The organism is Rhodococcus sp. SJ-2 (assembly GCF_053750035.1).
Window position 1 is genome coordinate 1 of record NZ_JBSMJG010000003.1, and the last position, 56,289, is coordinate 56,289.

Sequence of the window (56,289 nt, forward strand, 5' to 3'; positions counted from 1 at the left end):
TTCATCCAGGTAGCGAACCAGGTGTCTCTGGGACGCATCACCGCCGAAGATGCGAAGAGCAATCTGGTGGGCAGCGAGGCGACCGATGCCTTGACCGCTGTTCTCGACGACAGCGCATCGCAGGCCGAGGAGACGGTGATGAACGTCCTCCCGGCCTTGGTGAACGTCACCGACTATTCAGACGACCGCGCGGTGGTGTCGGTATGGGCGGTCTCTGCAAGTCAAAACGACCTGAGCGGCACCGGCAACGTCAGCGTCATCACGATCTGGGCAACGACGACCGTGACCGTGCAGTGGGAGAACGAGGACTGGAAGGCGGTCGACTGGTCATTCCGCACTGGCCCCGAACCGTCCGAGGTGTCGTTCCCCGAAGGGGATTCCACGCTGGCCGAGTTCGGTGCAAACGGCCTCTACACCTTCTTCGTGGAGTAGCTGATGCGAACCCTTGTCCGTACATTTCTTGCGGCGTTGCTGGCGACGCTGGCGACGCTGGCGCTGGCATCGAGTGCTACACCGGCGTTGGCGCAGCCGCTCGATGCCGCCGCTGAGGGGTGGCCCGCCGGGATGCCCGAAGAGCTGAAGCAGTTCTTCCCTGGTCACCCGGAGTTCGACGCGGCCGGGTGGTCGACCGATCCGGAGTGCGCGGACAAGGGTGGCGACTACGGTCTGTATCTCGGCCAGTACCTCCGCTATGACCAGCGGATCATGTACTGGGCCGCGCCGGTAACGCAGCGCGCCGCTCAATACTCGGAGCTGATGGGTGTCTCGGAGGACGAAGCCCGCCAAGCCGTGCTCGACGGTAAGGAGCCGACCAACTGGCCCGACTCCTACCCCTCTGGCGACGACAGGTACTCGCCGCCGAAGGGCATGTGCGCCGGTGATCTGGCGAAGTGGTCCGCACCGGCCGGAAACCACTGGAGTTTCACCTGGGCTACCCAGCCTGATGCCGCGTCCATAGACTTGATGAAGCAGCAGGAGTATGTGGACAACCTGCCTGACGACATCTTCGAAAATCCATGCAGCGATCACGAGATGCTCTGCAACCGTGCATATTTCCTGGACTGCGACAAGGCAAACGCACTTAACAATGTGAACCAGTGCCGTGGTTGGAATATCCAAATAGGCAAGATGTTCGGCGGGATCTGGAACTGGAAGGAACAGAACAAGGACATCGCTGACAGGTTCGTGGACCTGGCAAACCTCGGTGGGGTCGTCCTCGAGGCGGTCACGCCGTTGCACATCAAGCTCGGCGTCAGCGCAGGACTCGCGGGTATTGACAACGCGGCCGCGACGATCGCGTTCATCAGTGATCCCGGCAGTGTGATCGACGACTGGGCGAACAGCACCAAGGAAAGCGCGGTGTCACTGACCACCTCGGTCCTCGAGGGGTTGTCGAACATCAGCGAGTTCAATCCTCGTGATGAGAATTTCCTGAAGTGGTACGCGATCAGTTGCGGCATAGGCGTATTGGTTATGTCGATCACCGCGTTCTTCACGATCTACCGCACGTCCACGCAGAAGTCGACCCGAATGGAACTGGCCTACAGCCTCATCGGATACGCGCCCATGGGGCTGGTGTGCATGATGTTCGCGCCGGCCGCCGCAGAGCTGCTGGTCCAGCTCTCGCACGGTCTCACCACAGTGCTGTCCGGTCTGCTGAAGCAGGACATGGAGCAGGCCGTGGTGTCGGTGTCGACAATGCTCGGAGGTATCACCGAGGACACCCTGGTCGGCGGCCCTATCGCCGCGATCGTGTTCTTCGGTTTGCTGTTCCTCGGCGCGCTGAGCTTGTTCTTCGGCATGTTGATGCATGCCGCGGCATTGCCGATCCTGGCGGGTCTGGCTGGAGTTGCTTTCGGGCTGTGGATTCATCCCGTCCAGCGGAAGAAGGCTATGCGGCCGATCTTCGTGTTCGTCTCGATCGTGTTCTCCAAGCCGGTCATCTTTCTCGGCCTCGGGTTTTTGACCGCTGTGTTGATCGACAGCAGCTCGGGTGCCTACGTCGGTGGCGACCTCGCCTCGCTCGGAGCATTGGCGATGACAGCAGTGTGCATCGGCCTGGTCGGATTGGCCCCGTGGTCGCTGCTCAAGTACGCCCCGTTCATGCCGTCGAGCGAGGATTCGGAAGGGTTCGGCGACACGGGATCTGCGACCGGTGAGGGGTTGGGCAACACGTTGCAGACCGCTCAGATGGCGATGATGGGGCGGCATGGCGGTGGTGGAGGTGGCGGTGAGATCGCCTCGGCACGATCGGCAAGTGCCGCACCGTCGCCGTCCGGCGGTGGTGGCGGTGGGGGGAGCTCGCATTCGTCGTCGAGCGGGTCGACGCACCACTCCGGAGGGTCCGCGTCCCACCACTCGGGTGCTGCCGCAGGTCATAGCGGCAGCGGTCACGGCGGCGCACACTCACGCAAGCTCATGTCCGCGGCCAAGGGTGCGTCGGGCACGCTCGCGACGGCCGGGGTCGGTGCGGTCATGGTGGCTGGCACCGTTGGCGGCGCAGCGCTGAACAAGGCGGCGCAGGCAGCGCAGAACGCCCCTGAACAGGCCGACAACACAGGAGGTCAGTGATGAGTGACAGTGAGCAGCGCACGTCGATCCTCGGCTCGGAGATTGCTCGTCGGGGATTGATCCCCGTTCCCGAGCCGGTGCTCGCTGCGTACGCAGCGGCGTTGGTGCTCTCCATTTTGCTCTTCCTCAATTTCGGATCGACGATCTGGACCTTGGGCGGTGTCCTTGCGGTGGTGGCCGCCACGTTGGGTGCGACCACCGACATCAACGGTCGCCGATCGTGGGCCGCAGAGAAGCTGCGCCGACTGCGTGACCGGCTGCGACGCAAGGCCGGTGAGCACATCTTCCGTACCCAGGGTGACGAGTTGTACGGGGTGGCTGGGGCGGATCCGGGCTGGGAGCTTCCGGTGCCGCTGGGTGACGTCGTACCGCTGGATCTGACCGACACCGGCCTCGATGACATGTTCATCCTCGAGCACAAGACCCCTGGCGACAACAACTACTACTCGGTGGTTCTGTCGATCCAAGGGCTGGCTGAGGGGCTCCGCGGTGCGGCGGAGTGGGCGGTGACCTCGCAGGCGTTTTCGCGGGCGGCGGCGTCCTTCGCTCGCCGGTCCTCGCTGATCCGGGGCCTGGAAATGGTGCATCGGTCGGTGCCGGCGGATCTGACTCCGCATGTGGCGTGGATGGAAGGTGTCGTCAAAGCGAACCCGCACGTGGACCGGGTGCTGCCTGCGATCGAGTCCTACGGCCAGCTCATCGACAACTTGGCTCCCGAGTCGGAGGAGCATCGTTGCTACGCGACGTTGATCTTCCCGAAGTCGATCGAGCTGTTGTCAGCGGCCGGGGCGGTGTCCAAGCGTAAGGACGTGAGCGTCAAGGCTGCTATTGGCCAGGTCATCGTTGACGAGACGATGCGGGCGGTCGGTGCCCTACAGGCTGCTCGGCTCGGGCAGGTGCAGGTGCTCGGCCAGCAACGGGCCTGTGCGGTGTTCCGGGCGATGCTCGATCCGTCTTACGCGCTCGATGCCCATCGTGGTGCCAGCTGGGAGAACTGCTGGCCGTCCTATGTCGGTGGGGATCTGTCGGTGCGGGTGTCGGACCGTTGGGACACCCGTGTCGGGTTGATCCGGCCCGGGTCAATCGAGCCGATCCCGTTGCACGCAGAATGGCTCTCGCCGCTGTTGACCGGCGTCGATCCGGACCCCGGTGATCCGGTGGACGGGGTACCGGCGCAGCCGACGATTCGCACGGTCAAGGTGCGGATGGATTTCGTCGATGCGGTCAAGGCTCGGCAGGCAGCGCGCAAGGATGCGACCGAGGATGCGGCGCGCCAGTACAAAGAACGCAAGAAGGGGCAGGTCACCGACGGGGCCTCGGAGGTCATGGCGTCGGCGTCGATGCGGCGCCGGGAAGATCTCAAGCCGGGATCGGGCCACCACGGGGTGATTTGGTCGATGGCTGTAGCGGTCACCGCGCCGGATGAGGATGCGGTGATGCGGGCGTGTGCGCGGCTCGAGCAGGCCGCTGACCAGGCCGCGATCAAGGAATTCACCTGGTACGACGACAGCCACGATGTTGCGCAATTTCTCACGGTGCCACTCGGCCGCGGGTTGGCGGCCACGAAGTTCACACGGATCAAGGGGATCTGATGCCGTCACTACGCAGTCGCAGGAAGCCCGCTACGTCGACATTTCCGGAGAGCGCGGAGACTGCCTCGGCCGTTGTTCCGCGGAGGCGGGCACCGAAGCGCAATAAATGGCTCGATCGGTGGGGTTGGTATGAGCCTCGCCCTGAGGGGGTGTGGTCGACGACCCGGCAGTCTGAGGCGCTGAATTTGGCGACCACCCGCAAGAACGTGCGCCATGAAGGGCTGGTCTCCGGCCGGAACCTGATGTCGAATGCGCTGGTCATTACCGATCCTTTCGCCCTGTACGGCAGCGAGATCGAGAACATCAACGTCGCGGTGGTCGGCGATATCGGTAAGGCGAAGTCCTCGCTGATCAAGACCGCTCTCGGGCTGCGGCAGATCGCGGCGGGCCGGCAGGTCGTGGTGATCGACAAGAAGCGTCAAGGCGATCGAGGTGGCGAGTACACCGAGCTGGCGAAAGCGCTCGGGGTGCCGTCGATCAAATTCAAGACCGGCGGCGATGGGGCACGTCTGAATCTGATGGACCCGGCGATTTCGTCGTCGGTGACCACGTCGGGCGGCATCGTGCCCGCAGGTCAGGAGGTGTTGATCGCCGCTGTCCTCGAAGACACGATGCAGCGCACGCTGGTGCAAACGGAGATCGCGGCGCTGAACCTGGCGTTGCGGCTGGTCAACGAACGGGCGCGTCAGACCGGCACCGAGCCGATTCTCCGCGACGTCGCCGACCTGTTGTTGTCCACTCCCGACGAGGCGACCGAGGCGTTCGGTGAGGTGTGGGCAGAAGAGTCGCGCCGGTGGGGGCGTGATCCGGGTTTGGCGCTGCGGCAGCTCTGCGACGGTGATCTACGCGGGCTGGTCGATCAGCCGACCTCGGCCGATGTTCGCAATGCGCTCGATCATCCGCTTGTGCACTTCGACGTTTCCGAGCTGCCGAACAAAGGCCCCGCGCTGCGGGTGGTGATGACGGTCATCAATACGTGGCTGTCGAATGTGCTGGCCGCGAGGTCGTCCGAGCGTAAGCAGACGGTGTTGATTGTCGAAGAGGGCTGGCACATCGCCGAAGGATCGACCGGCAAGGTCTTCCGCGACAATATGAAGCTCTCGCGCGGTCTCGGACTCTCGACAGTCTCGGCGTTCCACCACATCGCGGACCTGCCTCCGGATTCTCCGGCTCGGGCGTTGATGCAGGAAGCGGGCATCGTGTTCTTGTACGGGCAGGATCGCGTCGATGATGCCGAGCAGACGGTGCGGATGTATCACCTGCCCGAATACTGCGTTGATCTGCTGATGTCGATGCACAAGGGCCAGTGCCTCGTGGTGATGGGCAAGTCCGATCCGGTGCTGATGAAGCACGAACGGTCTCCGTTGGAGATTGCGCTGACCGACACCGATGAGGTCATTCGCGGCGAGTCGACCATGCTGGTTGAGCAGATCCGCCTGCCCGACACGCTCGAGTCGGAAGCGATCGCTGATCTGGTGGGGGCGGCGCAGTGACCGAACGTCCAGAGATGAGGCCGGCGCGGCCGGTGATCCCGGTCGGGACCGGCCCGGTCGTGGCGCTGGTAGGTGGTGTTTTGTGGACGGTGTACGTCGGCGGCGCAGCCGCCGGGGTGGTCACCGGCGCGGGTCTGGTGTGGCCGGAGGGGCTCTACGGGTCGCTGTCGGTGATGCGGGCGTTGATCCTCACCCCGGGGGATCCGACCGTGGGCTGGCCGGAAGGCGATCGGCCGGGCTCGGCGACCGCGACATGGGTATGTCTGGTCGTGGCGATGTTGCTCTACATGACCGCGGTGGTGATGATCGTCGGCGAGATCTCCGCACGTCAACGCGCCACACGTCGCCGACAGCAAGGTTTCGCGGACCCGACAGAGCTGCGGCGGCGGGGTTTGGATCGCAAGAGCGCGGTCAAGGCGGCCAAGGCGAATCGGCCGAGCCTGAGTGATACACCGGCCCGCAAGCTCGACGCGCACGTGGTGGCGACACGGGTCGGCGCACTCTACGGCGAGCACGGCACCGATGCCGAGGTGTTCACCCAGTACCGGGACGGCGCGCTGGTGGAGGGGCCGACCGGGTCGGGTAAGAGCTGGCGTTTGGCTTGGCAGCGGATCGTCGAGTCGGTCGGGTTCGTGCTGGCCACGACGACGAAGCCGGATCTGTTGTGGTCCTCGGTTGGGCAGCGGTTGGCGGTCGGGCCGGTCGAGGTGTTCGACCCGGAGGGCATCACGCGGTGGCCGACGCCGATGCGGTGGTCGCTGTTGGCTGGCTGCGGTGACCCGGACACTGCGATTCGGCGTGCGGATGCGTTGGTGCAAGCTGTTCCGCTCGGAGATACCAAGAACGGCGGCTATTTCTCGGCGAACGCGGCGAAGTATCTGCGGTGTTGTCTGTATGCGGCGGCGGTGTCCGGTGGTGATGTGACGGTGTTCTACCGGTGGGCGATGCAGCGGCAGGTGCCGAAGGTCAAGGAGATTTTGGACCGGGATCTGCCGACGTGGAGCGTGGAGTACTCCCAGCTCGGCGGGTCCGGCTCCGATTCGGTCGATGATGTGATGTCGACGGTCTCGACGCTGCTCGACCCGCTGGCCTCGCCGAAGCTGATGGCGGCGGTCAATGTCACGGCGGTCGAGTCGGTCGATATCGAGAAGTTGATCCGTGCCGGTGGGACGCTGTATCTGCTTTCGGAGGGCTCGTCCGGTTCGAGCGCGCCGATCGTCTCGGCATTGGCAGCTGAGGTGTATTACCTGGCCAAAGAGATTTCGCGGGAATTCCCTGATGAGCGGTTCGATCCTCCGGTGCGGCTGGTGCTCGATGAGGTCAACAACGTCGCTCCGATCCCGGATCTGCCGGACAAGATCACCGACTCTGGGGGTCGGGGTATCTCGATCTGGGCGTTCTCTCACGGTCAGGAACAGAACATCCGGCGGTGGGGTATGAGCGCGGGGAAGATGTTCACGACGAACTCGCCGGTGCGGATCGTTCTGCCCGGCCTCGGTGACGTGAACGAACTCGAGCAGATTTCCCGGCTGACGGGCGAGCGCGAGGAGTGGTGGTCACCGAAGCAGGCTCCCCGCCAGAGGAAGGTGATGGCCGACTCCGAGATTCGGGGGATGCCCGCCGATCAGGCGTTGATGATCTATCGCGGATCGGCTCCGATCCTGCTCCACCTGCCGCTGGTGTGGAACATCGAGCACTGGAAGAAGCGCGTGCTCGAGTCGCGGGAGGTCTACGAGTGGATCTGCGAGACGGGCGAGCTGCCTGATTGGGCGTGGTCGTGCGCAAGGGGTGAGGTGGTGATCGGGTGAGCTACAAGCCGGGACGGTTGTCGTGGCGGCATCTTGACCAGGAGCAAGCGCAGGCGTTGTGGGTCGAGCTGATCGACTGGGTGGAGTGGTTTCGCGGCTGCTATCGGCTGACCGATCGGATCAAAAGTTGCTGGTACCGGCATCCGAAGATGGTCGAGGAGCTCACTGCGGCGATGTCGGCGCACAAGGTGGCCTACGAGCAGCTTGCCGAGGATGCGACGCATTCGTGGTCGCCGGGAAGCTGGCACTACCAGGTGTATATGCCGTTGTTGCAGCGTTTGGCGACGAACTCGGACGAGTTCGCGGACTGCATCGACGGGAGCTGCGAACCACCGACAGTGCAGGTCACGCTGTTCGACGGGGTGCAGGAGTGGATCGCGGCGGACGTCGCGGCGCGGCCGACACCGATTGCGGCAGCGGTCGCTGCCACCGGTTCGGTGGGGGGCTCGACGGCTACGACGATCGATGCAGCGCAGATGGTCGATCTGATCGATTCCGGTGACGCGGATCCGGTCGATGCCGATGATGAGTTCGGACCAGTGTCATACGACGGTCACGTGTGGCAGTGGTCGGACGATAGGGAGGCATACGTGAGGAAATAAGACTGCCGAGGGATACAGGCCTGGCTCACCACCTGGTCTTTTTCTCGGGGATGGTGGCGGCAGCGGAAGTGCCCGCCCAGGTGCCGCGACCGGCCACCACAACACCGATACGGCTTCGATCTGGCATCCCCCCGTCCAGATCGAAGCCGTGTCTTTGTCTCTACGGTCACACTCGTCGTGTGCGCTGCGCGGTGTGCGCCATGTCGGGCTGGTGCTGCGGTATGGGGTGGGCGCTGTGCTGCTGACGCTTCTGCTGTTCAAGCAGTTGGCTGCGGTGGCGTTCGATATGAGTCCAGTCCAGTCCAGTGCGGCGGTCGTTCGGCCGGCCACCGGCGAGGGTGGCGTCGTCGGTGACGTGGTGGGCGCTGCGGTAGGCGGCGGCATCGGCGATGGTCGCCCGCCACAGGTCAGCGTTTTCTGGATCGTTCGGGCAGGGGCCGAGGCTCGACTGTGCCCAGGTCGGGGCGGTGTCGTCGGTGAGCTGGTCGCGGTAGTCGCGGTGCAGGTCGGTGATGGTCTGGTAGTCCTGGCGGATCTGCTGGGCGAGGTCGGCGTCGATGGTGTCGGCGCCGGAGACGGGCGCGACGATCCACTCGGGTGCGTCGGGGTGGGTGAAGTCGCGGCCGTCGGCGGCGATGCGGTCGAGTTCGGCGAGCAATGTGGTCGCCGGGGCGGTGGCCCCGGCCCGTTGTGCGAGGTCGGTGACGATCTCGTCGACGGTGGCACCGCTGATGTGGTGGATGTGTTCGATACGTCCGGCGATGGTGTGTGCCCGCTCGTCGTCGGTCTGCAAGGCGAGGGTGGGCAGGTGCTCCGCGATGGTGTCGTGGTGCGCCTCGAGCCACTCACCGTTTCGGCGGGCAATCAGCTCGGTCAACGGGCGGGCCATGTCGGAGCGCAGTGCAGCGGCGGTGATGTCGATGCCCTGTTCGGTCAGTCGCTCGCGGTGCCAGGTGAGCAGGTTGATCGGGTCAATACCGGCTTGGACGGCGCGGTGGAACTGGCGGGCAAGCAGGCGTGCGGAGGCTTCCGCAGCGATCCGGTTGCCGGTCTCTTCTCCGAATGCGGCAGTGGCGAGGGTGCGGACTCGCTGCGTTTCGAGTAGCGCGGAGGTGTCGCGGTAGCGGCGGATCACCTCGCCGATTCCGGTGTCGTCGGCGGCGGCGTGGTCGGTGGCCTCGGTGTAGCGGCGGGCGCATTCGACCGCGAACTCGTACATCTCGGTATCGGTGTCGAGGAGACTGCGGATCGGCAGCGGCGGCAACGCCGGATGGTCGTGGAACTGTCCAACGATGGTGCGGGCACGGTGGGCCAGGACCGCGCCGACGTCCTTCGCACCCCGCAGCGGGCCGATGGCGACGGTTTCGCCGAGCACGGCGCGGGCACTGTATCCGTGGTCGTGGGCGTCGGCGAGCACCTGTCGTAGTCGCGCCCATCCTTCCGTTCCGTCGACCATGCGCACGATCGGCTCGGGCAGAGTGCGGCGCATTTCTGTGTCGAGTGCGTCGTCGCGCAGGCGTCGCTGTGCGGCGAGGTATGCCTCGCGCAGGCGTTCCGGGTCGGCCGCGTGGGCGGCTTGTTCGGCGAGTTCTTCGGTGGCGGTGCGGTGGCTGTTGTCGGTGGCCACGATGGTCTCGAGGATCATTCGGCCGGTCGAGATGTTCTTGTCTGCCAGGTGTGGACGCTCGGTGTCCTGGTCGACGTCGACGTCGACGGGGACGTAGAGATGGTTGTCGGTGCGGGCTCGGGTGACGGCGACGTAGAGGCCGGAGCAGTCCATGCCGGGGGTGGTGACTGTGTGTGCGGTGTCGACGGTGACGCCCTGGGCGCGGTGCACGGTGGAGGCGTAGCCGAGCTCGACCCGGCTGGTGATGTAGTCGGCCGGCAGGGTGATCACGCCGCCGTGTTCGAGGTGGCGCACGGTCAACGCGCCGCGGTCGGGTAGTACGTCGACGACCTCCCACAAGTCGCCGTTGCGGACGAAGGCCCCGGCTTTCTTGCCGCCGGAGGGGACCAGATCGTGGCGGTTCTCGCGGGTGAGCACGATGTCTCCGCGACCGGCTCGAAGCTCGTCGGACAGCTCGATCACCACGGTGGTGTCGGCGGTTCGGTCGTGCTGGCGGGCGGTTTGGACTTGTAGGTTCGCTGCTCGCACGTCTTCGCGGGTGGGCAGCATGACGAGGGAGTCTTTTCCGTCGGCGAGGTCGTGCAGGTAGTTCTGCACTGCGTGGCCGATCATTTCTTCGCGTGTTCCCTCGCGCACGAGCTCGCGTTCGTAGAGCAGATCCAGGCCGGTGCTGTCGCCGGAGCGCAGCAGCAGTGAGTTCTCGGCCTGGGCGATGTCGTCGCCGAACCGGACGACGGTGGTCAGCTGGGGTGCGTCGGTGTGCTCGGCCAGGTAGCGCAGCAGGCCGCCGGTTTCCACGGCGTCGAGCTGCGCGGGATCGCCGACAAGACGCACGACGGCACCACGTTCTTTGGCGATGTCGACGACGGCAGCGAGGTCGAGGGTGGAGGCGAGGGAGGCTTCGTCGACGAGCAGCATGGTGCCCGGTGCAATGTCGACTCGGCTGGTGATGGTGCCGGGACGATTGCCGATGAGTCCGCGCCAGGGGAAGGTCAGCGAGGCCAGGGTCAGGCCAGGAACACCAACTTCTTCGCCGAGAGTGTCCGCTGCAACAGCCGAGGGGGCAAGGGCGATGACGTTGTGTCCTTCGGCCTTCCACGCGTCGACAACAGCCTTCATGCTGGTGGTTTTTCCGGTGCCTGCGGGGCCGATTCCGGTGGCAAGTAGCGCCCCGGATTGTAGGAAGTGTTCGGTCAGGGTGCGTTGTCCAGCGTTGAGGTCGCGTCCAGTGTCGGTGCGCATCTGCTCGTAGACGGACGTGATTGTGGTGGTTCGGGCGGTGAAGACGGTGGGCTCGCTGGTCGCCGAGATCATCATGGATTCGGCGTCGAGCAAGGTCTGGGAGCTGTGCTTGTGGCTGCCGTGGTGGGACAGGACGAAGTCGCCGTCGCGGCGGCATAGTCGTCTCGGTGTGGCGGGAAGTTCCGTCCGGGGAGTGGTGACCGAGAGCTCCAATACTCGCGCGGTGAGCTGGTCGATGGCCGTGCGGTACGTGTCGATGCTGGGGAACTTCTGTCCGGCCAGGTGCGCTTGGGCGGCGGAAAGTACGTGCGGGAGCTGCCAGCGGGACCGCTTGGACTCGAGTTTGGTCAGTACCGCACGGGCATCGTTGTCGAGGCTGCGGCCTTCCGGCTGTGCGGCGTGATCGGTGGAGAGTGCGTCGTGAACAAGTTGATCGAGAGCTGCATGTCCGCCGAGCAGGTCGGCGGCTCGGGTGCGCCATTCGGCGCGCATTTCGGCCAGGGATTTCGGCTCGGCCTTGCCTTCTCGGGTGTCCAGAGTGGCCTGTTGGTAGAGCTGGTACATCACCTTGGCGGTGGGCATTCGCTGATATTTGGCGCGGTAGTCGGCGACTAGTTCGTCGCGGCGAGCCTCGATTGCGGTGCGGCGGGAGCTGAACATGTTCAGTACTTCCGCCGGGATGGCGGCCAGTTCCACGATGGGTTGCTTGCCTTGTTCGACCTGTCGAGTGGCGAGGTCGAGGCCGAGTTCGGTGTTCATTCGCTGCATGACTTCGGCGTTGAAACGTTGTGAGGCGGAGACGGCGAAGCGAAAGAGCGTGGACCCGTCGACTGCGCGCCACTTTCCATCCTCGGTGGCCTGCGTCTTGATGGAGACGACCGCGTGGGTGTGCAGGTTCGGGTCGCCGGCGCGGGAGTCGAAGTGCTTGTACAGCGTGGCCACGAAACCGTTGGCGTCGATCTGCTCCTCACTACGGAGCCCCACTCTGGTGAAGCATGCGTTCTGTTCGAGCCAGAGCAGCGTGTCTTTTACGGTCTGGTCAACGATGCGTTCGATCTCGACGCGCAGATCGTTCGGGGCGATGGCCCACAGGCTCGATACGCTCTTCGGTGGGGTAAATACAAGATCTTGTCCGGCCACGGGGTGTCGAACTTTTCCCTTCTCGTGGGCGATCCAGTTGCGAAGTTCGGCTTCGTTGGCGACCGGGCGGCCGTGCTTGTCCTGGAACATTCCTCCGGCGATCCGGTCGAGGATCGCGGACGATTCTTCTGCGGTTGCGGCGCGATTGTGTGCCTCGACGAACTCCGCAAGTTCGGCAGCGTGCCGGGTGATGAGCTCGACATTGTTCTTGAAGGTGGGGAACTTGCGACCCAGGCGGGCGAGGCGGATCGCATCCTCTGATGGCACTCCGCGACGCTGCAATTCCTCGATGATGGTGTCGGCATCGGGGTGCAGTCCTTCACCGAAGAGCGCCTTCATTTGGGCTTCGGTGACCTCATCACCGGCGCTAATTCGTCCGAGACTGTCGGCGTGCAGATCGTCGAGAGTGTCGTTCAATCCGTCGAGTCCGGAGCCGAACCATTCTCCGGGCGGGGTGCCGTGGGCGGTGTAGTAGTCGGTCAGCTCTCCGCCACGTTCACGCTCGCGGTCGGCTGTCGCTACCTGACGTGTCAGGTACTCGTAGCCGTCCGCTGCATGCAGGACGTGGAGGGTCATCACGATCAAGATCGTAGCGTCAGAATCACGCTGGTCGGCGGCAACTCTCCCGAATATCTGTAAAACAGCAAGAGGTGTGTCCCCTTTCTGTGCTGCATGAGTGCATACGGGGGTGAGATTCCGATACGGCGAATCCGGCGAGCTGCGCTCGCTGCATGTCACTACCGGATGATGTCGGCCTGCCCGGTTACGATCTTGAGAGATTGTTGTCTTCGGAAGGTAGGTCGCGTGAGTGGGTCGGGGGATTCAATGAGCACCGAATCGAAGGTTGTTTCGGCTCGGAGTCGGGCGCGATCGAAGCTGTCGGAGCGTCGAGCCGAAATGCTCAAACGCATCAGCGACAATCAGACTGACCTCGAGCGCGCGCTGGCGGCGCTCGCGAAGATCGACAAGGCGGAGGAGCGGCGGGATGCCGCGATCGCCAAAGTCACTGAGGATTTCGAGAAGCGCAAGCACACCGCGGAGCTGGCGGCAGGAAGGTCGCTCGCGAAGGTTGCCGAACGGGGTGAGACGTCGACCTCGATCTCGGATCTGGCGGGTCTCGATGCGGCGACTGTTCGGCGTTTGGTGAAGCTGGGCGAAGGCGCGGGAGCGTCGACGGCGCAGACTGTCAGCCGGGGCAAGACGACTGACCCCGATCAGAGTATCGACCGGGAGTCGTCCACTCAGGCGAGCTCGAGTGCGGCGCCTGCGTCGTCGGACCCAGTCCCTGACTCGACGGCTGCGAGCGAATAGAGGTCAGCAGCGGCGTGCGGCGGGAGCCGGGTGATGTGATCGAGCGGACCCGATTTTTCCGTCGCGTCGTGTACGGACCGGCTCCGGATTCTTGCCATCTATGGGTAGGCGCTCTGGGCGATGACGGGTACGGGCGCTTCTGGATTTCTCGCGGCGGGCAACAGATCGTCGTTCGCCCGCACCGGTACGCGCTCGCCCTCGAACTGGACCGGGCGTTGGAAGAGAATGAGGTGGCGATGCACCGGCGTTGCGACAATCCGCTGTGCGTCAACACAGGAACCGGCGATCCATTCCTCGCGCACGTGGTGCTGGCGACCTCCTCGGAGAACATGTCGGACATGGGCCGCAAAGGTCGCGGCGGTGGACGTCGATGGTGGTTCGGTGCCGACCGCGCCGAACGTGCTCGACGTTCCAGGGCGGTGCGGAGGCCGTTCTCAAGCACGGTTGGAGCCAACAAGCGATCGAAGCGGCGTTGTACGAAGGAACTCAAGGCACCCTGTGGTAGTCGGCGATGCTGTCGGCAGGCGGGTGCCGAGCCCGATGCTCGTCGTCCGGATCGACGAACGCAGATGATGAAAGTCGACCGCGCCTGTTTCGGCGGTTGCGGTCGCAGACGTTAGGAGTTCGAATGCAGCGAAGTGCGGTGGAGTCGGCATTGCTCGATGCGGTGCTCGATGCGATGCCGGTGTCGGACGTAGCACTCGAGGCTGCGGTGGCGGGCATCCCGATTCTCGACGTCCGGCGGTCTTCGGGTGTCGATGTGGCGCAGTCCAAGGAGGGTTGGGACATCTGATCGGCTTTCCTGATCCTTGTGACGCGGAGACAGTGACCGGCGCGCATTGTTGCGACGGCCTGGCACCGGGTGGACTGTTCTGCGCAGGTGTCACGGGAGGGGCCGGCCGAGGGGCTCGATGCCCCGAGGTCGGCGATGCGCATGCGTGCGGGTGGCCGGGCGTGGTGGTGTGTTGATGGGGCGAGGCCCCGCACCGGATCGGTGCGGGGCCTCGTGTGTTCTGTGGGGGTTTAGTTCTCGTCGGTGAATCCGAATTCGGGTAGTACGGTGCGGCCTGCTTCGAGGACTGTTTGCACTTTGTCGGGGTGCACGACGTTGTCGACTGCGGCGCGCATGAGTAGGGCGAGTTTGGGGATTTGGGTTTCGTGGGCGACTTCGGCCTCGATCGCTTCGAGTGCGACGGCGGCGCGTGCGCCGTTTCCGTTCGCGTAGGCGACGGTGGCGAGGATGGATAGCACGGCGAATCGTGCGTATCCGGCGGTGTGGCGGGCGGCGGCGGTGAGGATCGCGTCGGCGCCGGTGGGCTGGGAGAAGTAGAGAGCGACGTCGCGGGCGCGGGGGTTGTCGGCGAGGGTGACGGCGAGGGCGATGGCCTCGGTGGGGGTGAGTGCGCGGTGGTCAGTGACGGCGGCGCGGTAGGTGTCGAGGTTTTCGGTGTCGGTGGCTTGGGGGGACTCGGCGCGGGTGTGGCGGGCGTCGAATTGGCGGGCGAGCAATTCAGCGGTGTCGTCTGCGGGGGTGAGTTCGTCGGCGAGAGCGTCGCGGCTCTCTGCAATGGGTGCGCTTCCGGCGACGATGCGGGCGGTGGCTACTGCGCTCGTGTGGGGGTCGGCGAGGTGGGCGGCGGTGCCGCTGGGGAAGTCGAAGAAGAATTCTCCGGCGGTGTACTCGCTGAGGACGGTCGCGATGGGGACCTCGAGACCGAGTGCGTGGGCGCGCTTGGTGGCGGCGAGGAGTGTGTCCTCGGCGGTGTCGCCGTTGGGGTGGGCGCTGATCAGTGCGACGCTCACGGCGTCGGCCTGGGCTGTTTGCTTGAGCGTGTCGACGGCGCGGATGGCGGCGGCGGTGTCGTGGTCGACGCGGGCGATGGCGCCGACTCGTCCGGTGAGGGTCAGTGTGGCGATGACCAGTGAGTTGTTGGGGATCATGCCGAGCATGGCGGGCACGCTGGCGATGAACTGGGCGAGGTTGACGGTGGTGGGGTTGTTCTCTGCGTTGTTCATGCCTCAAGTTTACATCTGTTTTGGTGCTTTTTCGATGTTAAATAGGTGCTTTTTTGGTGTTTTTTGGTGATGGTGGTCACAGCGTTTTAGGGCTTTGACCTGGGATTTTGTGGTGTCGGGGGTGGTGTGGGGTTGAGGTGGGAGCGGGTTCCTCGGTCGGTCGGCGTGGCCTGGTGGACCGGGCGCGGTGGCCGCCGGGCAAGGGCGGGTTTTCCCTTGCGTGGTGGTCGGCGGGTCCGGTAGGGCCGTGTGCGGCGTCCGGGCGAGGGGCACGCGGGAACCGGGGACCTTGGGAGTGAGGTCGGGGGTCCGGGGGCGGAGCCCCTGGGATCAGTGGACCGCCGCTGTCGGCAGACGGGCCGGGGCACGCTACCGGCCAAGGGCGAGGGGGCACCGTCCGCCGGCCGCGGGAGCATACGTTTGCCGGCCCCGAGGCCAGGGAGGCCCACATCCGAATGTGCAGCAGACCCCGGACCGGGGTCTGCGTTGATGCCGCCCTCGACCGGAAGGGGGTCCGGGGGGCGGATCGCCCCCGGTTATTTCCTTGCCGACATGACTCGGTGTCCAGCTTCTGAAATGCTCGCGCTGAGGATGGGTGGAGAACCTGCGGTCCATGCTTCGGCGCATGTTGATCTATGTGGTGCAGTACGTGGTCGGGTTTCTCGGGGCTTGGGAGGGCGGTCAAGACAACGGTTCGGATCCTCAGTGCCCCGGCGAGAGAAGATCCGACGGTCGACGGAGATCGGTGACATCGGCTCGCGAGCCGGACTCCCCCGCACCGCAGCCGGTGCCGCGCCTGCTGGCCGCGGATGTGAACGCGTCAGGTGCGGGCGAGGACGGCTTCTTCTCGCGCACGGCGGCAGGGCCGCGTACATCGCCGACCTCGAGAGCCCGCTGACCTCGCAGAGCTGCGCGGCGCTGTACTGACCGGATTCGTAGTCGTCGAGCAGTCGCTTGTGTTGCAGAGCCGAGAGTTTCGGCTGCTTACCTTTGAGTCGGCCGGCCTTCTTGACCTCGGCCATTCCTTCCTTCTCGCCCTTGGGTGAAGGCATCGGGCGTACCCGATGAGGATTTCGGCCCCAGACGACGAGAAGGTTTCGGAGGAGCGTAGCGCCTGCAATCGGGAGGTTATCTGCAGTGCTCCATCCACACCTCTTGCGACGCCGTCTCACAGTCGATCGGGCCGTAGATCACGTCCGGTGCAGCAGGTCCCCCGTACCTCAGCTCGAACCGGTCCTCGGTGGTGTAGTCCGAGGGTTCCAGGATGACCGTGCCGCTGTCCCCCTGGCGGGGCAGGACGATCGAGGCCGTGTAGATCGAGTTGGTCTCCCATGTGTAGAAGTCGGCTCCCTTCTCGTCGCTGTCGATGCAGTAGCCGGCATCCTCATCCATTCCGGCCTCGTCGATCACGATGCCGTCGTCACCGCGCACCTTCCACAGGAACGAGCCGAAGATACTGGTGTAGTCGTCCGGCACGGTGTCGCCGGAGCGGACCGTGTAGTCGACCCTCAGGAACTGTTTGTCGGGCCCACCGTCGTACACGATCCCGGTGCACTGGGATCCGGGCATGGGGGTGAGTGCGTCGAAGGTGACACCGATCTCGATGCCGTTGCCCAGCGTCAGGGTGTTCGCCTGGCCGATTACGACGTCGGTGGCGCGGGGTGGGAGCGGCGCGGTGGTCAAGGTAGTGGTCCCGACTGGCGGTGGGAACGGCTCCACCTGAGGTTCAGTGCTGTCGGTACCACAGGCGACGAGGGCGACGAGGGTTGCGGGTGCGAGGATGAGGGCGAGCTTCGTCATTGCATTGCCTTTTTGACGGCCTTGCTTGCCTTACAGACAGTTTTACGGTAGTCCCGGTCCCACTCCAGCGGGAAGACCCGCTGGAGTGGTACCCGGAGCCGGACCTGATCACCGAGCTGACTGATCTCGACCCTTGCCCGCTAGATGATCACTCTGGGGGCCGAAAATTGAGACGTTCCGAAGCGAAGGTTGTCGACACAGCTAGAGGGGGTGGTTACCGTCTCGGCTGCATCCCTCGCCACCTCCCGGCCGCCGGCCACTCCCGCGCAGTTCCATAGACCCGAGGCGTGCACTCAACCATCGGTTTCAGTGACGCAGCGTGTCTCCCATCGACTCGGAATGCGTGCCGAGTCTGGTTGGGCTCGATCTCAGGATGTCGGAAGCAGCTCTTAGGATTCGATTCATGGTCGACATGCCGGAGACGTTGCATCACTACACCACGGCCACGGGCCTGATGGGGATCTTTGCGCCCCGTAGATTCGAGGGATGGGAGATTCCGGAGACCCGTTCGTTGACGTTGTGGGCCACTGACGCCCGCTACCTCAACGATGCAAAGGAGTTGACCTTCGCCGCCGAAATTCTTGCGACGGCGATGTCTGAGTTGGTCGATCACGCCGAAGCAGCCCACGCAACGCGCATTCATGAACTGGCGAATCGTGTCCGCAAGGGAGACTTCGTCGATCCGAATGTCGATAACTCACCCCATACGGCCTACGTAACCAGTTTCTGCGAGGAGCCAGATCTTCTCAGTCAGTGGCGCGGGTACGGCGGCAACGGGTACTCCATCGAGTTTCCCGCGGAGATCCTCAAGTCGTTTAAGGTTCCGACAATGGGTGTTGGCTTTCTTGATGGCTCACAACTCTTCAAAGTTCGGTACAAGATCGACCACAGCTTCATCGAAACAGCAGCCAAGGAGATCGTCAATCCGGCTCATCCCAATCGGGGGTGTAGGAGTTGGGGTCTGAAGCCGCCGGTCTCGAGCAGGCTTCGGGCGATGTAGTTGGTCAGGTTGCGGAACCCGAGTGCGGAGCCGCGCAGGTGTTCGAGCCGTCCGTTGAGCGCCTCGGTCGGCCCGTTGCTGGTGCCGGGTCGTTCGAAGTAGGCGAGCACGTCAGCGGCTCGCTTCTTCAGGGTCCGGCTCAGGGTGGTGAGCTCGGTGAGCACCTTGGGGACGCCGGCGCTGAGGTCGGTGATCAGCTTCTTCATGAGCTCGCGGCCACGTTGCCGGTCCTCGTGGCGATAGGCGGCGATCATGCGCTGGTAGACACCCCAGGTCGCCTCGACCTCGACGTGAGCGTCATCAACGAACAGCGCGCGTAGCCTGTCGCTCTGCTTGTCGGTGAGCAGGTCCGCGCCGGTGTGCAGCGTGCGCCGCGACTTGTAGAGCGGGTCGTCCCTGAACCCACGGTGCCCGTGGATCGCGAGTTGGACCCGGCGCCGGCACCTGTCGAGGGCGTCACCGGCCAGGCGCACGACGTGGAAGGGATCCATCACCGTGACCGCGTCCGGGATCTCCTCTGCAGCGGCGGTCTTGAACCCGGTGAAGCCGTCCATCGCGACCACCTCGACCGCGTCACGGAAGGCGTCGTCGCGGTCGGCGAGCCAGGTCTTGAACGCCGCCTTCGACCGGCCCTCGACCATGTCCAGCAGCCTTGCTGGGCCGGCGCCATCGCGGACCGGGGTGAGGTCGATGATCACGGTGACGTACTTGTCGCCACGCCTGGTGTGGCGCCAGACGTGCTCATCGACGCCAATGACCTTCACGCCCTCGAACCGCGTGGGGTCGTTGATCAGCAGCCGCTTGCCTTCGGCCAGGACCGCGTTGTTGGCGGTGTCCCACGCGACCCCGAGTCCCTCGGCGACACGGGCGACGGTGAGGTGTGCGACCACGATCCCTTCCAGCGCCCACCGCAGCCCGGTGCGCGAGAGCTTCGCGCGTGGCTCCGCAGCGGCGCTGGTGTCTTGGCGCCACACGTGTCCGCAGTCGGCACAGCGGTAGCGGCGCACTACAACTTCCAGCACGGTCGGTCGCCAGCCCAGCGGCTCGTGGGCCAACCGCCGGATCACGGTGTCACGAGCAGCGCCTTCGCTGCCGCACCGTCGGCACCACTGATCTGGTTCCACCACGCGGCACGCTAGGACCGCACGATCCGGTTCAAGTCGTTGTCCGGTCACGCTCAGACCGAGGCCGTCGAGTCGAGCGAAGGCGGTCAGGTCAGGGCGGCCGAAGCCGGCCGGCGGGGTTGTGTCGGTCACGTCGAGGTCTTTCGGATGGATGGCGTAGGAACCTCCGTCGTCGGGAGACCTCGACGTCTATCTGCGGACCGACGCGCCCGGCCGACCTACACCGGCATCTGAGAAGACCCCTGAAACGTCTTCGACGAAGACGGGACCGGCGAGGAGGAGGGCGCGGTGAGCTAAAGGAATGGAGCTTGCTCGGCTTCGACGCCGCCGCAAGCTCCGGTGAAACGGTCGGTACTGGTCGGTCGTCGTCGGTCACCACCGGATGGCGGCGTCCCCCACGCTCGGCGTTTGCGCAGGTCAGCGGCTCGTTCGCCCAGTGGGCGCATCAGGCGATAGACGCAAAGCCGACGTGATTAGGTCGTCGGTTCGATTCCGACAGGCGGCTCCGGCGAACAGCCCCTGACCTGCGGAAACGCAGGGCAGGGGCGGTTCGGTTCTGGTGGTCGCGCGATGCGCTGGCCTCACGGCTCTGCCCGACACCGACGTCGCTCTCCTCTGCGACGGACCCCTCGCCGGCTGAGCGCTCGCGGCCGGCATCCTGTCCGTGTGCCGATAGGCCTCGCACCGCTCGGCAACGCAGCGTGGCGTTGCGTCGCGACCTGGCGACGGCTCGGCGGGGCGCGATCGTCTCGTGCGTTGGCGGACTACGGGAGCTTGGACGCGAGGACGTCGGCCGCCAGGATCTCGGGTGCTGCGCCGAGGAGGTGCTGGTTGGCCATCAGGGCTGCGACGATGGCGCCGTTGGCGTGGGCGTCGCGAGCGGCCTCGTCGGGGAATGCATCGAAGATCCAGAAGGTGTCGGCGTGGGTCCTGACCGCGAACCAGACAATCGTTCCTACTTCTTCGTTGGCGAGCGCGACAGCGCCGGCGAGCAGATCGGCGAGCGCGTCGTGCTGTCCATCGGCCGCGACGATCTTGGCGACGAAGGCATACGGAAGTGATGCGGGTGTGGACATGAGGGACTCTCCTTGAAATCGGGGTTCTTCGTGGGACGAGTTCAGCGTATGACGAGCGAGGGCCGGTGGGGAGTGGCGTATACGGCAGTATTGCTATTGTTTACGTCATGCGTATCGGACTGATCGCGATCGACGGCTGCTTCGGTTCGGCTATCGCGTCGATCATCGACATCGTGCGGGTGGCCGACGGAGCCCGCAGCGATATCGACCCGCGGATCGACCCGATCGAACTCGCCATCCTCGGACCGAAACGGCGAGTGACCACGACGGCATCGATGACCCTGTCGGTGGACCACCCGCTGTCGGAGTCCGCAGAGTTCGACGTGGTCGTCGTCCCTGCGCTTGGAACCCTCACGGCCGCCGCTACCCACGACGCCCTCCACAGCCGAGATGCTCGTTCGGTCATCGCCTCGCTCGGGCGCCTCGACGAGGCGACCACCCGGATCGCCGCGGCGTGCACCGGCGTGTTCGCCGTCGCCGAGACCGGACGGATGCATCATCGGCGGGCGACGACCAGCTGGTTCCTGGGGCCGGAGTTCCTGAAGCGCTATCCGACCGTCGCCCTCGATCTCGACACCATGGTCGTGGTCGACGGGAACCTCGTCACCGCCGGCGCCGCGTTCGCCCACATCGACCTCGCGCTCTCACTCGTGCGATCGATCAGCCCCGACCTGGCCCAACATGTCGCCAAGCTCCTCATCATCGACGAGCGCCCGTCGCAGGCGGCCTTCGTCGCCTACGAACATCTCCGGCACGAGGACCCGATCGTCGTCGAGTTCGAACGCTTCGTGCGCGCCCGCCTGGACGAACCGTTCAACGTCGCCTTCGTCGCGCAGTCGCTCGGCACCAGCCGGCGCACCCTCGAACGACGAGTCCGTGCGGCGCTCAACCTCACTCCGCTCGGCTTCGTCCAACGGCTTCGCATCGAACGAGCTCGGCACCTCTCAGCAACCACGGACCTCACCTCCGCCGAGATCGCGCTACGGGTCGGCTACGCGAACGCCGAGACTCTGCGCTCCCTCCTGCGCAGGGAGCGACGCCGTTCCTGACCTATCGCCATGCCTGTAGCCAGTGTCCTAGCGCTCGGTTGGAACCACCTGGGGTTCCGGTAGTAATCGCGCGGAAAACAACACATATGGCTGGACCAGCGGCGATGGTGTTGTGATCGGTTCGGGCTGCGGGCGGGTGCGGTAGGTGCTTGGCTTGGCTGCCGATGAGGTTGGTCGGTGTGCTGGAGGTCGGGTTTCATGGCGACGCAGGTATTCGCGGCTGAGGAGTTGGCGCGTCTGCGGGAGTTTCCAGAAGTCAGCCGCGAGGAGCTGTTCCGGTTCTTCACGCTGACGTCGGCCGATATCGCGTTCGTCGCGCCGGGGCGGGGGCGTGGTCCGGAGGATCAGCTCGGTCTGGCGGTGGCGTTGTGCACGCTGCCGTGGCTGGGGTTCGTGCCGGACAAGGTCGCCGCCGCGCCGCCGGTGGTGGTGGCACGGTTGGCGGATCAGCTGAAAGTCGATGCGTCGCAGATCCGTTCGTACGGCCGCCGGGCGCAGACCCGCACCGCGCATCTGCACCTGGTGGCCCAGTATCTGAGCTGGCAGAGCGCGGGTGCGATGGAGTTGAAAGAACTCGACGAGTTCCTGTTGGCGCGGGCGATGGAGCACGATTCCCCGACCCTGCTGTTTCGGTTGGGGTGTGAGTATCTGATCTCGGCGCGGGTGATCCGGCCCAGCCCCGACACCGTGGTCCGCCGCGTCGTGCACGCGCGTGAGCAGGCCCAACGAGAGACCTACGACCGGTTGGCGCATGAGCTGACGCCGCAACGCTGCGCGGAGTTGGACGGCTTGCTGGTCACCGATGTCTCGATCCGGATGTCTCGGTTGCGGTGGCTGTCGACGCCTCCGGTGGAGGCGTCGACAGCCGCTGTGCGCAACGAGGTCGAGAAGCTGGAGTTCGTGCGCGGTTTGGGCGCGGACACTCTTGATCTGTCGGTGTTGCCGACTGAGCGTCGCCGGTTCCTGGCCATGCTGGGCCGCCGTCTGACCGGGCAGGCGTTGGAGCGTCGCGATCCGCAGCGCCGGTATCCGATCTTGTTGACGGTGCTGGCGCAGTCGGCCGCTGATGTGCTCGATGAGGTGGTGGCGTTGTTCGATCAGGCGCTGTCGGGGAAGTTCAGTGCCGCGGAGAACCGGATGCGCGAGCAACTGGCCGACCGGGCGAAGACCGGGGAGGACCGGCAAGCGCTGCTGGATGACCTCCTATCCATCCTCATCGACCCGCAGATCCCTGATGAGGATGTGGGCGGGTTGATCCGGGGCGGAAGCATCGGGTTGGAGCGGTTGCGTGCGGCGATTGCGCAGGCCCAGCCGCGGTTGCCGCGTGATCACGGGCATCTGGCCGCTCTCGATAGTTCGTATTCGTATCTGAGGAAGTTCACTCCGGCGGTGTTGTCGGCGGTCCGGTTCTCCGGTGGTACGGCGGGCGACGGAGTTGCTGATCGCGGTGGACATGCTGCGCGAACTCAACGCGACCGGTCGCCGCAAGGTGTTCGACGACGCACCGGCGGGGTTCGTGCCGACCAAGTGGCGCGGTTATCTCGAGGAGGCCCGCAAGACCGGCAATACCGTTGCCTATCGTCACTTTTGGGAGCTGTGCGTGCTGCTCGGGTTGCGGGACGGGCTGCGTACCGGGGACGTGTTCGTGCCCGGATCACGCCGCTACGCCGACCCGGCCGCCTACCTGCTCACCCCGACCCAATGGGAGCCGCAGCGAGCCGAATTCTGCCGCCTGGTCGACAAACCCGCCGACCCGGCCGCCGCGTTGGCCGCGCTCACCGACGAGTGGTTGACGGCGGTCGGTGAGCTGGAGCAGATGCTCGCCGCCGGTGACGGGCCGGTGCGCTTGGACGAGACCGGTGATCTGGTGATCTCCCCGCTGAGCGCCGAGGACATTCCGACCGAGGCCATCGAGTTGAAGGCCGAGCTGACCGAGATGCTGCCGTTCGCGCCGATCGTGTCGGTGCTGATCGAGATGGACAAGCGCACCGGCTACCTGGATTGTTTCACCCACGCGGGCGGCAAGCAGACGCGGAGCCCGGAGTTGAAACGCAATCTGATCGCGGTGCTGCTGGCGTACTCGACGAACCTCGGTCTCACCAATATGGCTGCGGCGTCGGGGATCTCCTACGACATTCTGTCCTGGACCGCGGAGTGGTATGTGCGGGAGGAGACGCTGCGCGCGGCGAACCTGGCGATCATCGGCTACCACCAGAGACTGCCACTGACCACGGTGTTCGGCACCGGCACACTCTCGTCATCGGACGGGCAGAGGTTCCCGACGCGCGGCAAATCGGTCACCGCCCGTGCGGTGAATCACTTCTTCGCCGAGGAGGGCCTGTCGACCTATACCCACGTCACCGATCAGCACACCACCTACGGCACCAAGGTCATCGTTACCACCCGCCGCGAAGCCCACTACGTCCTGGACGAAATCCTCGGCAACGCAACGGATCTGCCAGTCACCGAGCATGCGACCGATACTCACGGGGTCACCCTGGTGAACTTCGCGCTGTTCGATCTGCTGGGGATGCAGCTGTCCCCGCGTATCCGGGATCTGGGCAAGATCACCCTGTACCGGCCGGTGCCGCGCGCCGAGGCCGACACCCTGTTCCCGCACGCCGGCGCTCTGCTGACACGGAAGTTGAACCTGGACCTGATCGCCGAGCATTACGACGACCTGCTGCGGCTGGCCGGATCGCTGAAGTTCGGGCACGCCACCGCCTCGCTGCTGGTCGGCAAGCTCTCGGCGTCGGGAAGACAGAACGCCCTCGCCGCAGCATTGAAAGAGTACGGGGCGATGCGCCGCACCATCTATGCCTGCCGGTATCTGACCGACCCTGACTACCGGCGCAAGATCTCGCGCCAGCTCAACAAGGGCGAATCCATCCACGCCCTCAAACGTGGCCTCCTCTATGCCCACGAAGGAGCCTTCCGCGCCCGTCACTTGGAAGCCCAGACCGAGCAGGCATGGTGTCTGACCCTGGTCACCAACGCCCTCATCACCTGGACCACCGAGTATTACGGGCTGGCGGTCGAGCAGATGCGCCGGGCTGGGCGGCGCATCGACGAGGAGGTCTTGGCCCACATCTCGCCCGCGCACAGCGCCAACATCAACTTCTTCGGCGCGATCGAGGTCGACATCGACGCCGAGTTGGCTCAGCTCGGACCCACCGGCTACCGGCCGTTGCGGGTCCGCGACACCCTGTTCTGAATCCGACCCGACCGCGCGCCGGGGTGCGCAGACGAGGCGATCGGGCAGCGTGGCAGGGCTTTTGCCGACTACCCGCGGTGGGCGGTGAGGAAGTCGTCGACCAGGCGCGCGCAGTCGTCGTGATCGATGCTGTGCAGCCCGGTCAGGCGGGCGAAGACGATCGGGCCCAGCAGCTGGATGATGGCGAAGGTCGTGTCGAGGTCACCGAGGACGGCGCGGGCCTCAGGGCTGGTGAGGATGTGGTCGAACGGTTCGCGGTAGCGGCGGATGACCTGGGCGCGCAGGGAGGTCACCGCGGCCCAGTCAGGGGGTGTGTCGGCGGGATCGGGGGCGATGGATCCCATGGCCAGCCAGGACAGGGTGGTCAGCTGGAGGGGGGCATTGTCGATCAGGTCGGCTTGGGCGGTGAGCAACGCGATCAACCGCTCGCGCACGGGCCCGTCGGCCGGTGGGGTGTCCACGCGTGGGAGTAGGCGTTCGAAGGTGGCCGCGAGCAGGCGGGTGCTGCTGCCGAAGTGCCGGTAGAGGGTGGTGCGCGCGACTTTCGAGGTGCGGGTGACCGCGTCGATGGTGACCGCGTCGATACCGCCGGTGGCCAGCAGATGGGTGGCCGCATCGAGCAACCGGGCCCGCGAGCGCGCCAGCCGCGGATCAGCCTGATCGAGACCCTCGCCCTCCTCACCGGTGCCGGAGTGGGGCGCGGCGGGTCCGGTGTCGGCTTGGTCGCGGGCGGTCATGGTCGGGAAGACCTCCAAGGAAACGGGCGGCGGTGAATGTGTCCGATTTCGACTCTATCGTAACCACTCTCGCCTATGATACTGATGGTAGCGAAGCGATACCGATGGTTTCGTCGTATGGGAGGTGCCGGTGAACGCACCGGAAACGACCGGCGGGCACAGTGTGCTGGCGCGGGCCGAGTGGTGGATGCTGACGGTGTCGTGCCTGGCCGTGGCCCTGGTCGTCGCGGCGATGGCGGCACTGTACTCGGCGTTGCCGCTGATCGCGGTCGCGACCGGCGCGACCCAATCGCAGCTGACCTGGATCGTCGACGGCTACACCCTGATCCTGGCGTGCCTGGTCCTGCCCGCCGGCGCGGTGGGTGACCGCTACGGGCGCCGCGTCGTGCTGATCGCGGGCCTGGCGGTGTTCTCCGTGGCCTCGGCGCTGCCGCTGCTCATGTCGGGGCCGGTGTGGCTGATCGCGGCCCGCGCGGCGGCGGGCGCGGGCGCGGCACTGGTGATGCCCTCGACCCTGTCGATCCTGACCGCGGGGCTGCCCGAAGCGCATCGCGGGCGCGCGGTCGGGGTGTGGGCTGGGGTCGCCGGGTCCGGTGCGGTGCTCGGGATCCTCGGCTCGGGACTGCTGCTGGCGCGGTGGTCGTGGGAATCGGTGTTCGTGGGACTGACCGTGGCCGGGGTGGTGCTGGCCGCGCTGGCGTGCACCATCGCCGAATCCCGCGAGCGGGAACACCCGCCGGTGGACTGGGCGGGCGCGGTCGCGGTGGCGGTCGCGATCGCGGCGATCGTGTTCGCCTGCGTCGAGATCCCCGCGCGCGGCTGGCTCGACCCGCTCGTGACCCCCACCCTCGCGCTCGGTGTCGCCGCGGCGGTGGTGTTCGTGATCATGGAGTTGCGGGTCGCCGCGCCGCTGCTGGATGTGCGGTTGTTCGCCCGGCGGGGGTTCGGGGCCGGGTCACTGTCGGTGACCATCCAGTTCCTGGTCACCTTCGGGGTGTTCCTGCTGCTGGTGCAATACCTGCAATTGATCCTCGGGTACGGGCCGCTCGGTTCGGCGCTGGGCCTGGTGCCGATGGCGGTGCCGCTGGTGGCGATCTCGGTGATCGCGCCGTGGCTGTCGAGCCGGGTCGGGCTGCGGGCGATGACCGTCACCGGGCTGCTCGCCATCGCGACCGGACTCTTCCTGGTGAGCCGGTTGACCCTGGCCGCCGACTACCCAGACCTGTTGTGGCCGTTGCTGATCCTGAGCGCCGGGCTGGGATTGTGCACCGCCCCGGCCACCTACGCCATCGTCGCCGACACCCCCGTGGCCAAACACGGTGTCGCCGCCGCCGTCAACGACGCCGCCCGCGAGATCGGCGCGGCCATCGGAATCGCCGTATCCGGCAGCGTGCTCGCCGCCGGATACACCCACCACATCCAACCCGCCCTGCCCCAGCTGCCCGAACCCGCTCGCGGCCCGGTCGCCGACTCCCTCGCCGCCGCCCTGCAGGTCGCCGACCGCGCCGGACCCGCCGCCCAGCCACTGGCCGAATTCGCCAAGACCGCGTTCGTACACGGCAGCACCCAGGCCGCGCTCGCGCTGGCGGCCATCACCGCGGCCGGAGCACTCGCGCTGGCCATCCTCGCCCCCGGACGCACACCCCGGCCCACCCCCACCACGACCACGACCACGGTGCGCGAACCGGCATCCACACTGCAGGACCCCCACAGCTGATACTCACCGTGAAAGGGAGGTCGTCATGACGGCCTACCACACCATCCTCGTCGACACCGACGGCTCCGACCGCTCCTACCGGGTGATCGACCACGCCGCCGAACTCGCCCGCGCCAGCCACGCCCGCCTGCTCATCCTGTGCGCCCGCCACGACATCGACGCCCACACCCTCGGCCCCGACCTCGACCGGCTCGGACCCGACGCCTACCAACTCCGCGGCACCACCCCCACCGACACGATCCTGCGCACCGCCCGCCACCACGCCACCGCCCACGGCGCCACCGACATCACCACCCACATCCTGGCCCCACCCACCCTGCACGCCCTGCTGCACCTGGCCGCCACCACCGGCACCGACCTCATCGTCACCGGCCACCCCCACCGCCACCCGCTGCTGGCCCGCTGGCTACCCACCCTGCCCATCGAACTCGCCCGCCACGCCCACTGCGACATCCTCATCGTCCACGCCCCGCCCGACAATCCACCCCACCTGCCACCGAACCCCGCAGACCGGCACTCGACGACTGTCCCGTAAGCCGATCGGCCACCGGAACACCACGATCCGCGGACTGCCGCCCAGCTCGCAGGTGTTCCGTAGAGGTGTTCCGCGTACCGTCCCGCTCAACCCCCGCTATCCGGAACAATTCCGGGTATGGGTGAACCGTTCCGCGTCGGATACTGCCGTTGCTCCACCGATGAACAAGACGTCGAGATCCAAACCGACCAACTCCTCACTCTCGGCGTTCCACGCGACCGGATCTTCATCGACACCGGGTTCTCCGGCACCACCCGCCGCAACCGCACGGGCCTCGACAACGCGCTCGCCGCAGTGACCTCGGCAGCGGCGGCCGTCAGCGGGCGGCAGGTCGTGCTGACCACAACGAAATTCGACCGATTCGCCCGCAACATGGCCGAAGCCGGAGAAATCCTCACCGACCTGCGCAAGCGCGATGTCCTGTTCGGGCTCGGCAGCTCCGTCTACGACTGGAACGACCCGTTCGGCAAACTCTTCCTGCAAACCCTGGCCATGGTCGCCGAATTCGAGGCCAACCTGGGCCACCTGCGCACCCGTGAAGGCATGGCCAAGGCCCGCGCCAAGGGCCGCCTCAAGGGCAAACAGCCGAAACTGCCTCTCGCAGCACGCAAAACGATCCACCGCCGCTACCACGACCCCGGCGACGACGCCAGCCTGGCCGACCTCGCCGAGGAATACAGCGTCGGTCGCTCCACCATCCACCGCATCATCAGCAGCCCCGCCCCACCCCGCATCTGACGCAAACCAGCGCACCGCCCGAGCCGATCACGACGGCATCGTCGCTGGTCCAGCCATATGTGTTGTTTTCCGCGCGATTACTACCGGAACCCCCACCTCTCAGCACGTCGCGTCGACGCTCCTGCGTCGCCCCTGGACGACCCACTCGACACGCCCGCAGCACAGGCCGTGTGACGTGCCCCAGCTTCCCGGACGGTCGGGGTTGGGTGGCTGTGATGTCGCTGCGTTCTCGTCGAGGGGGTCAGCAGACCCGATCAGGGTCGATTGGGATGAGCCGCGAAGGCGGTCAGGTCAGGGCGGCCGAAGCCGGCCGGCGGGGTTGCGTCGGTCACGTCGAGGTCTTTCGGATGGATGGCGTAGGAACCTCCATCGTCGGGAGACCTCGACGTCTATCTGCGGACCGACGCGCCCGACCGACCTACACCCTCATCTGGGAAGAGCCGTCAATCCGAGCAATTACGCCGGGGCTGTCCGCCGAATCGTAGAGTGCCTTGCCCAGTTCAAGCACCCCGCGTTCGAAGCGGAGACCGAGTGGCGCCTGATCTACTCGGCCGGCCACGACTACACAAAGAGTGATTTCCGCATCTCGGCGGACGGGATGCTGATTCCTTACCTGCAACTGCGATGCACTCCGTACACCAACCTCTATGATCCCACTGACGATTTCCTGTACTCGGGAAAGCTAGTGGAGTCGGTTTGGGTAGGCCCCAGCCCTGACCAGAAGCTTCGCGCAGAGTCGTTGGCGAGGATGCTTCGCCAATGGTCATTTTCTGATGTTCGAGTCGAGACGAGTGAGACTCCGTTCCGCGGTTGACTGGTCTGCGGTCCCTATTTGTTCACCAATTTCACCCAGCCCTTCGGTGGAACTATTTCGCATGCCGGGAATACCGTCTTGTCATCATAAGTATGCTCTCCCACGGGGAGGTTTTGGGCCAACGAAAAATCGCACCCACAAAAGTCGACAATTACATCCTTAAACCTTACTCCGGTAAAACGTACTTGGTCAGCTGTGAACAGAGCTTCCCTAAAAGTAACTAAAGCCGCATCTCGGAACTGTGGGCTGAGCTGAGCGAGCTTTCCGATGAACCTCGCTTTGGTGAAATCTATATTCACGCAGTCGAGGAACCGTGCTGATCCGAAAATGACACCATCGCCTGCAAACAAGGCATTTCGGAACTCAACCGTATCCCCGTTGAACCCGGTACGAACGAACCTCACGATCCCGCCGGTGGACTCTAGATCGTTGAAGCAAGCTCCTGAATTGTTAAATACAGTGTTCGAGAACCATACATCCCCGCCCGCGAATCGCACCCCTTCAAATGAGGTATTTGAGCAGTCGAAGACAGCGTCTGCGAATGTTACCGTTCGGCCAGAGAACTCGGCGAGCCGGAATGAGGCCCAGTCTCCGGTAAAGCGTGCGCCTGTAAATGTGACATGCCCACCGAACACGCATCCTGCGAATTCGGCGTTATGAAGGTAGGCACCAGCGAGGTCGAGGTCCATGTAGCTCCACGGACCGGGATATCGTCGCACCGAAGGCACCACCGGGAGATTCCGGAGGTGGGAGGCGAGTATCCGCACGATGGTCTCGCGCACTTCACGGTCGTTCATCAGGTACTCGTGGTGTTCCTCCGACCCGGTCTTGCTGTCCTTCTCCACCTTTTTCTTAAGGCTCGCTGGCCGGTCGATCCCGACAGCAGAGTCGAAGGGAGAACGTACGTAGCTACACAGCACGTTCACGCATGCATGCGCTTCACGCCGTCGCTGATCTTCGTCGATATCGAAGTCGTTAAGCCACTCGTCGGCAAGAGCCTCCATCGCCGAGACCCCTGTCAATCGTATGATCAAGGCCGGTGCAGCGAGTTGTTCTGCAATGGAATCGAAGCGCGCCCGGCGATCACGGATGATGCCGTCGCGCCGGTCGTCGTAGTCTTTACCGGCAGCGCGGTAGTCCGCTTCGGCTTTGAGATTGTTCGAGTCGTCAAGAGACTTCTGTCGACGGTAAGCAAGCAGCACACCAGGGACAGCGACCGCCGCGGCGCAGATCAATCCGACGGTTCGGCCGATGCCGGCAAGGTCCGCACTGAGCACTGCAACTCCATCCGGAGTTGACCACTCGGCTACCAGCAGAACCAGCAAAACAGCGACGATGAAGGCTCCGGCAGCAAGTCCGAAAATTGCCGACGGCGACGTGTGTTGGACTGTTGTCCAGGTGCGTTGAGGTCGTCGGTGCCGATCCAGCTGATTCAAACGCAAGCCTCCTAATCGATCGCGGACCCCGAATCCGCACAGTGAAGATAGAGAGTAATGGCGACTAGGGCTCGCTTCTGACTCGTACGCAGGGTTACGTACATCGCAGGCATGGATCTGATCGTGCTGGTTCGATCAGCTCTTCTATCGGGTGGTATTTGTCCATGCCCTGGCGTTAATCGTCAGACGGTGGCTTCCACTCTTGCGCGTCGTAGCGCCGCGTACATCGCCGACCTCGAGAGCCCACTGATCTCACAAAGCTGCGCGGCGCTGTACTGACCGGATTCGTAGTCGTCGAGCAGTCGCTTGTGTTGCAGAGCCGAGAGTTTCGGCTGCTTGCCTTTGAGTCGGCCGGCCTTCTTGGCCTCGGCCATTCCTTCCTTCGTCCTGGCCCTGATCAAGTCGGACTCGAACTCGGCCATCAATGCGAGCATGCCGAAGAAGAGCTTGCCGGTCGGGTCCGTGGGGTCATGGATGGACCCACCGATGCTCAACCGGGTGCCTTTCGCCTCGAGTTCGTCGGCGATGGCGCGCAGATCGACGGCGGAACGACCCAACCGGTCGAGTTTCGCCACGACCAACGTGTCACCGGTGCGACACGCGGCCAGTGCTTCGCGCAGACCGGGTCGTAGGCGGTTGCGGCCGGTGTAGCCCTTGTCGGTGTAGATCCGGTCCGGATCGACGCCGAGGCGTTTGAGCGCTGTGCGCTGCGCTCGCAGATCTTGGCCTTGAGTGGAGCATCGGGCGTACCCGATGAGGATTTCGGTCACCAGGCGACGATAGTCCGTCATAGGCCGCCTATCCGGGACCGACATGCAGGACGGTTAACCAGCACACCCTTCGAGGCCGTGATCTGTGATGGCGTTCGGGGGCGGGGCCGTTTCGGGTGTGCTGGTGGAGGATCGTCTTACAGGACACCTTCTCGCCGCAGGAATCGTTGTCATGAACGCGATCAGAAAATGCAAACAGAAGGCGGAAGAGAGCTGGGCCCGATGCGAGTCTGTCCAGAATCGAGCGTCCGATGCTCTGGTCGGCGACCTGGCCGACTTAGAAGCCCTACCGGATTCGTTCCGTGGACATCCCGTCGACGGCGGCCGTCGTGCGTCCGAACAGACGGCGCCGATACACGAAGTCGCGCCCCAATCGACTAACCGTTGAAACCTCAAACCTACGGTCCCGCAACTTTTGAAAATGCGATGAAAAAATTCATCACGACTTCAAGAGGTCGTTCAACAACGTAGTTGGTGCACCTCGTTTGGTACACTCAACTCAAGGTAGGAGGAGTAATGGGATTCGAAGTGTTCGACAAGAGGATGGCCCCACTGGCGAAAGCTCCCAGTGTGACCATCCAGAAGCGTGGAATCTTCTCCATCAACAAGGCCGCACACAAGCTCATTGGAGAGCCCTCGTCGGTGGAGCTCCTGTTCGACAAGGACAACCAGGTCATTGCGTTGCGTGAATCCGATCAACCGCACGCATACACGGTTCGGCCTCAGTCTGCGCGGAAAGACACAGGACAGGTCATCATGTCGGCGACTGCGTTTACGCAGTTCTATGACATTGACACGACCATCAGCCGCCGATACAAGCCATACGAGCAAGACGGAATGCTTTGCATAGACCTCAAGGGTCCGAGCATAGAAATCGTGGGGAACCGCTCGAAACGCACTACGGATAACCATTCGGAGGGCGACGACTCTTAAAAGACTTCTGGCCTGGTCCCGTTGGCGCGGGGCCAGACCAGTAACCGGTCCGAGGACGCGGTTGATGACTGTGCAAGTCTTCTCCAGCGTAGCGGAGTCCCTAGGGACGCGTGTCTCTACTCCTCATCCTCGGGCCAACTACCTGATGAGGAGGGCCTCATGGCTCCTATCACCAGCGCGTACGGGATCACTGGTCCCGTACCGTTCCTGGATGTCGATGTCACTGTCGACAACAAGTGGTTCCTTGATCCACGGGCCATTCGACTCCACCAGCGAGCGGATCCCTTCGCGGTCAAGGCGAACGAGTGCACCGAGACGTTCTTCGAGGAAGTCCTCGATTGCGTCACCCGAGGAGACGTCCGGCGCGGACTGTGGCTTCTTGAGCAGTTTCCCGAGCCATGGGAAACCCGGTTGGGTCTTGCAAAGAGTGGGTTCAGCGGCCATGGCGGCGCTAGCGAAGTCGGATCCTGGATCTGGAGGTCACTCAATGAAGACCTCAAGGCCTTCATCGTGCTTGGTCTTTTCAAAGAGATCGAGGAGTTGCCGCTCTTCATAGAGGGCATCGACAAGGACATCACATCGGACATCACGACACGTATCATTTTCGACGCGCTGGCCGAGTTCACGTCCTACATGGTGGATCAATACCCGGAGTTCACGGCCGGTGAGCATCGAGTAGAGACGTTCGGGTGCCAAGCGTGGGATTCTTCAACTCGCGGCTGGGTTGTCAAAGCGTTCGAGCTTCCCGTTGCAGCTGGCAAACCTCTTCTTCTCGTTCCCCAGGGATGGGCACGTCAGAATCTGCTGATGTCTGCCTCTCGCTATTACGAGACGAAGGTGCTGGGTTACGCCCAGCTCGAGCGGGCGGTACCACTGAGCACAGGCAAGCTGCTCAAGACGCCGAAAGATCAGTTGAAGACCGTGCCGGGGCTGGGACGCGGCCGAGTCACCAACCTCGATGTCACTCGTCGAGCTCATGAGAACAACAACGATCTCATCGCTGAGTTCAAGCAGTTCGTCGACATGAAGTGGACGCCGCCCGACGGCGACCAGCGTATCGCGTAGGACTGTTGTCGCGGCGGGCCTTGGCCCGCCGCGACGTTTTTCGCCAACCTATGTCGACGGGGCTCGAGCAGCCTTCAGTCGTGAATGAGTCGACAATGTCCATGGTTTTTTGCGCTCACCGTGGTCACCCACTGGACAGCTCCACGATGCGATACGGGTTGTTGTTCTCATCGCACCAATCGTGTGATCCATTGACGCTTCTAAAGTTTCAATCGGTGTTCACATGGTGCGGTGCGCCTCGCACGCAGATCATCGGGTCGAACGGTCCACGCTCTGCTGGGCGGCACCCAGAAAGAGAACACCCCGAATGGGTGACGGACCGACGCACTCTCGATGACGGCGCCGAACCCTACACTGTCCACGCAGCGCAAGACGACCGGGAACGTGCGGCCCTGGCCGCGGCGGCCGGACGACATGAAGGGTGGCATTCCGATCGACCCCGAACTCGGTGAGTGCTGGAGACCTGGAACGCGCACCCACGAACTCCACCGCCCTGTCGTACCAGTGAGGCCGACGCGTGGGTGAGGCGTGGAACGAGGTCAGCCTCAAGGACGCACGAGGTTCACTCGACAAGGAGGTCTACGCCGTGGTCGAGGACCTCGTGAAGAACAAAGGGTGGCGCCTGCGGGCACAGGGTCACAAGTACGCGGTGTACTGCCCGTGTATCGACGGTCGGGCCAACTTCATCACGCTGCCAGGAACGTCGAGGAACCCGGGAAACGCCGCCAAGCGGGTGAAGCGCTCCGCATCACGCTGCCCGGATCGGCACGAACTGATGAAGTGAGATCAACCCTGTTGCCAATTGACAACAGATGCGGAAATGCGCATGCTGGAAGCATGTCCCCGACCGAATTCGAGCTTATTTTCGTGACCCCGGACCTCACCGGCCCGGGTGACGACCGTGTCGCGATGGTCGAGGAGCATCTGGACGTTGTGGTCGAGTCCCACAGCGGTCTCACCCTCGCGACCGTCACGGCGGAGGGCGCCGACGCGGTCACCGCGGCCCTGTCCGCGGCAGCTGTACTGTCCGCGTGTGGGCTCTCGCCAGTGCGGTCCTACCCGGACATGGTCACCCGCCAGGACATCGCTGACCGTGCCGATGTCTCACGCCAGGCGGTCGGCAACTGGGTGCGCGGGGAACGTATGCAGTCCGACCCTTTCCCCACCCCGGTCAACCTGGTCGGTGGCGGGGTCTGGTTGTGGGGCGATGTCGTCGCTTGGCTCCGGCGACACGGACATGACATCGAGGACCTGAAGTTTCCTTCGATCGCCGAGCATGCCCGCATCGACACTGCCCTGCTGCAGACTCCGACGCGCTCGGCGACGTTCGCTGGGCATGTGACCCTGTCCGGCGAACGGGCCACTGCCTTGTACGCCCCCTCCGTCAGCGCACCCCACCAGCACTGGGCTGGGGAGAGCTTCCAGTCGAGCTACGCCCTCGCCATATGAGCGCGACCCCGCAACCTCGCACGGTCACCGACGCCCGCGAGCTGCTCGAGCTCGCCGAACTCACCGACATCGTCTTCTACGAAACCTATGCGCGACGCACCCCGGACGGCGAGGACAACCCCCTGGACATCCAGATCGCGCTACGCCGTGAGGAATTCGTCTTCGAGATCCGCTGCCGGGCTACTGTCGCCGGCGCCGGGGGCGAATACCTGACCGACGCGTCGGCCGTGTTCACTTTGCACGAGCCGATCGAAGCTCCCGACACCGTCGTCGCCGAATTCGTCGAACGCGTCGGGGTGATGTCCGTCTATCCCTACCTCCGTGAGTCCATCACGCAGTCCGCGGCCAAACTGGGCCTCGACCGTCCCATCCTGAAACTGCTTCGCCCCGGCGATGTCCACGTCACCCCCGACGATCAGGGAGCGAACGCCGCTGGTTGACGTGCCGTGGTGGTAGCCGGATTCGCGTTCGCCTCAACTCGGCGGTGAGAGGGAGGATCGAGCCCTGCGACTCTGATATGCCGCGTCATTTCCTTTCGCCGAGCGGTTATCCATGGCGCCCAGCACATGTGCACAGCCGCTCTGCACCGGCGCTGTCGAGCCGAGGCAAAGCGGACGGTGCAGGAACAAGCGCTGGAGGCGGTCAACTAGCCGGAGATGTCGTCGTTTCGATGTGGCACAGCCGCTGCGAGCGGGTCGGTTTCAGGCGGGCCGAGTGAGCAGTGAGGCCAGATCGTCGGGGATCGGCATCGGGGTCATCAACCCCGCTGCAGTACGTCCGGTGTTTCCTTCGGGGTAGCGACCTATCGCTGAGCCGGGGGCGGCGACCAGGATCCTGATGACCTGGCCCATGGCCTCGCGGCGATCGCGCTGGCGCAGTGCGAGGCCGAGCATGGCGAGGTGGTTACGCGTGTGCGGCCAGGGGTAGGGCTGGGACAGGATGTGGGCGCGTTCGAGGTGGTGCCAGCGTGCGGTGTTGTCGTCGGTGTGGCGGGCGGCGGTCATTTCCGCGATGTAGACCGTGCGTAGAGAGTCGGGCATTCGGCTCATGGCGTGGAGTCCTTCCTGGTGGAGTCGAGGAGCAGTGCGCCGAAAACGAGGACGACACCGCAGGTGATGTAGGTGTCGGCGAGGTTGAAGGTGGCAAACCATCCAGTGTGGAAATAGTCGGTGACTTTGCCGTCGAGGAAGCGGTCGATGACGTTGGCGGTGGCGCCGGCGACGATCGCGGCGAGACCGAGGGTCTGGAGCGGATGACTGTGGGGTGCGGTGCGCCAGGCGTACACAGCGATCGCCGCGGTGATGGCCGCGGTGACGGTGAGAACGACGGCGGTGGGGAGCTGATCGCCGAGGCTGAATGCGACCCCGGTGTTGTAGGTCAGGCGCAGTTGCAGCAGACCGAGATCGAGTGCCCGCCCACCGGCTAGCGCGTCGCGTGCCACCGGATCGAGGATCAGCGCAAGAGCAGCCAGCGCGCCGGCGAGTATTACGAGACTGCCGCGTCTGCGACGCTGCCCGGCCGGGGCACCCGAGGGTGTGGCAGAGCTGTCATCCAACGTCATGACCTGACTCCGGTGGCCGGTTCCGGCATCTTTGTCGATTGTGTGGCGGCGGTGAGGGTTCGGGCACGTCCGGCGCGGACCCCGTTGGCGATCACGACGATCTCGGCGACCTCGTGAACCAGGACGACCGCCGCCAGGCCGAGTACCCCGAACAGGGCCAGGGGCATCAGGACGGTGATGATCGCGAGCGAGAGGCCGACGTTCTGCAACATGATCGTTCGTGATCGTCGGGCATGCTGCAGGGCTTGGGGTAGATGCCGCAGGTCCTCACCCATCAGCGCGACGTCGGCGGTCTCGATCGCCACGTCGGTGCCCATCGCGCCCATCGCGATCCCCAGATCGGCGGTGGCCAGGGCCGGGGCGTCGTTGACGCCGTCGCCGACCATCGCCGTCGGCCGTGTACCGCGGAGGCTGTCGATGATGCGGGCCTTGTCCTCCGGACGCAGATCGGCGTGCACCTCGTCGATACCGACATCGGCGGCCAACGCTCGTGCGGTGCGCTCGTTGTCGCCGGTGAGCATCGCCACGGTGTAACCGTCGCGGCGCAGCCCCGCAACGACGTCGCGGGCTTCGGGACGCAGTTCGTCGCGCACCGCGATCGCCCCGATCAGGGCACCGTCGCGTTCGATGAGCACCGCAGTGGCTCCGGCGTGCTGCATCCGCTCGATATCGGCAGCCAGAGGGCCCGGGTCGATCCACCCGGGCCGGCCCAGACGGGCAGGAATGCCGCCGAGGTGACCGGTCAGTCCGGCACCGGGGACCGCGTCGACGTCCTCGGCGGGGGTGTAGTCGTCGACGGCGGCGAGGATCGCTGCAGCGAGGGGATGTTCACTGCGGGCCTCGAGCGCAGCGGCGACATTGAGGACGTCGGCGCGGGTGGCGCCGCCGGTGGTGGCGACGTCGATGACCTCGGGGCGGTTGCGGGTCAGGGTGCCCGTCTTGTCCAGTGCGACGGTGCGGATCCGGCCCAACGCTTCGAGGGCGGCACCGCCCTTGACCAGGACACCGAGCTTGGAGGCGGCGCCGATCGCGGCAACCACGGTCACCGGGATCGCAATCGCCAGCGCACACGGGGACGCAGCGACCAGCACTACCAGTGCGCGTTCGATCCACACCAGCGGATCACCGAATACGCTGCCGATCGCGGCGATCAACGCCGCGGCGACCATCACCCCCGGCACCAGGGGCTTGGCAATCTTGTCGGCCAGGCGCTGGGCCTCGCCCTTGCGGGACTGCTCGGCCTCGACGATCTTCACGATCTTGGCCAGCGAGTTGTCCTGCGCGCCGGCGGTGACCTCGACCTCGAGCACGCCGGTGCCGTTGATCGACCCCGCGAACACCTCGGAGCCCGGTCCGGCCTCGACCGGCACCGATTCCCCCGTGATCGCGGAGGTATCCAGGGCGGTGCGCCCGGTGCGGATGGTGCCGTCGGTGGCGAGCCGCTCCCCGGGTTTGACGATCATGATCTCCCCGAGCCCCAACTCCGCGGGGGCGACGGTCTGTTCACGGCCGCCGCGCAGGACGGTGGCAGTGTCCGGCACCAGATTCAGCAGGGCACGCAGGCCCCGTCGGGTGCGAGTGACCGCGTACTCTTCGAGGCCCTCACTGATGGCGAACAGGAACGCGAGCATCGCGGCTTCGCCGACCTCGCCGAGCAGCACGGCGCCGACGGCAGCGATCGTCATCAGGGTTCCGACCCCGATCTTGCCGCGGGCCAGCCGCTTGAGGGTCGAGGGGACGAAGGTGTAGCCGGCGACGACCAGCGCCACCGCCTCGAAGCCCGTCCCGAGAGCGTCGGGCCCACCGGTGACGCGGACGATCAGGGCCGCAATGAGCAGGACACCCGCGGCGGCAGCGGCCCGGATCTCGGTGACCTCCCACCACTTGTCGGGCTCCTGGTCGTCTTCGCCCTCGACGCGGGGTTCGTCGGGGCCGCACCCACATGCGTCGCTCATGCCGTCACTCCCGTGTCGGTGTCGGTGCCGTAGTTCGGGCACAGCGCGACGGCGTTGCCCGTGGCGGCCAAGAGGGTTTCGGCCGAGGCCAGCAGGTCGAGCAGTTCCGGTCGGGCCAGCGAGTAGAACACCTGCCGGCCCTGCGGGCGGCCTTGCACCAGGCCGCAGTCCCGCAGGCATGCCACGTGCGCCGACACTGTCGATTGCGCCAATCCCAGCTCGCCGACCAGGTCCGCTACTCGGGATTCCCCGGCGGCGAGGCGGCGCACGATGGCCAGGCGGGTGCCGTCGGAGAGGCTGTGGAACAACGCTACCGCCGGATTCACTGCGTCGTCGGCGAGGCAACCGACTTCATTGATCGTCATATGACGATAATAACCGGATTCCATCGATATGAGTAGGGCGGAGGCGGCGCGGGGCTGTGCCTCGGAGTAGCGCCACACGGCTGACGCCCCCACGGGCCCGCGACGATTCAGGGTCCGCCTTGCCAGTTCGGACGCGCCACCCCGAAACGAAGGCGCACGCAGGGGCGCCTCAGCACAATCGAGCTTTTACCTGCGTTTTCGGCGCGCGAGAACCCGGCGCGGCACGTCCCGCTGCCCGCCTACCGGCGTCCGACCAAAATACTATCTCACGTAGTATTTCGGTCGGACGACAACGGAAGAGGGCCCATGTCCGCCAGAACTGCATGGTCGATCGCATGTCTATTCGCCATCGCCGTGCTCATGGTGGCGCTGTGGCCCCGACAGGAGGACCACGCCGTGACCCCAACGGATTCCGGGCTACATCCGACGGCGGTGTCCGCGCTGCCCGCTCCGGCCCGCAGCGCCGCGCCCGGCCCGGTCGCCACACCGCCCTGTCCGACCGGCACGGCCGCCGAGGCCGAGGGACCTCTGGCAGACGTCGCGGTGCAGTGTCTGGGCTCGGACCAATCCGTCGATCTCGGGAGCGCTCTGGCCGGGGAACCGGCTCTGCTCAACCTCTGGGCGTCGTGGTGCGGGCCGTGCCGGGAGGAGATGCCGGTGCTCGACGCCTACGCCCGCGAGCCCGACGCGGTGCGGGTGATCGGTGTCAACGTGCAGGACACCGGGTCCTCCGCCGCGGCGCTGATGACCGACCTGGGCATCGGTTACCCCTCGTTCGCCGACACTGACGGCCGGGTGCAGCAGGCACTGGCCGGCCCACCCGTGCTGCCGTTGACCTTCCTTCTGCAGCGGGACGGTTCGGTGGTCCGGATCGCCTCTCCCGCAGTGTTCTCCGACCCCGGGCAGGTCCGTGCCGCGGTGAACGGGCTGCTGCGATGACCGGCGCGACCCCGGCAGGCGGACAGGTGTGTCGCCTGCTGGGTCGAATGGTCCTTGCCGTGATGGTGCTGGTGGGGGTGAGCGCGTGCGGCACCGGATCCGACGCCGTCGCCCAGGGTGGCACCTTCGATTTCGTCGCCCCTGGCGGACAGACCGACATCTTCTACGATCCACCGGCAGAACGCGGCGCTGTCGGCTCACTGTCCGGCCCGGACCTGATGACCGACGGCGTGACCGTCGATCTGGCCGACTATGCCGGAGAGGTGGTCGTGCTCAACCTGTGGGGCCAGTGGTGTGCCCCGTGCCGCAGCGAAGCCGACGATCTCGAACGCGCCTATGAAGCCACCCGGGATCTGGGGGTGCAGTTTCTCGGCATCAACGTCCGCGACCCGCAACGCGACAAGGCCCAGGACTTCGTGATCGACAACAACGTCTCCTATCCCTCGATCTACGACCCGCCGATGGCGACCTTGACCGCCCTCGGCGGCACGTTTCCCACCAGCGTCATCCCGTCCACGCTCGTTCTCGACCGGCAGCATCGCGTCGCAGCGGTGTTCCTACGGGCGCTGCTGACCGAAGACCTGCAACCGGTCATCGAACGAGTGGCGGCCGAACAATGATCATGCTTGCTCAAGGAATCGGTGCGAGTTTCCAGGAGGCGGCCGCGTCCGGGCCACTGCTGTTGGCGGTGGGCGCCTGCGTGTTGGCCGGGTTGATTTCGTTCGCCTCCCCCTGCGTGGTGCCCCTGGTTCCCGGCTATCTGTCGTATCTGGCCGGGATCTCCGGAGCTGACGCACCGGCGCTGACCACCGAGGAACGGGCCACCACTACCGCGGTGCGTACCACGGGCCGATGGCGGGTCACCGGAGCGGCCGGCTTGTTCGTCGCCGGTTTCACCGTGGTGTTCGTACTGGCCACCGCCTCGGTATTCGGGGTCATCGGGGCGTTGCGGATCAACCAGGAGCTGCTCCAACGTCTCGGCGGGGTGGTCACCATCGTGATGGGCCTGGCGTTCATCGGCTTGATCCCGGCGCTGCAGAAAGACACGCGGTTCGCGCCCCGGCGTATTTCCTCGCTCGCCGGCGCCCCGCTGCTCGGTGGGGTCTTCGCGCTGGGATGGACACCGTGCCTGGGACCGACGCTGGCCGGGGTCCTGTCCGTGGCGGCCGGTACCGAAGGCACCACTGCCGCCCGCGGCGTGGTGTTGATCGTCGCGTACTGCCTGGGGCTGGGACTGCCGTTTCTCGCCTTGGCATTCGGCTCGTCCTCGGCCCTACGCAGCGTCGGATGGCTTCGCCGACATTCCCGCACCATTCAAATCGTCGGCGGCGTGATGCTCCTCGGGGTCGGCATCGCTCTGCTGACCGGAGCATGGGAGCTGTTCATCGCGTGGATTCGCGACGAGTTCGTCACCAGCACGGTACTACCGATATGACCGTCACCGACCGGAACCCGGCACCGACACCGCCGCTCCCGCAACCTTCTTCGTGGCAGCGCGCAGTCGCAGCCGCCCGGAACCTGTGGCGCCAACTCACCTCGATGCGCACCGCCCTGGTGCTGCTGTTCCTGCTCGCCGTCGCCGCAATCCCCGGGGCACTGCTGCCGCAACGCAACCTCAACGCGGGCAAGGTCGACGAGTACATCGCCGCCCGCCCGGTGCTGGGCCCGCTCCTCGACCGGCTCGAACTGTTCGACGTGTTCGCCAGCTTCTGGTTCACCGCCATCTACGCGCTTCTGATGATCTCGCTCATCGGGTGTCTGCTCCCGCGCCTGCGCGAGCATCTGCACGCGCTGCGCAGTGCTCCGGTCGCGGTACCGCGCAATCTGTCACGCCTGCCGCATCACCATCGGGGGTTCCTCGAGACCCCGGTCGATGCCACCGGCGCGCAGGTACAGACCATGCTGCGGCGCTGGCGGACGGTCACCCGCACCGACGACGACGGGAATCAGGAGATTTCCGCCGAGAAGGGGTACCTGCGTGAGGCCGGTAATCTGGTCTTCCATTTCTCCCTGGTGGGGTTGTTGGTGGCGGTGGCCGCCGGCCGACTGCTCGGCTACGAGGGCTCGGTGATCGTCATCGCCGACGGTGGCCCGGGGTTCTGCAACACCTCCCCGGCGGTGTACGACTCGTTCCGCGCCGGCACCGCCACCGACGGCACCGGACTCGATCCCTTCTGCCTGAGGGTCGAGGACTTTTCCGCCGACTACCTCGACAACGGCCAGGCGGAAATGTTCACCTCGAACATCTCCTACCAAAGCGGAGAAGATCTGGGCACCGGCCGCTGGCAGCAACACCGGTTGCGGGTCAACGAACCGCTGCGCCTCGGTGACGAACGGGTCTACCTCACCGGCCACGGCTACGCCCCCCGATTCACCGTGACCTTCCCCGACGGGCAGCAACGCACCGAAACATTGCAGTTCGCCCCGCAGGACGCCACCACGTTTCTCAGCAGCGGAGCCATGCGTTTCGATCCGCCCGGCGGTACCTATCCGGACCCGGACGAGCGCCGTCGCAACCAGATTGCGCTCGAAGGGTTGTTCGCCCCCACCGCAGCATTCGACGGCACCCTGCTGACCTCGGTGTTTCCCGACATGCGCGATCCGGCCGTGGCCATCGACATCTACAAGGGCGACACCGGTCTGGACACCGGTATCCCGCAGTCGATCTTCACGCTGAACTCCGAAATGATCAATCAGGGCCGGCTGGTCAAACAGGCCCGGGTCAATCTGCGGCCCGGCGAGTCGACGACACTCGCCGACGGCACGAGTGTGCGGTTCGACGGCGCCGAAGAATTCTCCTATCTGCAGGTCTCCCATGATCCCGCCCAGAACTGGGTGCTGGTCTTCGCGATCACGATGATGGGTGGTCTGCTGGCCTCACTCGTGATCACGCGCCGCCGGATCTGGGTGCGGCTGCGCCCCTACGGCACCGGCACCGCCCTCGAACTCGGCGGATTGGCCCGCACCGATCAGGCCGGATGGGGATCGGAGTTCACCACGATCTGCCAGCGCCTGCTTCCCGACACTGCTCTTCCTGCGCAGAAGGACCGATAACGCATGCCGATCGACGAGACCCTCGCCCACTACTCCGATCTGAGCTTCGAAACCGCCTTCGTTGTCTATCTTCTGGCGTTGATGTTGTTCGTCGCCGAGTTCGCGGCCGTGCGGGTACGCCGCACCGCGCCCGTCCTCGTCTCTGCCGCCACCACCTCCGCCGCCGCCTCGCCGGAAGTGCCGGGCCGGGTCGTCGAGCCGGTTCGGCGGCAGTGGTCGGACCGGCTCGGCCGCATGGGTGTCAGCGTGATCGTGGTGGCGTTGATCCTGCACCTCGGTTCGATGGTCCTGCGCGGGCTGGCCACTGCGCGTTTCCCGTGGGGCAACATGTACGAGTTCGTCACCGTCACCTGCGCGGTGGGGGTACTGGCCGGTCTGATCGTGCTGCGCCGTCCGGGGCTGCGCGTGCTGTGGGCCTTCGCTCTGATCCCGGTGCTGCTGCTGTTGTTCGTCGCCGGCACCGTGCTCTACGCCGACGCCGCCCCGGTGGTGCCGGCGCTGCAGTCCTTCTGGCTGCCGATTCACGTCTCGGTCGTGTCCGTCTCGAGCGGAGTGTTTCTTGTCTCCGGGGTGGCCAGCACCTTGTTTCTGCTGGCGTTGAGCGCTGAGAAGCGTCCTCACACCCGGCTGGCGCGATTCATGCAACGGCTCCCGGACGCCCGTGCCCTCGACCGGCTCGCCTATCGGACGACGATCTTCGCGTTCCCGTTGTTCGGGGCCGGGGTCGTCCTCGGCGCGATCTGGGCCGAAGCTGCGTGGGGCCGGTTCTGGGGATGGGATCCGAAAGAGACCGTCTCGTTCATCGCGTGGGTGATCTACGCCGCGTATCTGCACGCTCGGGCCACCGCCGGCTGGCGGGAAACCCGGGCGGCCTGGATCAACATCGTCGGCTTTGTGGCCATGCTGTTCAACTTGTTCATCATCAACATGGTCGTCTCCGGTCTGCACTCCTACGCCGGACTGAACTGAGCCCTCCCGGTACAGGGACATGGAGGGCGGGGCCTGCGCGTGCGTGGGCTACGTCGGGCTCCGCGCGGTCTGTGGACTTTGATCCCTCAGTGGCGGCCTTCTGTAGCTACTCCATGGCGGCGGCGTACTAAGCGGGTGTCCTGTGGCGAGGGCTAGAGCGGGTCGGCGGCTCACATGTGAGCGGTGGGGTTTGCGTCAGTCTTGTCAGAGGCCGAATGCTCCGCCGCTGATCAGGATGAAAGCACCCAGGCCGATCAGGACAATCGGGAACAGTATGTGTTCCCAGCGCTCCAGGATTTCGGCGATAGGCCGACGGGTGGCGACGAACTTGGCCAGGCCCACCAGTCCCGCCACCAGCACCAAGAACACGATGCAGTAGGCGACCACGGCTCCCGGGCCCACGTTGAGAAAGACGGGGACGTAGACGCCGATATTGTCCCCGCCGTTGGCGAAGGTCACGCCGGCTACGGTCCACACGGCGACGTTCTTGCCCTCGATCTTTGCGTCGTCGTCATCATCATCGTCCCCGCGCCAGGCCTGCCACGCGGCCCACAGTCCCAGGCCCAATGGGATCAGCCCGAAGTAGGGGATGACCTCCGGAGGCAGGAAGGCTCCCGCGCCCAGGGAGACGAGCACAGCGGCGCCGAGGATCCCGACGAATCCCAGATACTGGCCGACCAGGATGCGTGCGGTGGTTCCGCGTTGGCCCGCGCCGCGGGCGAAGAACAGCGAGAGGACGATGATGTCGTCGATGTTGGTGGCGATGAAAAGACCGATCGCCTGCAGGGCCGAGGACAGGATCACGCCTGCACCTTCGTGGCGTCACAGCCCGGCACTGAGCAAGCCGGGTCCAAGCAGGGGGCGTTCTCATTGACCGCGAGGGTGACCTCGACCAAGGAGGACAGCGACCGCGCCAAGTGCGGATCGGCGATCTCATACCGAGTCTGGCGGCCTTCGGGCACGGCCACGGCGATCCCGCAGTCGCGCAGGCACGCCAGATGGTTCGACACGTTCGAACGGGTCAACTCCAAATCCCGGGCCAGCTCCGCCGGGAAGGCCGGCCGCTCCAGCAAGGTCAGCAGTATTCGCGACCGCGTTGGATCGGCCATCGCCCGCCCCAACCGGTTCATCACATCCATACGAGAAGCGGTAGTCAGCATCTACTGAACTATACAGTAGATGCTGAACTCACCGAGAGGCCTTAAAACCTATCGATTTTCGACACCATCGACCGAGAACTCATTGTGATCTTCCCGCCTTAATGGCACGACTTTGCGAGCGGACTGACCGGGCGCCCGAAGTCCATCGGGTATCCGGGAGTCAATTGCGTCACGTTAAGGGCAGACAGGCCATCGACTATCCACACGAGACTCGTAGATGCCAAGCAGGTGATCATTGCTGGCGTGGCAAGCCGGCACCACGGGCGGTGGGCCTCCCGACAGTTTTGGCCCGGACAGTCTTCGATCGATCCGTACCTTCGAAAGCGGTGCCCTACCCTTGAGAAACTAGCGTGGCCGTAATCAGGAAGAACCGCCGCCGAATTTCCGAGGGGCATCAGTTCTTTGCTGTGCCCGCTCTGAGGGAGTCGATGGCGGCCTGCAACGCAGTGGTGGCGTCGTCGGCGACCTCCGCGAGTCCCGGCTGGTCGGCGACCTGCACCATCATCTGCGGGCTCATTGCGTCGACCACGACCGTATTCGGATCGTTCGGGTCGGTGCGGACCACGACGTTGCAGGGGAGCAGGAGCCCGATCTGCCGATCGACCGTCACTGCGCGATGCGCCAGCGGCGGATTGCAGGCGCCGAGGATGACGTAGTCCTCCATGTCCTCGCCGAGTTTCGCCTTCAAGGTGGCCTTCATGTCGATCTCGGTGAGCACTCCGAACCCCTGCTCGGACAGGGCCTTGCGGGTGCGCTCGACGGCGTCGTTGAACGAGGTGTGCAGAGTGGTCGACAGTGCGAGTGCCATGGGATGTTCTGCCTTTCTCGTGGGAGGGCCCTGATCAGGCCAGGGTGAGGAAGAGTTTTTCGAGTTCGGCCTCGGTCATGGGTTCCTTGCCGTCCTGCGGTGTGTCGGTCAGGCATTCCTTCAGGCCGGTCGCGACGATCTTGAATCCGGCGCGGTCCAGTGCGCGTGACACGGCGGCGAGTTGGGTGACAACGTCCTTGCAGTCGCGGCCCTGCTCGATCATCGAGATCACTCCGGCGAGCTGGCCTTGGGCGCGGCGCAACCGGTTGAGTACCAAAGCGATGCTGTCTTCGTCGCCGACCATGGGGACGTCCTTTCCTAGTCTTCACATCAGCGTACCCCCGGGGGTATCCGGACAGGGTATGAGGTGTGCGACCGCCGTCGCCCCGACCAACCACGATTGTGCCATTCCCGGTGTGCGGGTATTCGGCATCGAGGGTGCGGGACAGTTCGAGACCGCCGGTGACGTAGTCGTTGTGGATGTGTGTTTCGAGTACATGGGTGATGCGCACCCCGTGTTCGGCCGCCAGTTTCAGCACACGGTCAAGATCGCGTTGCGTGACGACGACTGCACCGACGTCGCCAGCGCTGATCAGGTAGGTAGCTACGGTCGCCGAGGCCGGAGGCTTCGATGATCGACGGATCCGATCAGCAAAGCGCGTTCGGGTACCAGACGTCCCACGGCGCTGCCGGCGAACATGCCGGCCAGTCGCCACTCGATCTGACGCCCGGATTCTCGGTATCGCACCCACCGCCGAGGCCACGCCGACGACGGGTCCGTGTCAAGTTTCGTAGCCGATCTGTTTGTGGATTCAGGCCGCGGTAGCCATCTGAGCGTTGTGGTCGGCTCGGGCTTCTGCGGGAGTGCGGTAGCCGAGGGTGGATGGAGCCGCTGTCGGTTGTGAAGCACCTCGATGTACTGCCTCACCTTGAACCTCGCCCGCATCCCCGGGCGGCGAAGATCAACTGGGCGCCCGGAACATGGCCTTGGATGTTCTCGTAGTCTTCGCGGACGTCTTGCACCGGCGCTCCGGACTCCCCCGCCTGGATCAAAGCGACCGTGTCGAGTTCGTGCATGGTGATTCCTTGGATCGGGTCTGTCGAAGAGGGCGACTTGCGGTGCCCGGAGGGTAGGTCGATTGCTTCCGATTCTTCCTGTCAGCCCGCCGCCACGGAGGCGCGACGGCGCCCTCCGAGTCGTTGCAGCGGGCAGTGCCCCCTTCGGCTGCAGGCATAGGTGACGCCGGCGGCAACCACCGTGAGTGCTGCTGCGGCGACCCCAACCCCGGGGTGGATCTCCTGCGCGAGGATGACCGAAGACATGATCAGCACGAACCAACCGAAGCTCTTGCGCAGGGTGTCCGGATCGACGAGCGGAGTCAGACGACCGCCGATCAGGCTGCCCACGACGGCAGCGCCGGTGACCATCGCCGCCAGGCGCCAGTCGATCTGCACGGTGGACAGGTAACCGCCGAGGCCGGCGAAGGACTTCATGGCGATCACGATCAGTGACGTGCCGACGGCAATCGGCATGGGCAGCCCGCCGAGCAATGCCAGGGCGGGCACGACGAGGAAGCCCCCACCGGCACCGACGAGTCCGGTGACCAGGCCGACGATCACACCGTCGAGGAGGATCTTGCCGACGGGCATCGCATGGTCGCCGTCGTCGCCGGCTGCCTTGTTCCTACGGCCGCGGAGCATGGCGCTCGCGGTGGCGATCATCATCACGGCGAAGCCGAGCAGCAGGACGGTGCCGGGGATGAAGCGTGAGAGCAGGCCACCACCGTAGGCGCCGACCATGCCGGCCAGTCCGAACAGAAGTCCGGTACGCCACTGCACGCGGCCGGCTCGGGCGTGGGAGATCGCGCCGACCGCACTGGTGACACCCACGACCAGCAGCGAGGTGGCAATCGCCTCTTTGGCGTCCATGCCTGCGACGTAAGCCAGAAGTGGGACGGTGAGGATCGAGCCCCCACCACCGAGCAACCCGAGGGTGACACCGACCAGGACTGCCAGCGCCACGGTCAACGCGATCATGATCAGTTCCTCCCGGCGCGTTCGGTGTTCGGCTGGACCAGCTGTGCGACGATGCTCTGGGCGCCGCACGAGGCGCCGCGGTTGTAGGGCAGCTTGGACAGCAGCATGCCCATCGCGCAGGTGTTCGACAGTGCAGCGAAGGTCAGCCCGCCACCGATTCCGGCGGCAAGCCACTTGAGCTTCGGCACGGCGAGGCTGCCGAGAACCGAGCTCAGCACGAGCGAGCCGGCGACGAGCCGGACCTGACGTTCGAGATCCCAGCGTTCGGCACCGCGATTGAGGGGAAGGCCGGCCGATTCCCAGGCGAGCATGCCGCCGTCGAGGATGTGGAGGTTGAACAATCCCGCGTCGCGCAAGGTCTGTTCGGCCTGACCGGCGCGCTGTCCGGAGCGGCAGACCAGCACGACGTTCTCGTCGAAATGGGCGCAGAACTCGTCGCGATGCTCGCGCAGCAGGTCCAGGGGGACGTTGTAGGCACCGGGGATATGCACGGACTCGAATTCGCCCGGAGTCCGGACGTCGATGATGCGCACGTTCTTGCCGGACTCGATCGACTCGTGCAAGGAATTCGGATCGGCGGTGACGGCAGGAGACTCGGTCATGGGTGGCCTTTCGATTGGGGAAATCGGGGCGGCTTACGAAGGTGCCCCCGGGGGTATCGTCGACTATCGTACATATACCCCTAGGGGTATAAGAAAAGGAGCACTGTCACCCAACGTCAGGCGAGGTGGGAACAACTTCTCGGGGTGCGCTTCAGCGAGACGGCCAGCGCATGCGGTGTCCCGCCCGCCGAAGACGCATCGGCGGAGCTGATCCGAGATGACCTTGAAGCTGGCGCGATGCAGCACACGTGATGCCGCGGCGAGTTGGATGACGACCTCACAGAACTCGTGGCCGGCGTCGAAGCATCGGGGTCACCGCGGTGCGCCGGCCTTGCGCTCGACACAGACGCCGACGCTCCCGGCTTCGGCATGTTCCCTCGACAACTTCCCGCTCGATCACATGCGCGAAACACACTCCCTCTCATACCCCCAGGGGTACTTGACATACCCCATGGGGTATATGCCACGATGTCTACATCCCCGGAACACCACCCAGATCCCAGCAACGGAGGAAGCCATGATTCTCGAGCAGTACTACATCGAGTGCCTCTCCCACGCGTCCTACCTCATCGGCGACGAGAGCACCGGCACGGCGATCGTGGTCGACCCACGCCGCGACATCACCGAATACCTCTCCGATGCAGCGAAGTACGGACTGACCATCGAAGGGGTGATCAACACCCACTTCCACGCCGACTTCGTCTCCGGACACCTCGAGCTGGTCGAGGCCACCGGCGCGTGGATCGGATTCGGGGAGGCCGCCGAGACCGACTACCCGATCCGCCGCCTACGCGAGGGCGAGAAGCTGCCCCTCGGCGAGGTGGAGCTCGAAATCCTGTCCACACCGGGCCACACCTGGGAATCGATCTCGGTGCTGGTGCGCGAACATCCCGGCGACGTCCCGACCGCGGTTCTCACCGGCGACTCGCTGTTCATCGGCGACGTCGGCCGTCCGGACCTGGTCAACCTCGGAGACGGCTCGACCAGCGATCTGGCGCGAGCGATGTATCACACCGTGCACGAGAAGCTGCTGACGCTGCCCGATCAGGTCGTCGTCATGCCCGCTCACGGTGCCGGTTCGTCGTGCGGGAAGAACTTGTCGACGGAACTGACCTCGACCATCGGGGAACAGCGCGTCACCAACTCGTCCGTGCAGCCGATGAGCGAGGACGCCTTCGTTGCCCTGGTCACCGAGGGTCAACCGGCGGCCCCGTCGTACTTCTCGGTCGATGCGGCCATGAACAAGCGGATGCATCCGCTTCTGGTACAGGACCGCACGATTCCCGAGTTGAGCCCGGAACAGGTCAAGGCCGAGCTCGCCGCCGGTACGCGCGTTCTCGATGCGCGTAGTGTCGACGATTTCGCTGCCGGACATCTACGCGATTCGGTCAATGTCGGGTTCGACGGTCGCTTCGCAGAGACCGGTGGCATGGTTGCCGAGGTCGGTGAGAAGATCGTGCTGATCACCTATCCCGGTGAGGAGCAGGACGCCGCGGTGCGTCTGGCTCGAATCGGATCCGACGGCGCGGCAGGCTATCTGAACCTCGATCGGGGTGGGGTCTTCCCTGCGGAGCTGGCCGATCTGGTCGAGACCGCAGCCAGGACGACGGTTGAAGAGCTCGACCGGTTGCTCGCCGCCGATGCCGTCGCCCTCGTCGACATCCGCAATCCCGGTGAGCGCGAATTCGGGGTCATCCCGGACGCGGTGCCGATCCCGTTGGCGCAGTTGCGGGCCCGTCTGGACCAGGTTCCGGCCGGCAAACCGATCGTGGTGCACTGTGCCGGTGGATGGCGTTCGAGCGTCGCGGCTTCGCTACTGCGCGCCCAGGGCTTCGAGAACGTCACGGATCTGCTCGGCGGCTACAACATGTGGGCCGAATCCCACGTCCCCGCCTGATCATTCCGGCCTCGCGACAGGGGCGGAAAACATCGCGACGAACAACCTCACGATGGCAGACTTCGGATCCACCATTGTGGGCAACGGCATCGTGCTCGTGGACTTCCGGGCATCGTGGTGCTGCCCGTGCCGCGCCTTCACCCAGGTCTTCGACAAGTCGTCACAGGCGCACCTCGAGATCGTGCATGCCAAGGTCGACACCGAAGCCGAACAGCAGCTCGCCGCCATGGCGAACATACACTCGATTTCGACGATCATGGCCTTCCGAGAGGGTGGGCTCGTCCACTCACAGTCCGGCGCGTTGCCGGCGCCGGCTCTCGGGGCCCTGATCACCCGGATCGAGGCCCTCGACCTGGCCGAGATCCATACGAAGGTTGCCGAACAACGCGCAGCCTCCCACTTCTGACCCTTGTGGGTCCGTAACGAACCCTCATCGAGGATGTCTCCCATGTGTTACCCCGTCGACTGCACGAACTGCGGAAAGACCGGATGGGGCGGATGCGGACAGCATGTCGACGCCGTCATGCGTTCCGTGCCCGCCGCCGATCGCTGCACCTGCGGTCAGGACACCGTCCCGGCCCGAGTCGAGCGTCGAAGCGTGCGTTCACTCTTCCGTCGCTGACCTCGGTCGTAACGGGACCATGATCGACGGCGTCACCACCACCGCTGCCATCGCGCACCGACCGACACCGTCGAGCACAGCATCCGTAAACCGTCGCGGTGATAGAGGGGTCCGTGCGCTGCTCGACCGAGCCGCCGTCACCGACCGCAGCGCGATGTTCAGGTCTCTGCTCTCTTCGCGTCCTGCCGGTGAGCACCCGAGGGGCTCGGGCGACGGCACCCGGGCTCGGGTCGGTTTTCGAAGCGTTCACGCCCGCGGCGGCCGGCGGCGGTGTTGCTGCGCGCCCGGTCGCCGAAGAACCCCCACCAACTACTAAGTTAGGTAGTTTTTCCAGGCCGAGTCGTATATCGTTTCGTTACATTGTCCGTCACGACAACGACAGATCTACACCAAAACCGCTTGTCAGGAGCATTACTGTGGGACGGCACCACGCCACCAATCCGCACCGAAACCGTGACCTTCCCGAGATGTCGCCGGAGTTCGCGCGAGATTCACTCGGCAGCGGGGGACGACATCGGGCCCCGGCGAAGCGCACCGCCACCGCGACCTGCGCCTCGACGGTCGCCACCGGCGCATTGCTGATCGTGGGATCACAGCTCCTCGCTCCCGGCACCGCCGCCGCGTCGACATCCGACGGCGTGCAGACCGCAGTTCCGGCCCCGTTGCCGCCCGAACTCGCCGCGATTACCGCGATTCCGGAGGTCGAGGCAGTGCTCGATCAGCTCGCCGCGATTCCGGACGTGCCCGCGGTGGCACCCCCTGCCCCGGTTGTTCCGGCCCCGCCCTCGGCCGCGGCGGCGCCGGCAAGCCAGGCACCCTGGGCAGCGCCGAGGCCGCAGCCTCTCGCGGTCGCCCCAGTCTCGGGCACGTTGACCTCCGCGTTCGGCCCCCGGTGGGGGTCGTCGCACGCCGGTCTGGACATCGCCAACACCATCGGTACCCCGGTCTACGCTGCCGCATCGGGCACCGTGATCGACTCCGGTCCGGCGTCCGGGTTCGGCCTGTGGGTCCAGGTCCGGCACGAGGACGGGTCCACCAGCACCTACGGTCACATCAACGAAACGCTGGTCGAGGTGGGACAGCGCGTGCAGGCCGGCCAGCAGATCGCCACCGTCGGCAATCGAGGTCAGTCCACCGGACCGCACCTGCACTTCGAGACCACCGATCCGGGCGGTGCGAAGGTCAATCCGACCCAATGGTTGCAGCAGCGAGGTGTCCCGGCGACGGATCTGTCGCGGGTGTGATCGTCGCCGGTTCGGCAGTAACGAGGTGACCCGGCATGACCCCCATAAATACTATGATTCATAGTATTTATGGGGGTGTGCCCCATCGGTGCCGAGGAAGGCTCTCGCGGTGAACAGTTCAGACAAACCGACGTCCCCGGCGTCCCACACACGCAGGGGACCGCTCACACTGACCGATTCACGCCGGGCGCCGTGGCCGATGATCGGCGCTGCCGCGGTGATCGTGGCCCTGATCGGAGTCATCGCGTCCACCCTCGCTCCGAAGGTCGCCGACCGCGCCGAGGCCCAGCAGTACGTGCCCAGTGCCGACAATCCCGATCCGTCCACTGCGATCGACGGGGTGGAGAAGATCGAGTACCCGGCCGGAACCCACGTGCAGGCACCCCAGCGGGTGGCCTACGACCAGAGCCCCCCGATGGGAGGCCCGCACGATCAGTACTGGGCGACCTGTACCGGCACGATCTATCCCGAGCCGATCCGCAGCGAGAACGCGGTGCATTCGCTCGAACACGGCGCGGTGTGGATTACGTACGACCCGCAGCAGGTCGCCGGAGACGAGGTGCCGACGTTGCAGGCCTTGGTCGAGGGCCAGCCATACACCCTGCTCTCGCCCTACCCCGGTCTGTCGTCCGCGATCTCGGTGCAGTCGTGGGGTCACCGCCTCGCGCTCGACGACTCCGAAGACGATCGACTCGACCAGTTCATCACCGCCTTGCGTCGAAACCCCAACACCCACCCGGAGGCAGGTGCCACCTGTTCCACCACACCGGGCAGTTTCGATCCGAGCTCACCGCCGCCGTTCGATGCCTCCCCGCCGGGACCGGACGCCGTCCCCATGGCAGTCGGCGGGCAACCTGCCCCCACCGCACCGGCGGTGGGCTCGAACCTGCAGCCCCGCAATGGCTGAGCCCGCGAGGACTGAGACCGCGAGGACTGAGACCGACGAGAGCGCCGTCCCTGTCGCTCCTGCCCCCGGTGGACGGGTCGGGCTCGGCCGCATGCTCGCGGTGGCGGTGTTCGCGCTCGTCGTCGGTCTCTATCTGGGCATCAGCGCCAGCGGACTGGGATCCGGTCATTCCGAGCCGCCCGCACAGGATTCGGTGGACGTGGGTTTCGCCCAGGACATGTCGGTGCACCACAGCCAGGCTGTGGAAATGTCGGCGATGGCCCTGACCAATGCCACCGACCCGGCGGTGCGCACCCTCGCCTACGACGTGATCACCACCCAGCAGAGCCAGTGGGGCACGATGCAGGGCTGGTTGGCCATGTGGGACCGACCGCTGCAGACTCCCGGCACACCGATGACCTGGATGGACAGCACCGAAGGCGGCCCCGGGACGATGCCGACCATGGCCGAGCACGCGGGAACGTCCGGATCATCGATGCCCGGGATGGCCACCACCTCCGAACTCGACGCACTCCGGCGCGCCACCGGTCCCGCCTTCGACACCCTGTACCTGCAACTGCTGCTCCGGCACCATCAAGGCGGCCTGCCGATGGCGCGCTACGCCGCGGTCAACGCGTCCGAACACGTGGTCACCACGCTCGCACAACAGATCGCGGATACTCAGGAAGCCGAATCGACGACGATGCAGCAGCTGCTCACGGTCCGAGGCGCCGCACCTCTACCGATGAAGTGACCGGTGAACCCGCCATCAGCCCGGACGGCCTCGTCCCGGATCAGCTCCGAGGAGTGCTCATGAAACAGTCGTCGACGATGCGTCTGCCCCGTCTGATGTTCCTCTACACCGGGGCCCGCCTGGCCCTCGTGGCCGGCTGCGCCGCTGCCGCCGTGGCCGGTGTCCGCATTCTCGGGCTCGACGTGTCGCTGACATGGGTGCTCATCGTCGGCGTACTCACCGGCATGGCCGTGTCGTTGGTGGCTCTGCGCCGGATGCGCACACGCATCAACGATGAGATTCGCCTCGTCGATGGCCAGCGGAAATACCGGTCGGCGCCGCCGCGGCCCTGATCCGGATCGTCGGCAGCGACGCCGTCACGGCCACACCGTCAGGTAGATCAACACCAGATTGAGCGCCGTGATCGTGCCGACAATCATCCAGGCCACCGTGGTGGTGAGCCGATGGTTGACCGCGGTACCCATCAGCGCCCGATCACTGGTCAGACGCACCAACGGAATCAACGCGAACGGAATACCGAACGACAGCACCACCTGCGAGAGCACCAGCGCCCGGGTCGGGTCCGTCCCGAGTGCGACCACCACCAACGCCGGCACCAGGGTGATCAGACGACGCGCCAGCAGCGGGATCCGTCTGCGCAGCAGCCCGTCCATGATCAACGCCCCCGCATAGGCCCCCACCGAGGTCGACGCGAACCCGGAGGCCAACAGCCCCAGGGCGAACAGCAGCGCCACGGTCGGGCCGAGTTCCTGACCCAGTGCCGTGTGCGCCCCGTCGATCGAATCGACCCCTTCTCGCCCGCGCAACGTCGTCGCGGCCATGAGCAGCATGGCCAGATTCACCGTTCCCGCCACCACCATGGCCAATCCGACATCCCAGCGCGTGACCCGCAGCAGCAGGGTTCGTCGTGGACCGGGTTCGGGATGCCCATGACGGTCCCGGGCAAGGCCCGAGTGCAGGTAGACCGCATGCGGCATCACGGTCGCACCGAGCATGGCCGCGGCCAGCAGGACCGATTCGGCGCCGTCGAAGCGTGGCACGAGTCCGTCGACGACAGCGTGGGCGGGGGGTGGGGCGACGAAGATGCTGGTGACGAAGCCGATTGCGATGACCGCCAACAGGCCGGTGATCACCCGTTCGAATCCGCGCTGACCGCGTGTGTCCTGTACCAGCAGCAGGATTAGCGAGACCGCCCCGGTGATCAGCGCTCCGACCAGTAGCGGGAGATCGAAGAGCAGATTCAGGGCAATGGCGCCGCCGATGACCTCGGCCAGGTCGGTGGCCATGGCGACCAGCTCCGCCTGCCCCCAGTACGCCAAGCGCACCGGCCGAGGCATGCGTTCACGCAGCGCCTCGGGCAACGACCTGCCGGTGACCAGACCCAGTTTGGCGGACAGGTATTGCACCAACGCGGCCATGACATTGGCCGCCACGACCACCCACACCAGCAGGTAGCCGAACTGGGCACCGGCGCTGACGTTGGAGGCGACGAATGCCGGTCCGAGAAGTGTCCAGCGGCGCCATCGCTGCGTGCGCCCGAGGTCGTGCGTCAGCGTCATCCACCGCCTCCTAAGGTTCCCCTGAATTAAAAGTCAGGGGAACCGAAATTACAAGGCGTCGCGCACGTGGGTCGGGACGGAGCGAGAAGGCCGGCGGTGTACAGCCCGTTCCGCCGGTCTGCGTGTCAGCTCTTGCGGGAGGCGCGTACCACTGCCCAGGTGCCGCCAGCGATGACCAGCACTCCCAGCGCGGCGAAGATCAGCAGGAGTGGCACCGAGGAGCTCGAGGACTCCGCGTCTGCGGACTCGGCCTGCGCCTCGGGGGTCTCGGGTGCGGCTGCGGCCGACGTGGCATCAGACGAGGCCGTCGGAGCATCGGGGGCCGGGGTCTGCCCGGCCGCTGCAGTGACGGTGAAGGCGTAGGAGCCGGTGATGGGATGGCCGTCGGCGGAGATGACCCGGTAACCGACGGTGTAGCCCCCTGCGGCCAGGGGCTCGGGGATCGACAGCCGCACCCGGTCTCCGTCGACGATCGACTCGGAGCTTCCGCGTTGCGTACCTTCACCGTCGGTGAGGGTCACCGTGGCGAACGCGGTATTGATGGTCTGGTTGAACTGCAGCTCGATTTCCTCTGGGGAACCTGCCACCGCGGCGTCGGCTGCGGGGGTGGAGCCGATCAACGTGCTGTGCGCTTGTGCGGGCGTGACGCCGAGGAGCAGCACTGCTGCGGCGGCGGCGAAGATCGTGACGAGTTTCTTCATGGGTGCATACTTTCTCGGCCTCCCTGGCACCGGTATGACGTCCGGGGCGGTGGCCTGTCGATAGAACGCGAAGGGCGCTGACCGGGCTCTACCCTAGCCCATCTACTATGTAGCGTAGTTTTACGGTGGGTCGGTGACACTGCCGGCTCGCTCCCGGTACCCGAGACGGACGAAACATGAAACTGACGCCCAATATGAAAGTCTCCGCGGCACTGGTGGCCGTGTTCGTGGTGGTGCTGGCGGTGGTGCTCTACGCCAATCGCGCCGAATCGAACGGACAAGACGGGCAGGAGTCGTCCGGTGCTGCCGCGACACCG

Annotated in this window: 52 protein-coding genes and 3 pseudogenes (1 of these 55 only partly in view); 32 read left to right on the plus strand and 23 right to left on the minus strand. The window is 65.5% G+C overall.

The window, feature by feature from the left end; translation table 11 throughout:
• From ACSYG9_RS27980 to ACSYG9_RS28005, 6 genes and pseudogenes are all read left to right on the plus strand, one after another.
• Window positions 1–432: pseudogene (locus tag ACSYG9_RS27980) on the plus strand (hypothetical protein); the annotation flags it as partial.
• Window positions 433–435: 3 nt separating this feature from the next.
• On the plus strand, window positions 436–2,571 hold the full coding sequence (locus ACSYG9_RS27985; RefSeq protein ID WP_454843074.1) for a hypothetical protein: 2,136 nt from the start codon (window positions 436–438) through the stop codon (window positions 2,569–2,571).
• Window positions 2,571–4,163 carry a hypothetical protein gene (locus tag ACSYG9_RS27990; RefSeq protein WP_440127853.1) on the plus strand — a complete coding sequence of 531 codons (1,593 nt, stop codon included), beginning with the start codon at window positions 2,571–2,573 and terminating at the stop codon, window positions 4,161–4,163. The genes ACSYG9_RS27985 and ACSYG9_RS27990 overlap by 1 nt, the downstream gene beginning before the upstream one ends.
• Window positions 4,163–5,656: an ATP/GTP-binding protein gene (locus ACSYG9_RS27995; protein ID WP_440127852.1), complete on the plus strand. Its 1,494-nt coding sequence runs from the start codon at window positions 4,163–4,165 to the stop codon at window positions 5,654–5,656. Before ACSYG9_RS27990 ends, ACSYG9_RS27995 begins: the two co-directional genes overlap by 1 nt.
• The gene (locus ACSYG9_RS28000; RefSeq protein WP_440127851.1) at window positions 5,653–7,464 is read left to right on the plus strand and encodes a TraM recognition domain-containing protein; all 1,812 of its coding nucleotides are present in this window, start codon (window positions 5,653–5,655) and stop codon (window positions 7,462–7,464) included. Before ACSYG9_RS27995 ends, ACSYG9_RS28000 begins: the two co-directional genes overlap by 4 nt.
• The gene (locus ACSYG9_RS28005) at window positions 7,461–8,066 is read left to right on the plus strand and encodes a hypothetical protein (RefSeq protein ID WP_440127850.1); all 606 of its coding nucleotides are present in this window, start codon (window positions 7,461–7,463) and stop codon (window positions 8,064–8,066) included. Before ACSYG9_RS28000 ends, ACSYG9_RS28005 begins: the two co-directional genes overlap by 4 nt.
• 166 nt (window positions 8,067–8,232) lie before the next feature.
• On the opposite strand, the gene mobF is transcribed toward ACSYG9_RS28005, so the two are convergent.
• The gene (gene mobF, locus ACSYG9_RS28010; RefSeq protein WP_440127919.1) at window positions 8,233–12,651 is read right to left on the minus strand and encodes a MobF family relaxase; all 4,419 of its coding nucleotides are present in this window, start codon (window positions 12,649–12,651) and stop codon (window positions 8,233–8,235) included.
• A 249-nt stretch (window positions 12,652–12,900) separates the two neighbouring features.
• Here mobF and ACSYG9_RS28015 point away from each other — a divergent pair, with 249 nt between their 5' ends.
• On the plus strand, window positions 12,901–13,386 hold the full coding sequence (locus ACSYG9_RS28015) for a hypothetical protein (protein ID WP_440127849.1): 486 nt from the start codon (window positions 12,901–12,903) through the stop codon (window positions 13,384–13,386).
• Window positions 13,387–13,484: 98 nt separating this feature from the next.
• On the opposite strand, the gene ACSYG9_RS28020 is transcribed toward ACSYG9_RS28015, so the two are convergent.
• Window positions 13,485–13,688, minus strand: a complete 204-nt coding sequence (locus ACSYG9_RS28020; RefSeq protein ID WP_454843075.1) for a hypothetical protein — start codon at window positions 13,686–13,688, stop codon at window positions 13,485–13,487.
• A 326-nt stretch (window positions 13,689–14,014) separates the two neighbouring features.
• Between ACSYG9_RS28020 and ACSYG9_RS28025 the strand changes: the two genes are divergently transcribed.
• A complete protein-coding gene (locus tag ACSYG9_RS28025; RefSeq protein WP_378563707.1) occupies window positions 14,015–14,179 on the plus strand; it encodes a hypothetical protein in 165 nt (54 codons plus the stop codon).
• Window positions 14,180–14,409: 230 nt separating this feature from the next.
• Here ACSYG9_RS28025 and ACSYG9_RS28030 read toward each other — a convergent pair whose 3' ends face one another.
• Window positions 14,410–15,402 (minus strand): DUF4192 domain-containing protein, encoded by a 993-nt coding sequence (locus ACSYG9_RS28030; protein WP_440127848.1) that lies wholly within the window; start codon window positions 15,400–15,402, stop codon window positions 14,410–14,412.
• 1,128 nt (window positions 15,403–16,530) lie between these two features.
• A complete protein-coding gene (locus ACSYG9_RS28035; RefSeq protein WP_440127847.1) occupies window positions 16,531–17,202 on the minus strand; it encodes a hypothetical protein in 672 nt (223 codons plus the stop codon).
• 403 nt (window positions 17,203–17,605) lie between these two features.
• Here ACSYG9_RS28035 and ACSYG9_RS28040 point away from each other — a divergent pair, with 403 nt between their 5' ends.
• The gene (locus tag ACSYG9_RS28040) at window positions 17,606–18,202 is read left to right on the plus strand and encodes a hypothetical protein (protein ID WP_454843076.1); all 597 of its coding nucleotides are present in this window, start codon (window positions 17,606–17,608) and stop codon (window positions 18,200–18,202) included.
• Here ACSYG9_RS28040 and ACSYG9_RS28045 read toward each other — a convergent pair.
• On the minus strand, window positions 18,133–19,458 hold the full coding sequence (locus ACSYG9_RS28045; protein WP_454843077.1) for an ISL3-like element ISPfr2 family transposase: 1,326 nt from the start codon (window positions 19,456–19,458) through the stop codon (window positions 18,133–18,135). The genes ACSYG9_RS28040 and ACSYG9_RS28045 overlap by 70 nt on opposite strands.
• Before the next feature lie 176 nt (window positions 19,459–19,634).
• Here ACSYG9_RS28045 and ACSYG9_RS28050 point away from each other — a divergent pair, with 176 nt between their 5' ends.
• Window positions 19,635–19,799, plus strand: a complete 165-nt coding sequence (locus ACSYG9_RS28050) for a hypothetical protein (RefSeq protein WP_156888995.1) — start codon at window positions 19,635–19,637, stop codon at window positions 19,797–19,799.
• A gap of 291 nt (window positions 19,800–20,090) precedes the next feature.
• On the opposite strand, the gene ACSYG9_RS28055 is transcribed toward ACSYG9_RS28050, so the two are convergent.
• On the minus strand, window positions 20,091–20,402 hold the full coding sequence (locus ACSYG9_RS28055; protein WP_003941073.1) for a putative quinol monooxygenase: 312 nt from the start codon (window positions 20,400–20,402) through the stop codon (window positions 20,091–20,093).
• Between the two features lie 107 nt (window positions 20,403–20,509).
• On the opposite strand from ACSYG9_RS28055, the gene ACSYG9_RS28060 reads away from it, so the two are divergent.
• Both ACSYG9_RS28060 and ACSYG9_RS28065 read left to right on the plus strand, forming a co-directional pair.
• Complete coding sequence (locus ACSYG9_RS28060; RefSeq protein WP_454843078.1) at window positions 20,510–21,451, plus strand: GlxA family transcriptional regulator; 942 nt, start codon at window positions 20,510–20,512, stop codon at window positions 21,449–21,451.
• A 198-nt stretch (window positions 21,452–21,649) separates the two neighbouring features.
• Window positions 21,650–24,665 (plus strand): annotated as a pseudogene (locus ACSYG9_RS28065) (Tn3 family transposase).
• 68 nt (window positions 24,666–24,733) lie between these two features.
• On the opposite strand, the gene ACSYG9_RS28070 reads toward ACSYG9_RS28065, so the two are convergent.
• The gene (locus ACSYG9_RS28070) at window positions 24,734–25,402 is read right to left on the minus strand and encodes a TetR/AcrR family transcriptional regulator (protein ID WP_454843079.1); all 669 of its coding nucleotides are present in this window, start codon (window positions 25,400–25,402) and stop codon (window positions 24,734–24,736) included.
• A gap of 187 nt (window positions 25,403–25,589) precedes the next feature.
• Between ACSYG9_RS28070 and ACSYG9_RS28075 the strand changes: the two genes are divergently transcribed.
• From ACSYG9_RS28075 to ACSYG9_RS28085, 3 genes are all read left to right on the plus strand, one after another.
• Complete coding sequence (locus tag ACSYG9_RS28075) at window positions 25,590–27,119, plus strand: MFS transporter (protein WP_454843084.1); 1,530 nt, start codon at window positions 25,590–25,592, stop codon at window positions 27,117–27,119.
• A 25-nt stretch (window positions 27,120–27,144) separates the two neighbouring features.
• On the plus strand, window positions 27,145–27,654 hold the full coding sequence (locus tag ACSYG9_RS28080; RefSeq protein ID WP_010596699.1) for a universal stress protein: 510 nt from the start codon (window positions 27,145–27,147) through the stop codon (window positions 27,652–27,654).
• A 117-nt stretch (window positions 27,655–27,771) separates the two neighbouring features.
• Entirely contained in the window at window positions 27,772–28,392 is a 621-nt protein-coding gene (locus ACSYG9_RS28085) for a recombinase family protein (RefSeq protein WP_010596700.1), read from the plus strand.
• Between the two features lie 828 nt (window positions 28,393–29,220).
• Here the strand turns inward: ACSYG9_RS28085 and ACSYG9_RS28090 are convergent.
• Together ACSYG9_RS28090 and ACSYG9_RS28095 are read right to left on the minus strand one after the other, a co-directional pair.
• A complete protein-coding gene (locus ACSYG9_RS28090) occupies window positions 29,221–30,531 on the minus strand; it encodes a pentapeptide repeat-containing protein (RefSeq protein ID WP_440127845.1) in 1,311 nt (436 codons plus the stop codon).
• A 293-nt stretch (window positions 30,532–30,824) separates the two neighbouring features.
• A complete protein-coding gene (locus ACSYG9_RS28095; protein WP_440127844.1) occupies window positions 30,825–31,412 on the minus strand; it encodes a recombinase family protein in 588 nt (195 codons plus the stop codon).
• A gap of 516 nt (window positions 31,413–31,928) precedes the next feature.
• Here ACSYG9_RS28095 and ACSYG9_RS28100 point away from each other — a divergent pair.
• The 5 genes from ACSYG9_RS28100 to ACSYG9_RS28120 all read left to right on the plus strand — a co-directional run bounded on the left by ACSYG9_RS28100 (window position 31,929) and on the right by ACSYG9_RS28120 (window position 35,299).
• The gene (locus ACSYG9_RS28100; protein WP_422626344.1) at window positions 31,929–32,345 is read left to right on the plus strand and encodes a hypothetical protein; all 417 of its coding nucleotides are present in this window, start codon (window positions 31,929–31,931) and stop codon (window positions 32,343–32,345) included.
• Window positions 32,346–32,504: 159 nt separating this feature from the next.
• Window positions 32,505–33,410, plus strand: coding sequence for a hypothetical protein (locus ACSYG9_RS28105; RefSeq protein WP_440127843.1), 906 nt, complete (start codon window positions 32,505–32,507; stop codon window positions 33,408–33,410).
• A gap of 517 nt (window positions 33,411–33,927) precedes the next feature.
• Window positions 33,928–34,194, plus strand: coding sequence for a hypothetical protein (locus tag ACSYG9_RS28110; RefSeq protein WP_440127842.1), 267 nt, complete (start codon window positions 33,928–33,930; stop codon window positions 34,192–34,194).
• A gap of 53 nt (window positions 34,195–34,247) precedes the next feature.
• The gene (locus ACSYG9_RS28115) at window positions 34,248–34,859 is read left to right on the plus strand and encodes a helix-turn-helix transcriptional regulator (protein ID WP_440127841.1); all 612 of its coding nucleotides are present in this window, start codon (window positions 34,248–34,250) and stop codon (window positions 34,857–34,859) included.
• The gene (locus tag ACSYG9_RS28120) at window positions 34,856–35,299 is read left to right on the plus strand and encodes a hypothetical protein (protein WP_440127840.1); all 444 of its coding nucleotides are present in this window, start codon (window positions 34,856–34,858) and stop codon (window positions 35,297–35,299) included. Before ACSYG9_RS28115 ends, ACSYG9_RS28120 begins: the two co-directional genes overlap by 4 nt.
• Window positions 35,300–35,560: 261 nt before the next feature.
• On the opposite strand, the gene ACSYG9_RS28125 is transcribed toward ACSYG9_RS28120, so the two are convergent.
• The 4 genes from ACSYG9_RS28125 to ACSYG9_RS28140 are packed head-to-tail and all read right to left on the minus strand — an operon-like array spanning window position 35,561 to window position 38,740.
• Window positions 35,561–35,908: a DUF3703 domain-containing protein gene (locus ACSYG9_RS28125; protein ID WP_440127839.1), complete on the minus strand. Its 348-nt coding sequence runs from the start codon at window positions 35,906–35,908 to the stop codon at window positions 35,561–35,563.
• Window positions 35,905–36,420, minus strand: coding sequence for a signal peptidase II (gene lspA, locus ACSYG9_RS28130; protein WP_440127838.1), 516 nt, complete (start codon window positions 36,418–36,420; stop codon window positions 35,905–35,907). The genes ACSYG9_RS28125 and lspA overlap by 4 nt, the downstream gene beginning before the upstream one ends.
• Window positions 36,417–38,375 carry a heavy metal translocating P-type ATPase gene (locus tag ACSYG9_RS28135; protein WP_440127837.1) on the minus strand — a complete coding sequence of 653 codons (1,959 nt, stop codon included), beginning with the start codon at window positions 38,373–38,375 and terminating at the stop codon, window positions 36,417–36,419. The genes lspA and ACSYG9_RS28135 overlap by 4 nt, the downstream gene beginning before the upstream one ends.
• Entirely contained in the window at window positions 38,372–38,740 is a 369-nt protein-coding gene (locus ACSYG9_RS28140; protein ID WP_440127836.1) for a metalloregulator ArsR/SmtB family transcription factor, read from the minus strand. Before ACSYG9_RS28140 ends, ACSYG9_RS28135 begins: the two co-directional genes overlap by 4 nt.
• Before the next feature lie 306 nt (window positions 38,741–39,046).
• On the opposite strand from ACSYG9_RS28140, the gene ACSYG9_RS28145 reads away from it, so the two are divergent.
• Genes ACSYG9_RS28145 through ccsB form a run of 5 tightly spaced genes read left to right on the plus strand, consistent with a single transcriptional unit; the run spans window position 39,047 to window position 43,702 of the window.
• Window positions 39,047–39,679 (plus strand): redoxin family protein, encoded by a 633-nt coding sequence (locus tag ACSYG9_RS28145; RefSeq protein ID WP_440127835.1) that lies wholly within the window; start codon window positions 39,047–39,049, stop codon window positions 39,677–39,679.
• A 47-nt stretch (window positions 39,680–39,726) separates the two neighbouring features.
• Window positions 39,727–40,299 (plus strand): redoxin domain-containing protein, encoded by a 573-nt coding sequence (locus ACSYG9_RS28150; protein WP_440127918.1) that lies wholly within the window; start codon window positions 39,727–39,729, stop codon window positions 40,297–40,299.
• Window positions 40,296–41,114 (plus strand): cytochrome c biogenesis protein CcdA, encoded by an 819-nt coding sequence (locus tag ACSYG9_RS28155; protein WP_440127916.1) that lies wholly within the window; start codon window positions 40,296–40,298, stop codon window positions 41,112–41,114. Before ACSYG9_RS28150 ends, ACSYG9_RS28155 begins: the two co-directional genes overlap by 4 nt.
• Window positions 41,111–42,733, plus strand: coding sequence for a cytochrome c biogenesis protein ResB (gene resB / locus ACSYG9_RS28160; protein WP_440127915.1), 1,623 nt, complete (start codon window positions 41,111–41,113; stop codon window positions 42,731–42,733). Before ACSYG9_RS28155 ends, resB begins: the two co-directional genes overlap by 4 nt.
• A gap of 3 nt (window positions 42,734–42,736) precedes the next feature.
• Window positions 42,737–43,702: a c-type cytochrome biogenesis protein CcsB gene (gene ccsB / locus ACSYG9_RS28165; protein ID WP_440127914.1), complete on the plus strand. Its 966-nt coding sequence runs from the start codon at window positions 42,737–42,739 to the stop codon at window positions 43,700–43,702.
• Window positions 43,703–43,906: 204 nt separating this feature from the next.
• Here ccsB and ACSYG9_RS28170 read toward each other — a convergent pair whose 3' ends face one another.
• The 8 genes and pseudogenes from ACSYG9_RS28170 to ACSYG9_RS28205 form a co-directional block, all read right to left on the minus strand.
• Window positions 43,907–44,506, minus strand: a complete 600-nt coding sequence (locus ACSYG9_RS28170; protein WP_440127913.1) for a cadmium resistance transporter — start codon at window positions 44,504–44,506, stop codon at window positions 43,907–43,909.
• Window positions 44,503–44,862 (minus strand): Cd(II)/Pb(II)-sensing metalloregulatory transcriptional regulator CmtR, encoded by a 360-nt coding sequence (gene cmtR, locus ACSYG9_RS28175; RefSeq protein WP_440127912.1) that lies wholly within the window; start codon window positions 44,860–44,862, stop codon window positions 44,503–44,505. The genes ACSYG9_RS28170 and cmtR overlap by 4 nt, the downstream gene beginning before the upstream one ends.
• Window positions 44,863–45,256: 394 nt before the next feature.
• The gene (locus ACSYG9_RS28180) at window positions 45,257–45,670 is read right to left on the minus strand and encodes a DUF302 domain-containing protein (protein WP_440127911.1); all 414 of its coding nucleotides are present in this window, start codon (window positions 45,668–45,670) and stop codon (window positions 45,257–45,259) included.
• Window positions 45,671–45,704: 34 nt separating this feature from the next.
• Entirely contained in the window at window positions 45,705–45,974 is a 270-nt protein-coding gene (locus ACSYG9_RS28185; RefSeq protein WP_378563647.1) for a metal-sensitive transcriptional regulator, read from the minus strand.
• 118 nt (window positions 45,975–46,092) lie between these two features.
• Window positions 46,093–46,306 (minus strand): annotated as a pseudogene (locus ACSYG9_RS28190) (MBL fold metallo-hydrolase); the annotation flags it as partial.
• A gap of 288 nt (window positions 46,307–46,594) precedes the next feature.
• On the minus strand, window positions 46,595–46,747 hold the full coding sequence (locus ACSYG9_RS28195; RefSeq protein ID WP_440127910.1) for a hypothetical protein: 153 nt from the start codon (window positions 46,745–46,747) through the stop codon (window positions 46,595–46,597).
• A gap of 81 nt (window positions 46,748–46,828) precedes the next feature.
• Entirely contained in the window at window positions 46,829–47,707 is an 879-nt protein-coding gene (locus tag ACSYG9_RS28200) for a TSUP family transporter (RefSeq protein WP_440127909.1), read from the minus strand.
• A 2-nt stretch (window positions 47,708–47,709) separates the two neighbouring features.
• The gene (locus tag ACSYG9_RS28205) at window positions 47,710–48,309 is read right to left on the minus strand and encodes a rhodanese-like domain-containing protein (RefSeq protein ID WP_440127908.1); all 600 of its coding nucleotides are present in this window, start codon (window positions 48,307–48,309) and stop codon (window positions 47,710–47,712) included.
• Window positions 48,310–48,826: 517 nt separating this feature from the next.
• Between ACSYG9_RS28205 and ACSYG9_RS28210 the strand changes: the two genes are divergently transcribed.
• The 6 genes from ACSYG9_RS28210 (at window position 48,827) to ACSYG9_RS28235 (ending at window position 54,044) form a co-directional block, all read left to right on the plus strand.
• On the plus strand, window positions 48,827–50,206 hold the full coding sequence (locus tag ACSYG9_RS28210) for an MBL fold metallo-hydrolase (protein WP_440127907.1): 1,380 nt from the start codon (window positions 48,827–48,829) through the stop codon (window positions 50,204–50,206).
• Between the two features lie 31 nt (window positions 50,207–50,237).
• Window positions 50,238–50,612 carry a thioredoxin family protein gene (locus tag ACSYG9_RS28215; protein WP_454843085.1) on the plus strand — a complete coding sequence of 125 codons (375 nt, stop codon included), beginning with the start codon at window positions 50,238–50,240 and terminating at the stop codon, window positions 50,610–50,612.
• 632 nt (window positions 50,613–51,244) lie between these two features.
• On the plus strand, window positions 51,245–52,072 hold the full coding sequence (locus tag ACSYG9_RS28220; RefSeq protein WP_440127906.1) for a peptidoglycan DD-metalloendopeptidase family protein: 828 nt from the start codon (window positions 51,245–51,247) through the stop codon (window positions 52,070–52,072).
• A 199-nt stretch (window positions 52,073–52,271) separates the two neighbouring features.
• On the plus strand, window positions 52,272–52,979 hold the full coding sequence (locus tag ACSYG9_RS28225; RefSeq protein WP_440127922.1) for a DUF3105 domain-containing protein: 708 nt from the start codon (window positions 52,272–52,274) through the stop codon (window positions 52,977–52,979).
• Entirely contained in the window at window positions 52,972–53,712 is a 741-nt protein-coding gene (locus ACSYG9_RS28230) for a DUF305 domain-containing protein (protein ID WP_440127905.1), read from the plus strand. The genes ACSYG9_RS28225 and ACSYG9_RS28230 overlap by 8 nt, the downstream gene beginning before the upstream one ends.
• Window positions 53,713–53,771: 59 nt before the next feature.
• Entirely contained in the window at window positions 53,772–54,044 is a 273-nt protein-coding gene (locus ACSYG9_RS28235) for a DUF4229 domain-containing protein (RefSeq protein WP_440127904.1), read from the plus strand.
• A gap of 24 nt (window positions 54,045–54,068) precedes the next feature.
• Here the strand turns inward: ACSYG9_RS28235 and ACSYG9_RS28240 are convergent, their stop codons facing one another.
• Both ACSYG9_RS28240 and ACSYG9_RS28245 read right to left on the minus strand, forming a co-directional pair.
• The gene (locus tag ACSYG9_RS28240) at window positions 54,069–55,271 is read right to left on the minus strand and encodes an Nramp family divalent metal transporter (RefSeq protein WP_454843080.1); all 1,203 of its coding nucleotides are present in this window, start codon (window positions 55,269–55,271) and stop codon (window positions 54,069–54,071) included.
• Between the two features lie 125 nt (window positions 55,272–55,396).
• Entirely contained in the window at window positions 55,397–55,972 is a 576-nt protein-coding gene (locus ACSYG9_RS28245) for a copper resistance protein CopC (protein WP_440127902.1), read from the minus strand.
• A gap of 176 nt (window positions 55,973–56,148) precedes the next feature.
• Between ACSYG9_RS28245 and ACSYG9_RS28250 the strand changes: the two genes are divergently transcribed.
• Window positions 56,149–56,289 carry the 5' end (the start) of a thioredoxin domain-containing protein gene (locus tag ACSYG9_RS28250; RefSeq protein ID WP_440127901.1) on the plus strand. Its footprint extends 528 nt past the window's final position, so only the first 141 of its 669 coding nucleotides appear in the window; its start codon is at window positions 56,149–56,151; its stop codon lies beyond the right edge, outside the window.

Bases quoted from the DNA above. Each gene is read 5' to 3' on its own strand.
- ACSYG9_RS27985 (WP_454843074.1), top strand. From the start codon at position 436: ATGCGAACCCTTGTCCGTACATTTCTTGCGGCGTTGCTGGCGACGCTG.
- ACSYG9_RS27990 (WP_440127853.1), top strand. From the start codon at position 2,571: ATGAGTGACAGTGAGCAGCGCACGTCGATCCTCGGCTCGGAGATTGCT.
- ACSYG9_RS27995 (WP_440127852.1), top strand. From the start codon at position 4,163: ATGCCGTCACTACGCAGTCGCAGGAAGCCCGCTACGTCGACATTTCCG.
- mobF (WP_440127919.1), bottom strand. From the start codon at position 12,651: ATGACCCTCCACGTCCTGCATGCAGCGGACGGCTACGAGTACCTGACA.
- ACSYG9_RS28015 (WP_440127849.1), top strand. From the start codon at position 12,901: ATGAGCACCGAATCGAAGGTTGTTTCGGCTCGGAGTCGGGCGCGATCG.
- ACSYG9_RS28025 (WP_378563707.1), top strand. From the start codon at position 14,015: ATGCAGCGAAGTGCGGTGGAGTCGGCATTGCTCGATGCGGTGCTCGAT.
- ACSYG9_RS28030 (WP_440127848.1), bottom strand. From the start codon at position 15,402: ATGAACAACGCAGAGAACAACCCCACCACCGTCAACCTCGCCCAGTTC.
- ACSYG9_RS28035 (WP_440127847.1), bottom strand. From the start codon at position 17,202: ATGACGAAGCTCGCCCTCATCCTCGCACCCGCAACCCTCGTCGCCCTC.
- ACSYG9_RS28040 (WP_454843076.1), top strand. From the start codon at position 17,606: ATGGTCGACATGCCGGAGACGTTGCATCACTACACCACGGCCACGGGC.
- ACSYG9_RS28055 (WP_003941073.1), bottom strand. From the start codon at position 20,402: ATGTCCACACCCGCATCACTTCCGTATGCCTTCGTCGCCAAGATCGTC.
- ACSYG9_RS28060 (WP_454843078.1), top strand. From the start codon at position 20,510: ATGCGTATCGGACTGATCGCGATCGACGGCTGCTTCGGTTCGGCTATC.
- ACSYG9_RS28070 (WP_454843079.1), bottom strand. From the start codon at position 25,402: ATGACCGCCCGCGACCAAGCCGACACCGGACCCGCCGCGCCCCACTCC.
- ACSYG9_RS28075 (WP_454843084.1), top strand. From the start codon at position 25,590: ATGCTGACGGTGTCGTGCCTGGCCGTGGCCCTGGTCGTCGCGGCGATG.
- ACSYG9_RS28080 (WP_010596699.1), top strand. From the start codon at position 27,145: ATGACGGCCTACCACACCATCCTCGTCGACACCGACGGCTCCGACCGC.
- ACSYG9_RS28085 (WP_010596700.1), top strand. From the start codon at position 27,772: ATGGGTGAACCGTTCCGCGTCGGATACTGCCGTTGCTCCACCGATGAA.
- ACSYG9_RS28100 (WP_422626344.1), top strand. From the start codon at position 31,929: ATGGGATTCGAAGTGTTCGACAAGAGGATGGCCCCACTGGCGAAAGCT.
- ACSYG9_RS28105 (WP_440127843.1), top strand. From the start codon at position 32,505: ATGGCTCCTATCACCAGCGCGTACGGGATCACTGGTCCCGTACCGTTC.
- ACSYG9_RS28115 (WP_440127841.1), top strand. From the start codon at position 34,248: ATGTCCCCGACCGAATTCGAGCTTATTTTCGTGACCCCGGACCTCACC.
- ACSYG9_RS28120 (WP_440127840.1), top strand. From the start codon at position 34,856: ATGAGCGCGACCCCGCAACCTCGCACGGTCACCGACGCCCGCGAGCTG.
- ACSYG9_RS28125 (WP_440127839.1), bottom strand. From the start codon at position 35,908: ATGAGCCGAATGCCCGACTCTCTACGCACGGTCTACATCGCGGAAATG.
- lspA (WP_440127838.1), bottom strand. From the start codon at position 36,420: ATGACGTTGGATGACAGCTCTGCCACACCCTCGGGTGCCCCGGCCGGG.
- ACSYG9_RS28135 (WP_440127837.1), bottom strand. From the start codon at position 38,375: ATGAGCGACGCATGTGGGTGCGGCCCCGACGAACCCCGCGTCGAGGGC.
- ACSYG9_RS28140 (WP_440127836.1), bottom strand. From the start codon at position 38,740: ATGACGATCAATGAAGTCGGTTGCCTCGCCGACGACGCAGTGAATCCG.
- ACSYG9_RS28145 (WP_440127835.1), top strand. From the start codon at position 39,047: ATGTCCGCCAGAACTGCATGGTCGATCGCATGTCTATTCGCCATCGCC.
- ACSYG9_RS28150 (WP_440127918.1), top strand. From the start codon at position 39,727: ATGGTCCTTGCCGTGATGGTGCTGGTGGGGGTGAGCGCGTGCGGCACC.
- ACSYG9_RS28155 (WP_440127916.1), top strand. From the start codon at position 40,296: ATGATCATGCTTGCTCAAGGAATCGGTGCGAGTTTCCAGGAGGCGGCC.
- resB (WP_440127915.1), top strand. From the start codon at position 41,111: ATGACCGTCACCGACCGGAACCCGGCACCGACACCGCCGCTCCCGCAA.
- ccsB (WP_440127914.1), top strand. From the start codon at position 42,737: ATGCCGATCGACGAGACCCTCGCCCACTACTCCGATCTGAGCTTCGAA.
- cmtR (WP_440127912.1), bottom strand. From the start codon at position 44,862: ATGCTGACTACCGCTTCTCGTATGGATGTGATGAACCGGTTGGGGCGG.
- ACSYG9_RS28180 (WP_440127911.1), bottom strand. From the start codon at position 45,670: ATGGCACTCGCACTGTCGACCACTCTGCACACCTCGTTCAACGACGCC.
- ACSYG9_RS28185 (WP_378563647.1), bottom strand. From the start codon at position 45,974: ATGGTCGGCGACGAAGACAGCATCGCTTTGGTACTCAACCGGTTGCGC.
- ACSYG9_RS28195 (WP_440127910.1), bottom strand. From the start codon at position 46,747: ATGCACGAACTCGACACGGTCGCTTTGATCCAGGCGGGGGAGTCCGGA.
- ACSYG9_RS28200 (WP_440127909.1), bottom strand. From the start codon at position 47,707: ATGATCGCGTTGACCGTGGCGCTGGCAGTCCTGGTCGGTGTCACCCTC.
- ACSYG9_RS28205 (WP_440127908.1), bottom strand. From the start codon at position 48,309: ATGACCGAGTCTCCTGCCGTCACCGCCGATCCGAATTCCTTGCACGAG.
- ACSYG9_RS28210 (WP_440127907.1), top strand. From the start codon at position 48,827: ATGATTCTCGAGCAGTACTACATCGAGTGCCTCTCCCACGCGTCCTAC.
- ACSYG9_RS28225 (WP_440127922.1), top strand. From the start codon at position 52,272: ATGATCGGCGCTGCCGCGGTGATCGTGGCCCTGATCGGAGTCATCGCG.
- ACSYG9_RS28230 (WP_440127905.1), top strand. From the start codon at position 52,972: ATGGCTGAGCCCGCGAGGACTGAGACCGCGAGGACTGAGACCGACGAG.
- ACSYG9_RS28235 (WP_440127904.1), top strand. From the start codon at position 53,772: ATGAAACAGTCGTCGACGATGCGTCTGCCCCGTCTGATGTTCCTCTAC.
- ACSYG9_RS28240 (WP_454843080.1), bottom strand. From the start codon at position 55,271: ATGACGCTGACGCACGACCTCGGGCGCACGCAGCGATGGCGCCGCTGG.
- ACSYG9_RS28245 (WP_440127902.1), bottom strand. From the start codon at position 55,972: ATGAAGAAACTCGTCACGATCTTCGCCGCCGCCGCAGCAGTGCTGCTC.